Genomic DNA, 57,671 nt, shown 5'->3' with positions numbered 1-57,671 from the left:
TCAATGCCGTGTCGGGAGACAACTTCGTGAATGCCGCCGAGAAGACGGCGGGACTCACGCTCTCCGGTACAGCCGAAGCCAATGCCGCCATCTCCGTCACCTTCGGCGGCACGACGCTCACGACGACGGCCGACGGTTCGGGCAACTGGAGCCAGGCGTTCACGCCGGCGCAGATTCCTGTCGACGGCACCTACACGGTGAGCGTCACCGCCACGGACGCCGCCGGCAATGCGAGCCTGGCGGGCACGCGATCCGTGACCGTCGACACGGCCACGCCCGGCACGCCGGTGATCGACGTCGTGGCCGGCAACGACGTCATCAACTCGGGCGAGGCCGGTTCGGCCATCACCGGCACCGCGGAAGCGGGCGCGACGGTCAGCCTCACGCTCGGCTCGGGCAATGTGCGCACCGTCACGGCCGATGGCAGCGGCCAGTGGACCTACACGCTCGTCGCCGCGGACATCACGGCCATGGGCCAGGGCGCCGAGACGATCAGCGCCACCGCGGCCGACGCCGCGGGCAACGTGAGCGCGGCGACGACGCGCGCCATCAGCATCGACACCGGCACGCCGGGCCTGCCGTCCATCGGCGCGGTCGCCGCCGACGACAACGTGAGCGCCGCCGAGAAGTCGGCCGGCCTGACGCTGACGGGCGCGGCCGAGGCCAACGCATCGGTCGCCGTCACCTTCGGCGGCACGACGCTCACGACGACCGCGGACGGCGCCGGCAACTGGAGCCAGGCGTTCAGCAGCGCGCAGATTCCCGCCGACGGCACCTACACGGTCAGCGTCACCGCGACCGATGCCGCCGGCAACGTGAGCAGCAGCGCCAGCCGCAGTGTCACCGTCGACACGGGCGGACCCAATGCGCCGACGATCAACGTCGTGGCCGGCAACGACGTGATCAACGCGGCCGAGGCCGGCAGCGCGATAACGGGCACGGCCGAAGCGAACGCGACGATCAGCCTCACGCTCGGCAGCAACGTGCGCACGTTCACGGCGGATGCGAACGGCGACTGGACGTACACGCTCGTCGCCGCCGACATCACGGCCATGGGCCAGGGCGCGGAGACGATCAGCGTCACGGCCACCGATGCCGCAGGCAATGTCAGCGGCGCTACTACGAGGTCAATCGGCATCGACACCGGCACGCCGGTCGCGCCGGTCGTGGGCGTCGTCGCGGGCGACGACCTCGTGAGCGATGCGGAGAAGACGTCGGGCATCACCATCGCCGGCACGGCCGAAGCGAACGCCGCCGTCTCGGTCGTGTTCGGCGGCACGACGCTGACGACCACGGCCGACGGTTCCGGCAACTGGAGCCGCGCCTTCACCGCGGCGCAGATCCCTGCCGATGGGACCTACACGGTCAGCGTCACCGCGACCGATGCCGCCGGCAACGTGAGCAGCGCGGGCACGCGCAGCGTCACCGTGGACACGGGCGGCCCCGGCGCACCGGCGATCAACGTCGTCGCGGGCAACGACATCGTCAATGCCGGCGAGACCGCCAGCGTCATCACCGGCACGGCCGAAGCGAACGCGACGGTGAACCTCACGCTCGGCATCGGCAACGTGCGCACGTTCACGGCGGATGCGAACGGCGACTGGTCCTACACGCTCGTTCCCGCCGATATCGCGGCGATGGGCGAGGGCGCCGAGACGATCAGCGTCACCGCGACGGACACGACGGGCAACGTCAGCGGCACCGTCACGCGCGCGATCACCATCGACACCGGCGCGCCAGGCGCACCGGCGCTGAATGCCATCGCCACCGACGACGTCGTCAATGCCGCGGAGAAGACCGCGGGCGTCACGCTCAGCGGCACGGCCGAGGCCGACGCGACGGTCTCCGTCACTTTCGGCGGCACCACGCTCACGACGACGGCCGACGGGTCGGGCGTCTGGACACGCAACTTCGCGAGCGGAGACCTTCCCGCCGACGGCACCTACACGGTCAGCGCGACGGCCACCGATGCCGCAGGCAACGTGAGCAGCGCGGGCAGCCGCAGCGTCACCGTCGACACGACCGCGCCGTCGGCGCCCGGCACGGCCCCGGCCATCGCCGAGAACGGCGGCGGCGGCATCAACGCGACCGAGGCGGCCGACGGCACGCCGGTCGTGGTGGACCTCACCGGCACCGGCGCGGTCGCGGGCGAGACGCTGCGCATCAACTGGGGTTCGCAGACCTTCAACTACACGCTCACGAGCGGCGACGTCACCGGCAACAGCGCGACCGTCACCGTGCCGGAGGCGACGATCACGGCGCAGGGCACGGGCACTTTCAACGTGACCACGCAGCTCGTCGACTCGGTGGGCAACGCGAGCGCGGCGAGCGCCGCCACGTCCGTCAGCGTGGTGCTGGCAGGACCGGTGGCGCCCGCCGGCGCGCCGACCGTTTCGGAGAACGCGGGCGGCGGCATCAGCGCGGCCGAAGCGGCCAATGGAACGCCGGTGGTCGTGAACCTCGGCGGCACGAACGCGGTCGCGGGCGACACGCTGCGAATCAACTGGGGTGCGCAGGTCGTCGATTACACGCTCACCTCCGGCGACATCGCCGGCAGCAGCGCGACCGTCATCGTGTCGCAGGCGACCATCGCCGCGCAGGGCGCGGGGACGTTCGGCGTCACGAGCCGCGTCGTGGACGCCGCGAATAACGTCGGCGGCGTGAGTGCCGCGACTTCCGTGACGGTCGATCTGACCGCACCCGCCGCGCCGACCATCGCAACGATCGCGGGCGACGATGCGATCGATGCGTCCGAGGCCGGCAGCGCCATCGCGGGCACGGCCGAAGCGGGCGCGACGGTCAGCCTGACCCTCGGCGCGGGCAATGTGCGCACGGTCACCGCCGACGGCAGCGGCAACTGGACCTACACCCTGGTCGCGGCCGACATCATGGCCATGGGCCAGGGCACGGAGACGATCAGCGTCACCGCGGCGGATGCGACCGGAAACGTGAGCCCGGCGACCACGCGGACCATCACCATCGACACCGATGTGCCCGGCACTTCGACCATCGCCGTCGTGGCCGGTGACGACCGCATCGCCGCCAGCGAGAAGACCGCGGGCGTGACGATCTCCGGCACGACGGAAGCGAATGCGTCCGTGTCGATCGCTTTCGGCTCGACGACGCTCACCACCACGGCGGATGCGTCCGGCCAGTGGAGCCAGGCGTTCACTTCGGCGCAGATTCCCGCGGACGGAACGCACACGGTCAGCGTGACCGCCACCGACACGTCCGGCAACGTCGGCGCCACCGTCACGCGCAGCGTCGTGGTCGATACGGGCCTGCCCTCGGCGCCGGTCGTGACGGCGGTCGCCGGCGACGACCGCGTGAGTGCGAGCGAGAAGGCCGCGGGCATCGAGATCGGCGGCACGGCGGAAGCCAACGCGTCGATCTCCGTCACGTTCGGCGGCACGACCCTCACGACGACCGCGGACGGCTCGGGCAACTGGAGCCGCACGTTCACCTCGGCGCAGATTCCCGCCGACGGCAGCTACACGGTCAGCGTGACCGCGACGGATGCCGCGGGCAACGTGAGCAGCGCCGGCACCCGCGCCATCACCGTCGCCACCGGCGCGCCGGGCGCGCCGTCGATCGACATCGTGGCTGGCAACGACGTCGTCAATGCGGCGGAGGCCGGCTCGACGATCACCGGCACGGCCGGCTCCAACGCGAGCGTCGCGCTCACGCTGGGCAGCGGCAACACGCGCACCGTCACCGCCGACGGCAGCGGCCAGTGGAGCTACACGCTCGTGGCCGCGGACCTCACGGCGATGGGGCAGGGCACGGAGACGATCAGCGCCGTCGCTACCGACACGGACGGCAACGTGAGCGCGGCCGGCACGCGGACGATCACCATCGACACCGCCGCCCCGGGCGTGCCGACGCTCGGCAGCGTCGCCGCCAACGATGTGATCGATGCGACCGAGAAGGCCGCGGGCGTGACGGTCATCGGCACGGCCGAAGCCAACGCGACGGTCTCCGTCACGTTCGGCTCGACGACGCTCACGACGACCGCGGACGGTTCGGGCAACTGGAGCCGTGCGTTCGCGAGCGCGCAGATTCCGGCCGACGGCACCTACACGGTCAGCGTGGTCGCGACGGATGCCGCCGGCAACCCCAGCGCCGCGGCGACGCGCACGGTCACGGTCGACACCGCCGCCGCGCCCGACACCACGCCGCCCACGGCGCCGACGCTTGCCATGTCCGCGGACACGGGCACGAGCGCAAGCGACGGCACCACGAGCAACGGCCTCATGCAGGTCGGCGGTCTCGAGACCGGCGCGACCTGGCAGTACAGCGTCGACAGCGGCGCGACGTGGACGACGGGTTCCGGCTCGGCCTTCACGCTGGCTTCCGGGCAGTACGCGGCCGGCGCCGTGCAGGTTCGCCAGTCCGATGCGGCAGGCAACATCTCGGTCGCCGCGAGCCATCCGACGGCCATCACGATCGACACGGGCGCGCCGACGCTCGCCAGCGCGACGGCCAATGGCAGCAGCATCGTGCTCACGTACGCCGACAGCGGCAGCGGACTGGCCGCGGCGAATCCGGCAACCGGCGACTTCGTGGTCGACGTCGCCGGCTCGGCACGCGCCGTCACCGCGGTGAACGTCGACGCCGTCGCCGGCACCGTGACCCTCACGCTCGCCTCCGCCGTCGACAGCGGCGAGTCCGTGAAGGTGAGCTACACGCCCGGCGCGAACCCGCTGGCCGACGTTGCCGGCAACGTCGCCGCCGCGCTCGTCGATCGCGCGGTGAGCAACGGCTCGTCCGACGTCACCGCGCCGGCCGCGCCGACGCTCGACCTCGTCGCGGCGAGCGACAGCGGCGCGAGCGACAGCGACAACATCACGGCCGACACCACGCCGACGGTTCGCGTCACGCTCGCGGGCAGCGGCGCGGCGGCGCCGGTCGCGGGCGACGTCGTGCGGCTCTTCGCCGATGGCATCGAAGTGGCGAGCGCGACGCTCTCCGCGACCGACATCACCGGCGGCTTCGTGGAGATCACGCCCACGCTCACCGCCGGCACGCGCAGCATGACGGCCACCGTCACCGACGCGGCCGGCAATGCATCGGGGGTCTCGCCGGCACTCGCCATCGTCGTCGACACGTCGGCGCCGGTGCTGAGCGCGGCGCACGCCACGGGCACGACGCTCGTCCTCACGTACACGGAGGCGGGCGGGCTCGCGGGCACGACGCCGGCGGCCGGCGACTACACGGTCAAGGTCGGTGGGGCCGCACGAGGCGTGGACTCGGTCAGCGTGGACGCCGCGGCCAAGACCGTCACCCTCACGCTCGCTTCCGCCGTCTCGGGCGGCGACACCATCACCGTCGGCTACGCACCGGGTTCGAGCGCTCTCGTGGACCTGGCCGGGAACACGGCGGTGACGTTCACCGACGCCACGGTCACCAATGGCGCGCCGCCCGCGCCACCCCCGCCGCCGCCGCCCGCGCCGGAGCCGCCGCCCCCGCCCCCGCCGGCCCCGCCCCCGCCGGCCCCGGCGCCGGACACGCCGCCCGTCGTCGCGGCCGGCCAGCTGTTCGAATACAACGAGAACAGCGTAGCGGGCGACACGGTGGGCGACGTGACGGCCAACGACGACGTGGGCGTCGCGGCCTTCCGCTTCACCGCGACCGGCACGACGACCAGCGCCGACGGCTTCTTCACGATCGGCAACGACGGCCGTGTCGTGCTGACGGCGGCCGGCGCCGCATCGGCGGCGAACGACTTCGAGGCGACGCCCAACGTGTTCATGTACTCGGTGCAGGCGCAGGACACCAAAGGCCAGTGGTCCCCCGCGGAAACGTTCACGCTGCGCGTGCGCGACGTCGACGACGAGGCGCCCGTCATCGCCTCGGGCCAGGTGATCAGCTATTCGGAAAACAGCGCCGCGGGCGACGCGCTCGGCTGGGTCACGGCGACCGACGGCGGCGCCGTCATGGCGTTCCGCTTCGCCGACTCGGGCGGCAACATGAGCGCCGACGGCAACTTCATGATCTCGAGCGGCGGCCAGATCCGCATGACGGCCGCCGGCGCAGCGAGCGCGGCCGTCAACGACTTCGAGACGGCGCCCAACGAGATGACGGAGATGGTGCAGGCACGCGACGCCGCGGGCAACTGGTCGCAGGCGGTGGCCGTGCGCATGCGCGTCCTCGACGTGAACGACACCGCGGCGCCGCCGCCGGCGCCCGAGCCGCCGCCTCCGCCGCCGGCGCCCGCGCCGGAACCGCCGGCCCCGCCGCCGGTCGAGCCGCCCCCGCCCGCGCCCCCGCCGCCGGCTCCGCCTCCGGTCGACAACGGCGGCGGCGGCGGTGCGGTCGTGCCTCCCGCGCCGCAACCGCCCGCTCCGCCGCCGCCGGCACCGCAGCCGCCTGCCCCGCCGCCGCCTGCCCCGGCGCCAGAGCCTCCGGCCCCGCCGGCACCAGCACCCGAACCGCCGGCCCCGCCGCCGCCGGCTCCCGTGCCCGTCCCGCCGCCGCCCGCGCCGGTGCCCGAGCCGCCTGCGCCACCGCCGCCCGCGCCAGTTCCGGTTCCGGTCCCGCCGCCGCCCGCGCCGGTCACGGTGCCGGCGCCTGCGCCGGTGGTCGTGCCGACGGCTCCGGTGGCCGCGCCCATCCCGGCGCCCGTGACGATCGAGCAGATCCTGCAGCCGACGCCGACCTCCGCGTCCGCCGAGGCGCCGGCGCCCGCATCGCCGACGCTCAACACGTCGACGCTGACGGGTCCGAGCACGCTCACCGGCGGCAGCGGCACATTGCCGAACGTGGCGCGCACGATCGTCGCCGCGCCCGGCGCCGCGACCGGCGCGAATGCACCCGCGGCCGACGTGTCCACGGGCATCGTGACGATCCAGCCAGTCGGCACGCCGGCAGCGGCTTCGCGCGTCGTCGAGCCCGTTCGCACCGGCTTCCAGGCCGCGACGCCCACGACCGCCGGCACGAGCACCGGCGCACCGCCGCCCACCGCGGTCACCGTGCTCAACGGCATTCCGGACCTGCGCGCCAGCTCCAACGGGGTCAGTTTCGCAATTCCGTCCGACGCCTTCGCGGCCGGCGGCACCGGCATCGTGACGCTCGAGGCGCGGCAGGCCGACGGCTCACCGCTGCCGCCCTGGCTCGTGTTCGACAGCACGTCCGGCCTCATCAACGGCCGGCCCGAGACCGGCCCGATGCCGACGCTGCAGCTGCAGATCGTCGCAAGCGACGACGCCGGCCGGCAGGTGCGCACGAACTTCGCGATCGTCAGCGATGCGACGCGCTCGGGCAACCTGTCGACGCCGCTGTTCTCGACGGTGACCGCGACCGCGCCGACCTTCAACGTCGCGCGCGTCACGCCGGAGCAACTGGGCCTCGCGCGCAGCCCGCAGGGCAACGACACGCTGGTCCGGTTCGAGCCGATCACGACGCAGCCCACGGTGACCTCCGGCGGCTTCTCGATCACCATCCCGCCGTCCGCGTTCGCGCACACCAGTGCGACGGCCACGGTCCAGCTCGAAGCCGGCCTCGCCAACGGGCAACCGCTGCCGAACTGGGTGAGATTTGACGCGGCAACGGGACAAATCACCGGCCAGCCCCCGCTCGGCTTTAACGATTTGTTGCAAATCCGCGTGGTTGCGCGCGACAATAACGGACTGGAGGCGTCGACACAGGTCAACATCCAAGTCGGCGCGGGCGGGAATGCCTCGCTCGTGCCGTCGGTGCCCGGCGAATCGGCCGATCAGCGGTCGACCGCGCCCGCCGACCCCGGACAGGCCGATGCGGCGTTCGTCGACACGAGCGAAACCGCGGAAGCCAAGGATGGCGAAAACGAAGACGCCAGGAAGGAAGAGAAGCCCGCGAAGCGTGCGGCGGCGAAGTTCGCCGACCAGATTCGCACGGCGCGGGAACAAACGCCGGGCCGGTCGGATCAGGCCCTGTTGGCACGTGCGCTCGATGGTCAACCGGCGAAGCGTCCGCCAGGAGGTCGTGCAGGCGCGTAACACGGAGAAGGAAACCGAGTTTGCCGAGTGAAGAAGCACCCCGTTCCGTTCGGGCGTCGCCCCTGGGGCGTGCGGGACGGGTGGCCGCAGCCGCCGCCTTGGCGTCGGCGCTCGCGGCCTGCGCCCTGACACCGAAGCCGCTGACGCTTCAGGAGAACTCGTCTCAGGCGCAGAAGGATCTCGCGTCGATCATCGACAGGCTCGAGCCGCTCAAGGGACCCCTCACGCTGTCCGAGGCGACGGCGCGCGCGATGCGCAACAACCTCGAAGTGCGCGTGCGGCAGATGGAGGCGATGGTGCAGTCGTCGAATCTCGACCTCTCGCGCTACGACATGCTTCCGCGGCTGGCGCTTTCCGCCGGGTACAACTGGCGCAGCAACGATGCATTCGGCGTGGGCTATCAGCCCGACGGCACGATTTCTTCCACGCCCTCCGCCGCCACGGAGCGGGTGCACAGCACGGCCAACGCGGCCCTCAGCTGGAGCGTCCTCGACTTCGGGCTGTCCTATTACCGCGCCCGGCAGAACGCCGACCAGGTGCTGATCGCCGAGGAGCGCCGCCGCCGCGCGCTGCAGAACCTCGTGCTCGACGTCCGGCTGGCCTGGTGGCGCGCCGAGGCTGCTCAACGCCTGCTGCCGCAGATCGACGCGATGCTAGAGCAGATCGACCGCTCGGCGGAGCGGTCGCGGCTGATCGAGGCGCGCCGGCTGATGCCGCCACTGCAGATCATCGCGTACCGCCGCTCCCTGCTCGACCTGCAGCAGCAGCTGAGCGCGCGCCGGCAGGAGCTCGCGCAATGGCGTGCCGAGTTCGCCGAACTCGTGGGACTGCGGCCGGGCGAGAACTACCGGGTCGTCAGCCCGCCGCAGGGCGTGCTCCCGCCGCTGCCCGATCTTGCGACGCGTGCCGACGACCTGGAGGCGATGGCGCTCGAACGCCGGCCCGAGCTCGCCGAGGAACGCCTGCGCATCCGTATCACGCAGGACGAAGGCAGGCGCCAGCTCCTGTCGCTGCTGCCGGGCATCAACCTGAACGTCGGCTCCAACTACGACAGCAACCGTTTCCTGGTCAACAACCAGTGGAGCGAGCTGACCAGCCTCGTGAGCTTCAACCTGCTCAAGCTGCTCTCGCTGCCCGCGATGAAGCGCACCCAGCAGGCCGCCGAGGAGCTGGACAAGGCGCGGCGCGAAGCGCTCACGATGGCGGTGATGGCGCAGACGCGCGTGGCCGTCACGCGCTACGACCTGCTCAAGCACGAACTGGGCATCTGGAACCAGGCGCTGGCCGACGACCGCGCGCTGCTGCGGGCCTTGCAATCGACGCAGCAGTCGGGGCTGGAGACCGAGCTCGAACTCATCCGCGCGGGCGCCCGCGTGACCGTGACCGAGATCAGCCGCGACGTGATCCACGCCAACCTCGAACATTCGCTGGGGCGCGTGATGAACTCGGTGGGCTACGATGTGGTCAACGCGGAGACGAACGCCGACGAAACGCCGACGCTCGCCAACCAGATCGATGCCGCCTTCGGCAAGTTCGCGGACGCCCACTTCATCACGCAGGCGGGCCAGGCGCTGCGCACGGTGGGCGTCGGGGCCATCGTCGGCGTTCCGAACGACATGCTCGGGGACTTCACCGAATCGATGGTGACCGTGATGCGCGTCATGCAGGTGCCGGTGGTGCAGAAGACCCCCGCGATCGAGGCCGACGTGGCGGTGAAGCTGGGCCCGCGCCAGGACGCCGGCCGGCCGGTGACGCTGAAGATCACGCTGGCGGACGGCTCGAGCGGGAACATGCTGCACGTGGTCCAGATGAATTCGATGCTGCTCGACCCCGTGACGCGCGACCAGTGGAAAGTGCTTGGAGAAGCCGCGATCTTCAAGATCGCCGAAAATCTGCGCCAGCTCATCGGAGCGCGGCCCGCGATCCCGCGGGATACGCTCACGATGACGGAGGGCGGCGCTCTGAAGCTCGATCGGTCGTGGTCGGGCCCTCGGTTTTTGCCATCCACGGCGCGATGAAGCGCGCCTCAGTCTTTCGCCAAGGAATGCCGAATAATTTCCTGATGTACCGGGTCTTCGCGCGCTGGACCGCCGTTGCGACGCTGGGCCTGTCGGCTGCCGCCGTCCTGGCGCAGACGCCGCCCCGCCCGGCGCCGCCGGGCCAGGTGCAGCCGCTGCCGCTGCGCCCGCCGCGCGCCATCGCCCCCGCCGATTCGGTGGCGGCGCCGACGGCCATTCCCGTCCCGGCCCCGGCCACGCTCGGGGTGCCGATCGCTGGCCCGGGTGAAGTGCGCGCGCTCGTCGTCGCCGAAATGGAAGCCACGATCTCGTCGCAGTTCGCCGGCCGTCTGATCAGCATGCCCAAGCAGGTCGGCGACAGCTTCAAGCAGGGCGAACTGCTCGCCGCCTTCGACTGCTCGGAGCGGCAGGCCACGGTGAAGGTGGCGCAGGCCGAGCTCCTGAGCGCGCGCGAGACCCACCTCGCGCGACTCAAGCTGCAAAGCCTCGGCGCCGCGAGCGACCTCGACGTGACCGTGGCCGCGGCCGCGGCCGCGAAGGCGCGCTCGCAGCTCGAGCTCGCCCGTACCCAGGAGCAATACTGCGTGGTGCACGCGCCCTATCCGGGCAAGGTCGTGCGCATGCGCGCCAAGGCCTTCGAGTCGGTGAACCTGGGGCAGCCGCTGCTGGAGATCGTCAATCCCGCGAGCCTGCGCGCGCAGTTGTTCGTTCCCTCCGCGTGGCTGCGCTGGCTCAAGCCCGGCGCGAATTTCACGCTCACCGTGGACGAGACCGGGAGCAGTTACCGGGCGAAGATCGCCAAGATCAGCAGCCGCATCGACGGGTCGAGCCAGACCGTGGAGGTCACCGGCCGCTTCGACAGGGTGCCGGTCAACGTGCTCCCCGGGATGATCGGCAAGGCCGTGTTCGACGGCGCGCGCTAGTGCCGATGGAAGCCGCCGATCCTGCTCAGGCACTGCTGCGCTTCGAGGCCGAACTGGTGGGGGCGCACTCCGCCGCCGAAGCGGGCTTCGTCGCCGCCAACCGGTTGGGCACCGTCATGCCGCACCGCCTCGCGGTGCTGCTCAAGCCCGACGCGGTGCGCAAGGTGCGCATCGCGGCCGTCTCGCATCTCTCCGAAGTCGACGAGAACGCGCCCTTCGCGCAGTGGCTGACGCAGCTCGTGAAGCACGCGGGCGACCAGCCGGTGGCCGCGTTCACAGTCGAGGACGTGCCCGAAGCGCTCGCTCGCGACTGGGCCGAATGGCTGCCCGAGCAGGCGGTGCTGTGCCGGCTCGTGTCGCCCTCGGGCGGCCTGCTCGGCTGGCTGCTGGTGGCGTTCGAAGAGCCCCTGCCCGCGCAGGGCGTCGCGCTGCTGCAGCTCGCGTCGCGCCAGGTGGCGCTGGTGCTCGCGGCGTGGGAAGGCCGGGGCTGGCGCGAGCGGCTGGGCCAGCGCCTGCGCGGTTCGCGCAGCGCGCTGCTGATCTCGATCCTCGTCATCGCCGGCCTCATGGCGATCCCGGTGCGCCTCACGGCCGTCGCGCCGGCCGAGGTGACGCCGCTCGATCCCGCCGCCATCGCCGCGCCCGTCGACGGCGTGCTCGCCCGCTTCCATGTCCCGCCCAACACCATGGTGAAGGCGGGCACCGTCGTCGCGTCCATCGACGATACGGTCGTGCGCAACCGCTTCGCGGTCGCCAGCAAGGGTCTCGAAATCGCGCGCGCCGAGTACGCGCGCGCCGGCTCCAAGGCCTTCGGCGACGACCAGAGCCGCTCGGAACTGCTGACGCTGAAGGCGCGCATGGACGAAAAGCAGGCCGAACTCGCCTACAACGAGGAGTTGCTGGGCCGCGTGCAGCTCAAGGCGCCGATCGACGGGCTCGTGACGTACACGAGCGCGGACGAATGGATCGGCCGGCCGCTCGTGACCGGCGAGCGCATCGCGACCGTCGCGAACCCCGCGCTGGCCGGCCTCACGCTGCATCTGCCCGCGGAGGATCTCATCGACATCCGCGTCGGCAGCGAGGTGCAGTTCTATCAGAACATCTCGCCGCTGGACACGCTCACCGCCACCATCGTCCTGATCGGCTACGAGGCGGAGAACACGGTCGATGCAGGCCTCGCCTACGTGCTGCGCGCCGAATTCGAGCGAGGCACGCAGGCGCCGCGCCTGGGCGTGCGCGGCTCGGCCAAGATCTATGGCGACACCGTGCCGCTCGGCTACTACATCTTCCGCCGGCCGTTCGCGACCGCGCGGCGCATGCTGGGGTTCTGAAGTGAGACAGCCGCCACGCTCCCCCGCTTCGCGCGGTCCGGTGCCCCCCGAGGGGGCTTCTCAGTGCCTTCGGGCGGCCGGGCGGCACTGAAATGGCCTTCACCATGGGGCTGAATCCCGCGCAGATGGCCCTGCCGGGGCTGCGCGAAGACCTGCACGTGCAGCGCGTGGGCATCTTCCGCGACGGCTCGCCGCGCTTTCGCATCCACGACCCGCTGCGCAACCGCTACTTCGAGCTCGGCACCTTCGACGTCGAGATGCTCGCCCAGTGGCAGGCGGGCGCGACGCCGGCCGACATCGCGGCGCGCGCCGGCGAGCAGCTGGGCGTCGACGTGGACGTCGAGGAAGTGCTCGCGCTGCGCGAATTCCTGCTGCGCCACCAGCTGGTGGCCGCGGGGCACAGCGGCGACTACGCCGTGCTGCTGGAGCTGTGGCGGCGCGGGCACCAGCACTGGCTCGTCTGGCTGCTGCACCACTACCTCTTCTTCCGCCTGCCGCTCGTGCGGCCCGATGCCTGGCTCGAGCGCATGCTGCCGTGGGCGCGCTTGCTCGTGTCGACGCCGGTCAAGGTGGCGCTGGTCGTCCTCGCGATCCTCACGCCGTTCGCCGTGGCGCGCGAATGGACCGAGTTCACGCAGTCGTTCGCGGGGCTGTTCACGATCGACGGGCTCATCGCCTCCGCCGTCGCGGCGTCGTTCGCCAAAGTCCTGCACGAGCTGGGGCATGCGTTCGTCGCGCGCCATCATGGCGTGCGGGTGCCGGTGATGGGCCTGGCCTTCCTCGTGCTGTGGCCGATGCTCTACACGGACACCAGCGACAGCTGGAAACTCGAAGACCATCGCGCCCGCTTCCGCATCGCCGCCGCCGGCGTCGCCACCGAGCTGAGCATCGCGCTGGTCTGCCTGTTCCTGTGGACGCTCGCGCCGCCGGGCGCGCTGCGCGCCGCGCTCTTCTTCCTGGCCACCACCTCGCTGATTCTCACGATCTCGATCAACGCGAGCCCGTTCATGCGCTTCGACGGCTACTTCCTGCTCTCGGACGCGCTCGACTTCCCCAACCTGCACGAGCGCAGCGGCGCGCTGGCGAAGTGGTGGATGCGCAAGCAGCTGTGGGGCATCGACGTGCCGGCGCCGGAACATTTCGGCGCGGGCATGCGGCGCTTCCTGATCGGCTTTGCCTACGTCACCTGGGCCTATCGCGCGATCGTCTTCCTCGGCATCGCCGCGCTCGTGTACTTCGCCTTCTTCAAGGCGCTGGGCATCCTGCTCATGGCGGTCGAACTGGTCTGGTTCCTCGCGCGGCCGGTCTGGAGCGAGGCGCGGGCCGTGTGGAAGGATCGCGCCCGGGCGCGACCGCGCTGGGGGCGACTGATCGCGATCCTCGCGCTGCTGGGCGGCACCGCGACACTGCTCGCGTGGTCCGGCGAATCGCGCGCGCCCGCGCTATGGCTGGCGGGCGAGGAAACCCGCATCTACGCCGCCACGCCGGCGCAGGTGGCGGCCGTGCATGTGGAAGACGGACAGGTCGTCAAGGCGGGCCAGCTGCTGCTCGAGCTGCAGGCGCCCGATCTCTACTTCCGGGGGCAGGCGGCGGCGGTGCGCATCGAGCGCAACCGCGCCGAACTCGCGCGCATTCCGGCGAGCGACCGCAACCGCGAGCGCGCCCTCGTGCTGCAGGAGGAGCTCGAACAGGCCGTGTCCGAGCAGCGCGCGGTGGCCGACGAGCTCGAGCGGCTCACAATCCGCAGCGCGCACGCGGGGCGCCTGGTCGACGTCCCGACGGACATCGCGCCCGGCCGCTGGATCAACCCGCGCCGGCTGCTGGGCCGGCTCGTCGACATCGAACAGGGCCAGGTGCGGGCGTGGGTGTCCGAGACGCAGGTCCGCCGGCTCGCCGTCGGCACCGAAGTCACCTTCGTGCCGAACCTGCCCGAGCGGCCGCGTGTCGAGGGCAAGGTGGTGCGCATCGACACCACGGGCACGCGCGTGCTGCCGCACCAGTTGCTCGATGCGCACCACGGCGGCGACCTGATCGCGACGCAGAGCGCGCGCGGCGAATGGCAGCTCAAGGAGACGCTGTACCAGGTTGACGTGCAGATACCGGGACGGGCGCCGGGCGCCGTGCTGGCAGGCCGGCTCGTGGTGCCAACGGGACCCCTCGATTCGCTCGCAGCGGCAACGCGCCGCGGCCTGCAGGTCCTCGTCCGCGAAAGCGGCTTCTAGCGCACCAACGGGCGCTCAGTCGCGCTCGCGCAGCCGGAATCGCTGCAGCTTGCCGGTTTCGGTGCGCGGCAGGCTCGCGACGAATTCGATCTCGCGCGGATACTTGAACGGCGCGATGGTCGCCTTCACGTGGTCCTGCAGCGCCTTCGCCATCGACGCACCGGGCTCGTTCCCGGGCTTGAGCACGACGAAGGCCTTGACGATCATCCCGCGCTCCTCGTCGGGCTTGCCGACGACGCCGCACTCGGCCACGGCCGCGTGCTTCAGCAGCGCATCCTCGACCTCCGGGCCGCCCACGTTGTAGCCGGCCGTGATGATCATGTCGTCCGCCCGCGCGCGATAGAAAAAATAGCCGTCCTCGTCCTGCGTGAATGCGTCGCCGGGGTAGTTCCAGCCGTCCTTCACGTAGTTCGACTGGCGGGGGTCGTCGAGGTATTTGCAGCCCGTCGGCCCGATCACGGCGAGCTTGCCGACCTGGCCGCGCGGCACTTCCTTGCCCTCGTCGTCGACCACCTTCGCGGTGTAGCCGGGCACCACCTTGCCGATCGCGCCGCGGCGGACTTCGGCCGGCGGCGAGGAAATGAAGATATGGAACATCTCCGTGGCGCCGATGCCGTCGGTGATCTCGATGCCGCTCGCTTCCTTCCAGAGCTGCCGTGTCGCGTCGGGCAGGCCCTCGCCCGCGCTCACGCTCACGCGCAGTGCCCCGATGCCCTGCCGTTTCGCGAACGGCGCCATCTGCCGGTAGAAGGTCGGCGCGGTGTAGCAGATCGTGGCGCCGACCTCATGGATCGTCCGCACCATGGTCTCGGGCGTGTAGGGCGCGTCGGGAAAATACACCGAGCTGCCGGCCCACATGGGAAAGATCAGCAGGCCGCCGAGGCCGAAGGTGAAGGCGAGCGGCGGGCTGCCGATCACGACGTCCTGCGGCGTCGAGCGAAGCACGTGACGCGGCCAGGCCTCGCAGGCGGCCAGCACATCGCGGTGCGTGTGCGCGGCCGCCTTGGGCTTGCCCGTGGTTCCCGACGTGAAGGCAAGCAGGGCAACGTCGTCGGCATCGGTGGCGGCGGCCGCGAAGTCGCCCGCCTTGCCCTCAGCGAGGGCTTCCAGCGAAGCCGGATCGTTGCCCGCGTTGAACGCAACCACGCGACGCAGGGTCGGCCGCTCGCGGCGCGCGAATTCGAGTTCGTCGAGCAGCTTCGCGTCGCACAGCGCGAGCGCCGGCTGCGCCTTGTCGAGGATGTCGCCGAGTTCGCGAGCGCGCAGCAGCGGCATGGTGGCGACCGCGATCGCGCCGCACTTCACGACGGCGAGCCAGGCGATGGCGAGCCCGATGGAGTTGCCGCCGCGCAGCAGCACGCGGTGGCCGGGCTGGACGCCGAGGTCCTCGACCAGCACGCGCGCCACCCGGTCGATGCGCTGGCGCGCCTGGTCGTAAGTGAGCGTGCCCGCGCTCGAGCGCAGCATCGGTCGGTCGGCCCAGCCGCGTTCGCGCGCCTTGTCGAGCAGGGTCTCCACGAGGTTGCACTCGGCCGGCAACCGAAGCTCGGGCAGGTCGTAGCGCAGTTCAGGCCATTGCGCCGCGGGCGGCAGGCGGTCGCGCGCGAAACGGTCGGTCGGCCGGCTCATCCGCGGGCTCCATTGCCGCGCCGGACGCCCGCGGCGCGGTCGGCGCGCGCCCTCACGGCGACACCTCCGCCGATCCGCGGGCATGGTCCTTCACCTTGCCGAGCAGGCGGTGCAGCGTCGCGACCTCGCGTTCGGTCAAGGCCGAGAAGGCATCGAGGATCCAGGTCTCGTGCTCGCGCGCCATGTCGTTGAACAGCCGCCGTCCCTTCGCCGTCAGTCGCACGCGGTAGGCGCGCCGGTCGCCTTCGACGTCGATGCGCTCGACGAGCCCCTCGGCCACCAGCTGGTCGGTGATGCCGGTCACGTTGCCGCCCGTGACCATCATGCGGCGAGAGAGTTCGTTCATCTTCAGCCCGTCCTCGGATCGCTCGAGCTGCGCCATGAGGTCGAAGCGGGGCAGCGTCGTGTCGAAACGCTCCCGCAGGCGCGAGCGCACGTCCTTCTCGACGAGCTGCGTGCACGTCAGCAGGCGCAGCCACAGGCGCAGGGCTTCGGGGTGCTCGCTGTGGGCGCGGGCTTCGATGTCCATGGGGCGCATCCTTTGCTTCGACCTAAATAGTTTAAACCTGAAGAAATGCCTGTCAATCCTTCGCCCCTGGCGCCTGTTGACGCCGGTGCCCGGCCCTGACGAAAATTCGGGCATGGACGCGCTGATCCAGGCGATCGAGTCCCGGCTCGACCGCCTTCCCGTCAAGGTGTCGCTGCGCCTCCCGGGTGGCCGGCAGGTCGGCGCCGACGGTGGCGCCGTGCGGCTGGCATTCGACGAGTGGTCGGATTTCGCCCGCCTTGCCACCGGGCAGATCGGCCGCGTGGCCGAGGCCTACGTCGAGAAGCGCGTCGACATCCAGGGCCGCGCGCGCGACCTGATGGCGGTGGCCGCGGGCCTGCTCACCGCCAGCCCGCTCGACAACGAGGAGCCCTGGTGGGCGCGCATGCGGCGGCGCGCGCTCTCGCTCGCCAAGCACACCCCGCAGCGGGACGCGCGGCAGATCGAGTTCCACTACGACGTCTCCGACGATTTCTACGCGCTCTGGCTCGACGCGCGGCGGGTGTACTCGTGCGCCTATTTCCGCGAGGCGCAGATGTCCCTCGCGCAGGCGCAGGAGGCCAAGCTCGACCTGATCTGCCGCAAGCTGATGCTCGCGCCGGGCGAGCGCTTCCTCGACATCGGCGCGGGCTGGGGCGGTTTGCTGCTCTGGGCGGCGGAGCACTACGGCGTGGACGCGACCGGCATCACGCTGTCGAAGAACCAGCACGCCTACGTGCAGCGGCTGATCGACGAGCGGGGACTGGCCGGCCGCGTGCGCATCCACCTGCGCGACTACCGGCAGCTCGAGGTCGATCGTCCTTTCGACAAGATCGCCTCGGTCGGCATGTTCGAGCACGTCGGCCTTGCGAACATGCCGACGTATTTCGCCACCATCCGCCGGCTGCTGCGCCGCGGCGGGCTCGTCATGAACCACGGCATCACCGCGGGGTCGCTGGAGGCGGGCCAGCTCGGCGCGGGCATGGGCGACTTCATCGACAAGTACATCTTTCCCGGCGGCGAGCTGCTGCACGTGAGCCGCGTGCTGCGCGACGCCGCGACGGCCGGGCTGGAAATGGTCGACACCGAGAACCTGCGGCCGCACTACGCACGCACGCTGTGGGCCTGGTCCGATGCGCTGGAGGCGCAGCTCGACCATGCGCAGGCGGTATTGGCGCGTGAAGCGGGCGAGGAGCAGGGCGCGCGGGTGCTGCGCGCCTACCGGCTCTATCTCGCGGGCTGCGCGATGACGTTCGAGCAGGGCTGGGTCGCGCTGCACCAGATCCTGGCGACGCATCCCGACGAGGACCTGGGCACCGGCTCACTGCCGGGGGCGCAGTCGAGCTACCCCTTCACACGCGACCACGTGTATCGCTGATACTGGCGCCATGCTGTACAAGTTCAAATCGAAAGCGGCCGGCGACCTCATCATGCTCGAGCCCAACGGGCGGCGCGTGCTCGAAGCGATCGGCAAGGACCCCGCGCCAAAGGGAATCATCGAGGCGTCGCAGATGCCGGCCGCCATCGCCGCACTGGAGCAGGCCATCGCGCAGGAAGAGGCGGAGCAGAAAGCCGCCGCCGACGAAGCCAAGGCCCGCGGCGAGGTCGCGCCGCGCGCCGATGCCGTGTCCCTGCGCCAGCGCGCCGTCCCCTTTATCGACATGCTGCGGCGCGCGCAGCAGGCCGGGCACGAGATCGTCTGGGGCGTGTGATCGGCGTCATTCCCGCCTGCGCGGGAATGACGTCAATCCACCTTCGCGCCCGACGCCTTCACCACCGCCGCCCACTTGCGATGTTCGGCATCGATGTGCCTGGCGAACTCGGCCGGCGTGTTGCCGCTCGGGATCGCGCCCTGCGCCACGAGTTTTTCCTTCATCGCGGGCGTGGCCAGGGCCTTCGCCACTTCCTGCTGCACCCGGTTGACGATGTCGGCGGGCGTGCCGGCCGGCGCGAGCAGGCCGAACCATGACGTGGCATCGAAGCCCTTGAAGCCGGCGGCTTCCTCGATCGTGGGCACGTCGGGCAGCGCGGCCGATCGCTGCAGGCTGGTCACCGCGAGTGGCTTGAGCTTGCCGGCGCGGATCTGCTGCAGCGCGGAAGGCAGGTTGTCGAACATCACGTCCATGGTCCCGCCCACGAGGTCGAGCAGCGCCGGGGCCGATCCGCGGTAAGGAAAGTGAACCATGTACACGCCTGCCTGGCTCTTGAAGAGTTCGCCGGCCAGGTGGATCGACGTGCCGTTGCCGCTCGACGACATGTTGAGCTTGGCGGGGTTCGCCTTCGCATAGCGGATGAAATCGCGGACGTTGTTGATGCCGTAGGCACGCGCCTTGTCCGGGTTCATCACCATCACGTTGGGCACGCCCGCGACCATCGTGACCGGCGCGAAGTCCTTGATCGGGTCGTAGGGCATCTTGTCGTAGAGCGCGCGGTTGATGCCGTGCGTGCCGACCGTGCCCATGAGGAAGGTGTAGCCGTCGCCGGGCGACTTCGCGACGAGTTCGGCGCCGACGTTGCCGCCCGCGCCCCCGCGGTTCTCGACGATGAACTGCTGCCCGAAGGCGCGCGAGAGTTCGGGCGCGATCGCGCGCGCGAGGATGTCGGTGGTGCCGCCGGCCGGGAACGGCACGACGATGCGCACGGGCCGGTTCGGCCATGCCGACTGCGAGAAGGCCGACGCGGCGGCCGTGGCCGCAGCGAACGCGATGAAATTGCGGCGGGTGCCTGACATGGCTTGTCTCCTTTTTGTTCTTCGATGATGCCAAAGAAAAAGCCGCTCCGGAGAGCGGCTTTTCCATGAGAGCGCGACGATCGGCTGGCGATCAGTCGACGTAGACGCCGGCGGCCTTGATGACCGGGCTCCACTTCGCGATTTCCGCGGCGACGAAGCGCTTGTGCTCCGCCGGCTCCATGCGCTTGTCGTTCACGACCACGGCGCCCAGGCCTTCCTGCTTCTTGATGAACTCGGGGTCCTTCAGGGCGACCTTGAGCGCATCGTTGAGCTTGGCGATCACGGCGGGGGGCGTGCCCTTGGGCGCGTAGAGGCCGTGGAAGATGCTCACGTTGAAGCCCTTGAGGCCGGCTTCGTCGAGCGTCGGCAGGTCCTTGAGGGCCGGCGTCGTGAGGCGCTTCGGCGAGCTCACCGCGAAGGCCTTGACCTTCTTGCCTTCGATCTGCGCCGTGGTGTTGGTGGTCTGGTCGCACATGATGTCGACCTGGCCGGCGATGAGGTCGGTCATGGCCGGGCCGGTGCCCTTGTAAGGCACCGTCGTCATGTCTTCCTTCGGCGCGGACTGGAACAGCATGCCGCACAGGTGCGAGGCGGAGCCGACGCCGGCGTTCGCCAGGTTGACCTTGCCCTTGTTCGCGCCGATCCAGGACACGAGTTCCTTGTAGTTGTTGGCGGCAAGGGACGGGCGGCTGATCAGCGTCATGGGCACGTCGTTGACGAGGCCCACGTACTCGAAATCGCTCTCGACCTTGAACGGGATGTTGCGCACCAGCGTGGGCATCGTGGCCATGCCGATGTGATGGACGAGCAGCGTGTAGCCGTCGGCGGGGGCCTTGGCCACCTTGTTCGCGCCGATCGAGCCGCCCGCGCCGGCCGCGTTGTCCACGACGATCGTGCCGCCGCCCATCGGCTTGCGCATGGCTTCCGCGAGATCGCGGGCGACGCGGTCGGTGGGACCGCCGGCGGCGAAGGGCACGACGAGCGTGATCACCTTGTCTTTGACGGGGAATCCCTGCGCACCGGCGGCGGCCGCGACGGCGAGCAGTGCCACGGGCACCAGGGACTTGAGAAACTTGTGCATGAACGCTCCTTGAATGTGCGCGGCCATGATAGGCATCCGGCGCCGGCCGGGCAACGCGGTAACTACGTAGCGCGAGGCGCCGCGAACCAACATTTACTTGTAGCTCCGCGCGTCCTCGATGACCTTGCCGTCATTGGGAAGAGAGCCCGGCGCGAGCATCACGACGTCGGCCCGCAATTTGGTCACTTCGCGTACAGCCTCCCCTATACGCAAGTCTAGGTCCCGAGGGTTGGAAGAAGCCTCGACGTGCAGCGTCATCGTGTCGTTGGCCATCTCGCCGCTGACCACGAGCCGCGCCTTCACGATTTCGGGAAAGCGCCGCGCGACGTCCGCCACCTGCGACGGATGGACGAACATGCCGCGGATCTTGGTGGTCTGGTCCGCACGCCCCATCCAGCCCTTGATGCGCATGTTCGTGCGGCCGGTCGGGCAGATCCCGGGCAGCACGGCCGAGAGGTCGCCCGTGCCGAAACGGATGAGCGGGTAGTCCGGGTTCAGCACGGTGACGACGACCTCGCCCACTTCGCCTTCGGCCACGGGGTCGCCGGTGCCGGGACGCACGATCTCGACGATGACGCTTTCCTCGACGACCATGCCTTCGCGCGATGCGGTTTCGTACGCGACCATGCCGAGGTCGGCGGTTGCGTAGCACTGGTAAGCGGCGATTCCCTGTTCGCCGAACCAGTCGCGCAGGCTCGGCGGGAAGGCCTCGCCGCCCACCATCGCCTTGCGAAGGCTCGCGATGCCGGCGCCGGTCTCCTGCGCCTTCTCGACGAGAATGCGCAGGAAGCTCGGCGTTCCCGAATACGCATCCGGCTTCAGCTCGGCAATCGCCTGCAGCTGCTGCTCCGTCTGGCCGGTGCCGGCGGGGAAGACCGTGCAGCCCACGGCGTGCGCGCCCGATTCCATGATGAACGCGCCCGGCGTCATGTGGTAGCTGAAGGCGTTGTGGACGAGGTCCCCCGCGCGGAAGCCCGCGGCGAACATCGCGCGCCCGGCGCGCCAGTAGTCCCGCGCCGCGCCTTCGGGCTCGTAGATCGGCCCGGGAGATGCGAACACGCGCGGCATCCTCGGCCCGCGCACGACGGCGGCGAAGCCGCCGAAGGCATCGGTGTCCTTGTGCGCGCGCTGGCGTTCCAGCAGCTCGTGCTTGCGCAGCACGGGCAGCTTCGCAAGGGCGTCGCGCGTGGTGACGCGCGACGCGTCGACCTCGGCCAGCGATTGCGCGAAGGCGCGCGACGCATTCTTCGCATGCGCGACGTGCCCCGGCAACGCGGCGAGCAGGTGCGCCTCGCGCTCGTCGCGCGAGCGTTGCTCCAGATCGTCGAAGAAGGAGTTCACGCGAGCCACCTCTTGCGGCGCTTGTAGCTCTTCACGTCGCGGAAGCTCTTGCGTTCGCCGCCGCCCACGCCGAGGTAGAACTCCTTCACGTCCTCGTTCGATGCGAGATCGCTGGCCGGCCCGTCCATCACGATGCGGCCGCTCTCGAGGATGTAGCCGTAGCCTGCGTACTTCAGCGCCATGTTCGTGTTCTGCTCGGCGAGCAGGAAGGTGACCTTCTCCTTCGTGTTCAGGTCCTTCACGATCTCGAACACCTCCTCCACGATCTGCGGCGCGAGTCCCATCGACGGCTCGTCGAGCAGCACGAGCGACGGGTTCGCCATCAGCGCGCGGCCGATGGCGCACATCTGCTGCTCGCCGCCCGAGGTGTACGCGGCCTGCGAGGTGCGGCGGGTCTTCAGGCGCGGGAAGTACGCGTACACCTTGTCGAGACTCGCAGCGATCTCGCCTTTGCTCTTGCGCGTGTAGGCGCCCGTGAGCAGGTTCTCCTCGATCGTGAGGTGCGCGAAGCAGTGCCGGCCCTCCATCACCTGCACCACGCCTCGCTGCACGAGGTCGGCGGGCGTCAGGTTCTCGATGCGTTCGCCGCGCAGCTCGATCGAGCCCTTGGTCACCACGCCGCGCTGGCCCGCGAGCAGGTTGGACACGGCGCGCAGCGTGGTCGTCTTGCCCGCGCCGTTGCCGCCGAGCAGCGCGACCACGCTGCCCTCGGGCACCTGCAGCGAGACCCCCTTGAGCACGAGGATCACGTGGTTGTAGATGACCTCGATGCCGTTGACGTCGAGGACGATCCTGCGGGTCTCCACGATCAGGACTGGCAGTCCGAGGGTGCGCGGCGCGTCAGCTTCTTCTCGCCCGCGTACTTCTCGGCGGAGGTCCTGACGAGCGGCTTGATCAGCGATTCGTCGGCCTGCAGCCAGTCGGACGCCCAGGTGAACTTCGCGCCGTCCCAGGTATGCACGCGCGCGACGGTCGCGCCCATGTGGTCGTTGCAGCTCGTGGAGATCGGGCGCAGCACGCCCTTGAAGCCCGCGGCGTCGAGCTTGGCCTGGGTGAGGTTCAGGTTCTCGTAGCCCCAGCGCGCCTGCTCGCCCGTCATCGGCTTGCCCTTGCCGTAGCGTTCCTGCGCCGCGCGGACGCCTTCGACCGCCAGCATCGCGCCGACCACCCCGCGCATGTAGAGGACGGACCCGACCTCTTCCTTCGGGCCGGTGCCCTGGCCCTTGGCATGGACCTTCTCGAGGATTTCCTTGACCACGGCCGACTGCGGCTCGGCGCCGTGCTGCATCATCACCGCGTTGTAGCCCTTCGCGCTCGCGCCGATGTCGCGCAGGTCCGGCTCCGCGCCGGACCACCAGGTGCCGAACATCTTCTCGCGCGGATAGCCGACGGCGATCGCCTCCTTGATCGCGGTGGGCGTCATGACGCCCCAGGTCTGCATCACCACGAAGTCGGGCCGCTGCTGGCGCACCTGCAGCCAGATCGACTTCTGCTCCACGCCGGGCGCCGGCACCGGCAGCAGCTGCAGCTCGAAGCCGTGCATCGCGGCGCGTTCCTGGACGATCGGCAGCAGCTCCTTGCCGAACGGGCTGTCGTGGAACACGACGGCGATCTTCTTGCCCTTGAGCTTGTCCCAGCCGCCCTGCTGCTTCGCGATGTGCTGGAGCACGGTGTCGCCCGCGACCCAGTAGTGGCCGAGCAGCGGGAAGTTCCACTTGAAGATGGTGCCGTCCGCGCTGTCGCTGCGGCCGTAGCCGGAGGTGATGAGCGGGATCTTGTCGGCGGGCACCTTCTCGGTCAGCGCGAAGGTGATGCCGGTGGACAGCGGCTGGAACACGGTCGCGCCGCCGTGCTTGCCCTTGAGGCGCTCGTAGCATTCGACGCCGCGTGCGGTGTCGTAGGCGGTCTCGCATTCCTCCACCAGGGTCATCACGCCGTTGATGCCGCCCCGCAGGTTGACCAGCTTCATGTAGTCGGCGTAGCCGTTGGCGAACGGCGTCGCGTTCGGCGCCACCGGACCCGTGCGCCCCGTGAGGCTCGGGAAGAACTGCACTTTCTGCTGGGCTTGCGCCATGCCGGATGCCAGTGCGGCGGCCGCGCAGGCGGCGAGGGCGATGTGTCGCAGTTTCATGCCATGTCTCCTTAGGAAAAAGCGGGAAGGACGGGAAATGCCGTCAGTGGGGGAAAGGCCATATCCGCAGCTTCTGCTTGCCGATGGACCAGAGTCGGGCAAGGCCGTGCGGCTCGACGATCAGGAACCAGACGATGAGCGCGCCGAAGACCATGTATTCCGTGTGCGCGACGCCCGCGGTCGAGATCGTCACGCCGAACAGGGCGGCCGCGGCCGGCAACGCCTGATTCAGGAAGATCGGCAGCACGACGATGAAGGCGGCGCCGAAGAAGCTGCCCATGATCGAGCCGAGGCCGCCGATGATCACCATGAACAGCAGCTGGAACGAGCGGTCGACCGAGAAGGCCAGCGGCTCCCACGAGCCGAGGTAGATGAACGCCCACAGCGCGCCGGCCACGCCGACGATGAACGAGCTCACCGCGAACGCGCTCAGCTTCGCGTACATCGGCCGGATGCCAATCACCGCGGCGGCGACGTCCATGTCGCGGATGGCCATCCATTCGCGGCCGATCGCGCTGCGCACGAGGTTCTTGGCGAGCAGCGCGAAGACCGCGAGGAAGCCGAGGCAGAACAGGTACTTGTCGGCGGGGGAGTCGACCAGCCAGCCCATGATGTGGATGTCGGAGACGGCGACCGAGCCGGACGACGAGTTGTTGGTGAACCACTTGATGCGTAGGAACGCCCAGTCGCAGAAGAACTGCGCGGCGAGCGTCGCCACGGCCAGGTAGAGGCCGCGCACGCGCAGGCTGGGAATGCCGAACGCCATGCCGACGAGCATCGCGAAGAAGCCGCCCACCAGGATGGCGACGACGACCGGCATGCCGTCCAGGCGCACGAACGCGTTGTAGGCCGCGTAGGCGCCGACGGCCATGAAGGCGCCCGAGCCCAGCGAGATCTGGCCGCAGTAGCCCACGAGGATGTTCACGCCGAGCGCCGCGAGCGAGAGGATGAGGAAGGGGATGAGCACGGCCCGCAGCATGTAGTCGCTGGCGAGCGCCGGCACGGCGATGAACGCGACCGCGAGGATCGCGGCGACCGCCCAGCGGTCCTGCAGCACGGGGAAGATCTGCTGGTCGGCGCGGTAGCTCGTCTTGAACTGGCCGTTTTCGCGATAGATCATTTTTGTGCGTCCCCGATCACACGCGATCGATGATCTTCTCGCCGAACAGGCCCTGGGGCCTGAACAGGAGCACGACGAGCGCCAGCATGTAGGCGAACCAGATCTCGATGCCGCCGCCGACCATCGGGCCGATGTAGACCTCCGACAGCTTCTCGCCCACGCCGATGATCAGCCCCCCGATGATCGCGCCGGGCACCGACGTGAGGCCGCCCAGGATCACCACGGGCAGCGCGCGCAGGGCGACGGTCGACAGCGAGAACTGCACGCCGAGCTTCGATCCCCAGATCACGCCCGCGACGAGCGCGACGATGCCGGCCACGCACCACACGATGATCCAGATGCGGTCGAGCGGAATGCCGATCGACTGCGCGGCCTGGTGGTCGTCGGCCACCGCGCGCAGCGCGCGGCCGGTGCCGGTCTTCTGGAAGAAAAGGGCCAGCAGCGCGACGAGCCCGGCCGCCACCGCGGCGGCCACGAGATCCTCCCTGCTGATGAGGATGCCGCCGTCGAAGGTCGAGGTCATGGCGATCCACGGTTCCTTGGGCATGCCGACGTCGATCTTGTAGACGTCGGAGCCGAAGAGACCTTGTCCGAGCCCGTCCAGGAAATACGTGATGCCCAGGGTCGCCATCAGCAGTGTCGCGCCGTCCTGATTCACCAGGTGCCGCAGCACGAGCCGCTCGACGAGCCACGCGACCGCGAACATCAGCACGCCGGCGATGAGGAAGGCCAGGATGTTCGCAAGCACGAGGCTTTCGAAACCCAGCCATTTCGGCAGCCATGCGGAGAAGCGCGACATCGCCAACGCCGCGAACAGCACCATCGCGCCCTGCGCGAAGTTGAAGACGCCGGACGCCTTGAAGATCAGCACGAAGCCGAGCGCGACGAGCGAATACAGCATGCCCGTCATCAGGCCGCCGAGGAGGGTTTCGAGGAAGGGTCCCATGTCAGTGCGAGGTCCCGAGGTAGGCGGAGATCACATCCGGGTTGTTGCGCACCTGCGCCGGCGTGCCGTCGCCGATCTTGCGGCCGTAGTCCAGCACCACCACGCGGTCGGAGATGTCCATCACCACGCCCATGTCGTGCTCGATCAGCACGACGGTCGTGCCGAACTCGTCGTTGACGTCGAGCACGAAGCGGCACATGTCCTGCTTTTCTTCCAGGTTCATGCCGGCCATGGGCTCGTCGAGCAGCAGCACCTGCGGCTCCATCGCGAGCGCGCGGCCGAGGTCCACGCGCTTTTGCAGGCCGTAGGGCAATTGCCCCACCGGCGTCTTGCGGAACGCCTGGATCTCGAGGAAGTCGATGATCCGCTCGACGTATTCGCGATGCCGGATCTCCTCGCGCTCCGCCGGGCCGATGCGCAGCGCCTGGAGCAGGATGTTGCTCCTGATGCGCAGGTTGCGCCCCGTCATGATGTTGTCGAGCACGCTCATGCCCTTGAACAGCGCGAGGTTCTGGAACGTGCGCGCGATGCCCATCTCGGCCACCTGCCGCGGGTTCATGTGCTTGAACGTGCGGCCGCGGAAACTGATCGTGCCCTGCTGCGGCTGGTAGACGCCGTTGATGCAGTTGAGCATGGAGCTCTTGCCCGCGCCGTTGGGGCCGATGATCGCGCGGATCTCGTGCTCGCGGACGTCGAACGCGATGTCGGTCAGCGCCTTCACGCCGCCGAACGCGAGCGAGATGTTCCTGACGTCCAGGATCACGTCGCCCGTCTTCCTGCCCCCTGCGGCCGACCGGTCGTCCTCGGCCGCGTGAAGGGTGCCGCCGTGTTCGCTCATGGTCTTCATGCCGCCGCCTTCATCGGCGCGAAGGTCCGGGCGTCGTCGATCTTCAGCGTCGCGCTCACCCGGCCGCTGCGTCCGTCCTCGAACTTCACCACCGTCTCGATGAACTGCTCGGTGCGGCCCGCATAGAGTGCATCGACCAGCACGCCGTACTTGTCCGCGATGAAGCCGCGCCTCACCTTGTTGGTCCGCGTCAGCTCGCCGTCGTCGGCGTCGAGCTCCTTGTGCAGGATCAGGAAGCGATGGATCTGGCTGCCGGCGAGCTTCTCGTCGGCCGCGAGGTCGGCGTTGACCTTCTCCACGCACTCCCGGATCAGTTGATACACCTCGGGCTTCTGCGCGAGGTCGGTGTAGCCGGCATAGGGCAGGTTGCGCTTCTCGGCCCAGTTGCCCACCGCTTCGAAATCGATGTTGAGCATCACGCACACCTTCTCGCGCCGGTCGCCCACCGCCACCGCCTCCTTGATGTGCGGGAAGAACTTCAGCTTGTTCTCGATGTACTTCGGCGCGAAGAGCGAACCGTCGGCGAGCTGTCCCACGTCCTTCGCGCGGTCGATGATCTTCAGGTGGCCCTGCGCGTCCAGGAAGCCCGCATCGCCCGTGTGGTACCAGCCGTCGGCGGTCTTCACCTCGGCGGTGGCTTCCGGGTTCTTGTAGTACTCCTTCAGCAGGCCCGCCGAGCGCACCAGCACCTCGCCGTTGCCGGCCACCCGGATCTCGACGCCGTTGCACGGCACGCCCACCGTGTCGGGCCGCACCTGGTGGTCGGGCTGCATGCAGACGAACACCGCCGTCTCGGTCGAGCCGTACAACTGCTTCAGGTTCACGCCGATGGCGCGGTAGAACGTGAAGAGGTCGGGCCCGATCGCCTCGCCCGCGGTGTACGCCACGCGCACGCGCGACAGCCCGAGGTTGTTGCGCAGCGGCCCGTACACGAGCCAGTCGCCCAGCGCATATTTGATGCGGTCGAGCATGCCCGTCGGTTTGCCGTCCCGCAGGGCCGGGCCCACGCGGCGCGCCACCTCCATGAAGGCGTGGAACAGCTTGCGCTTGGGCGCGCTCGCGTCTTCCATGCGGATCATCACGTTCGTGAGCAGGCCCTCGAACACGCGCGGCGGCGCGAAATAGTAGGTGGGTCCGATCTCCTTGAGGTCGATCGTCACGGTGGCCGCCGACTCGGGGCAGTTGACCACGTAGCCGCACGCGAGCCATTGCGCGTAGCTGAAGATGTTCTGCCCGATCCATGCGGGCGGCAGATAGGCGAGCACTTCCTCGTCGCCGGTGAGCGCGTCGAAGTCGGCGCCCGCCTTCGCGCGGTCGAGCAGGCTGCGGTGCGTATGCACCACGCCCTTCGCCTGGCCCGTGGTGCCCGAGGTGTAGAACATCGCGGCCACGTCGTCGGGCCGGGCCTTGCCGACCTCGGCCTCGAACCACGCGGGATTCGCCTTCGCGAAGTCGGCGCCCCGCTCGATCAAGGCGTCGAGGGCGTGCAGGCCGGTTTCGTCGTAGTTGCGCAAGCCGCGCGCGTCGTCGAAGTAGATCGCCGAGAGCTGCGGGCACTGCGGCCGGATCTCCAGCAGCTTGTCGACCTGCTCCTGGTCTTCCGCGAACGCGAAGCGCACGTCGGCGTTCACGATGGGCAGCACGCATTCGGCGGCGACCGCGTCCTGGTACAGCGGAATGGGAATCGCGCCGAGCGCCTGCGCCGCGAGCATCGTCGCGTAGAGGCGCGGGCGGTTCGCGCCGATCACGACCATGTGCTCGCCGCGACCGAGGCCCGCCAGGTGCAGCCCGCAGGCGATGCGTTCCACCAGCGAGCGCAACTCGCCCCAGGCGAGGGTCTGCCAGATGCCGTACTCCTTCTCGCGCATCGCGGGCGCGCTGGAGCGCTGCGAAGCGTGCTGGAGGAGAAGCCGGGGGAACGTCGTGTCCATCCACCGCAATGTAGGAACTGCTTTGACGTTGAGTTGTCTTTGCGCCGACAATTCAAGGGAAACTCCTAGTAGGGGCAACGAGGGGACATGGCCGAACTGACCCTGCACCAGCGCCGGCGCGACCCGACCGGCGTCGAGCTCGCCGGCATTCCGTGGCTGCGCGTGCTGCAGCGCAGCGAATACGATCTCGTCGCCCCGCACATCAAGGTGGCCGATGCCGACACGGGCGACTACGTGTGCCGCGTCGGCCGCCCCGTCACCTACTGGTTCGGCGTGATCGAGGGCCTCCTCAAGATGTCGAGCGGCAACGAAGAAGGACAGACGATGACATTCACCGGCGTGCCCCCGGGCGGCTGGTTCGGCGAAGGCACGGCGCTCAAGCGCGAGGCCTATCGCTACAACATCCAGGCGCTGCGCCGCAGCGTCGTCGCGGGCCTGCCCATCGACAGCTTCCACTGGCTGCTGGACCACTCCATCGGCTTCAACCGTTTCGTGATGAACCAGCTCAACGAGCGGCTCGCGCAGTTCATCGCGGCGCGCGAAATCGACCGCATGACCAACCCCGACCAGCGCGTCGCACGCAGCCTGGCGTCGCTCTTCAACCCCGTGCTGTATCCGGGCGTGGGTGAAGTCCTGCGCATCACGCAGCAGGAGCTCGCGTACCTCGTCGGCCTGTCGCGACAGCGTGTGAACGAGGCGCTGTCGGTGATGCAGGCGCAGGGCTGCATCCGCGTCGAATACGGCGGGCTGCGCGTGCTCGACCTGACGGCGCTGCGCTCGAACGCGTTCGTGTCCGCCGATGCGGCCGGTGCGGCGACTTCCGCGAAGGCAGCGGCATGACGCAGACCTCGCGTCTGAACAAACGCATGGCCGAACTCGGCCTGTGCTCGCGCCGCGAGGCCGACGAGTGGATCGCCAACGGCTGGGTGAAGGTCGACGGCGCCGTGGCGCTCATGGGGCAGCAGGTGACGGCCGAGGCGCGCATCGACGTCGACAAGCGCGCGCAGGGCCGGCAACAGCAGCAGGTGACGATCCTGCTGCACAAGCCCGTGGGCTACGTGAGCGGACAGGCGGAAGACGGCTACAAGCCCGCCGTCACGCTGGTGGGTGCGGCCACGCACTGGACGGGCGATCCGTCGAAGACCCGCTTCTCCCCCGCGAACTTCAAGGGGCTCGCGCCGGCGGGGCGGCTCGACATCGATTCCACCGGGCTGCTCGTGCTGACGCAGGACGGCCGCGTGGCGCGCCAGCTGATCGGCGAAGACAGCGAGGTCGAGAAGGAATACCTCGTGCGCGTGGAGTACGGCGCGGCGACGACCGACGTGCAGCGGGCCTTCCCGCCCGCGCAGCTCGCGCGGCTGCGGCACGGCCTGTCGCTGGACGACCGGATGCTCAAGCCGGCGCGGGTCGACTGGCAGAACCCCGAGCAGTTGCGCTTCGTGCTCCGGGAAGGCCGCAAGCGGCAGATCCGCCGCATGTGCGAGCTGGTCGGGCTGCGCGTGGTCGGCCTCAAGCGCGTGCGCATCGGCCGCGTCACGCTCGGGCAGTTGCCGGTGGGCCAATGGCGCTATCTCTCCCCCTTCGAGAAATTCTGATCATGATCAAGCAACTCGTCCTTGCGGCTTTTACGGCGGTCCTTGCCTGCGCATCCCACGCGCAAGGCGTGGTGAATGCGATCTGCAGCACCGATCAGTCGTGGTGCGAACTTGCCGCCCAGGAATTCACCCGCGCCACCGGCGTGCGCGTGCTGCAGACGCGCAAGCCGACGGGCGAGGCGCTCGCGCAGTTGCGCGCGGAAGCGTCCAACCCCAAGACCGACCTGTGGTGGGGCGGCACCGGCGACCCGTTCTACCAAGCCGCCGAGGCCGGCATTCTCGACCCCTACCGGCCCGACTACCTCGACACGCTGCACGGCTGGGCCGTTCGGCAGTACGCGATGACGCAGAACCACGTGGGCGGCTTCTACACGAGCGCCATCGGCTTCGGCTGGAACGACGAGGTGCTGAGGAAGAAGAAGGTCCCCGCGCCCAAGTGCTGGAAGGACCTGCTCGATCCGCGCTACAAGGGCGAGATCGAGACTTCGCACCCCGGCTCGAGCGGCACCGGCTACACGATCCTCGCCGGGCTCGTGCAGATGATGGGCGAGGACGCCGCCTTCGACTACATGAAGAAGCTGCACCGCAACGTCACCCAGTACACCCGCAGCGGCACCGCCCAGGCGCGCAGCGTGGCCAAAGGCGAGGTGGGTGTCGGCCTGAGCTTCATCTTCGGCTTCGAGAACGAGCGGCTCACCAACAAATTCCCGGTGCATTCCGCCGCGCCGTGCGAAGGCACGAGCTACGAGATCGGCGGCATCGCGCTCATCAAGGGCTCGCGCAACCGCGACGCCGCGCGGCGCTATTACGACTGGCTGATGAGCCGGGAGGGCCAGCAGATCGGCGCGCGCGCCAACAGCCTGCAGGTGCCGGCCAACAAGACCTTCAAGCCCGATCTGCGCATCCCGGCCATGGACGAGGTGCGGCTGATCAAGTACGACTTCGAGAAGTTCGGCCGCGCGAGCGAGCGGCGTCGCCTGGTGGACCGGTGGACGCGCGAGGTGGAATCGCTGCCGCGCTGATGTCCGGCGCCGGCCCCGACAGCCGTCGGGGCCTTGCGTCGATTCACCATGCCGCCGCCATGGCGCTGGACATCCCCGACCCGGCGGACAGCGGGGTGAACCCACTGATCGAGAGTTCGGCGTCGTCGAACCAGTTGGCGATCAGCTGTGCGAGGGAGTCCAGGGCGCCCGGGTCGAGCGGCGAGCCTGCGTCGGCGAGGCGGCCGCACAGGGTGCCGACTTCGAGGCCGTCGCGGGTGATGACGGGAATGGCGACGCAGGAATGCGCACGGCCTTGTGCCGCGCCCGTGGTCAGCAAGCGCATCCCGTACATCGACCGCAGCTCGTCGGCGCCCGAGAGGTTGACGGCATCGCGACTGCGCACGAACGTCTCACCGTCGCTGGCTTCGCAGATGAAGGCCGCGGTCACGCCGAATCCCTTGCGGACCCGGCGCAGGAACGCGCACAGCGGCTGGAACGACCGGAGGTCCGCGGACTCCGCGGTGACCACCACGAATTCACGCGTGACCACCTCCAGGGCACGGGCGGCCGAGTCTGACCAATCGGTCACGTGATGCGCTTGCGCCATTCCGGTCTCCTTGGGGCAAGCCGGACATTGCCGGCGATGGACACAGTAGAGCCGAGCGATGTGCGGCCGCCTTAGGGAATTGGATGCAGCGAGCTTCAGTCAGTGTCGCCGTCGGCCGCGTCGGCCGCGTCGGCGCGTCGGGGTCCGCGGTGTAGACTAAAGTGAGGTCGGAGGTGCCCGTGAAGAATGAAGCGCATCGCAGGGAGCGGAATTCCCTGGCGCAATGGTTCATGCCGCCCGAGCTGGACTCGCCGGAGGGCACGGAACGTGCGCTGACCCTCTGGAAGCTTTCCTGGGGCACGCTGCTCATCTGGCTCGCCGGGATCGTCATCCTGGTGGCGCTCCAGCCCGAGACCCTGCAGGCCCGCCTTCAAAGCACCCTGGTCCTCGCCGTCCTGGTCGTCTCGGTCCACACGCTGAACCGGTGCGGATGGACGGCGGCCGGCAGCTGGCTGCTTGTGCTCGGGCTCGTGCTGCATGTGTCGCTGCGCGCGTGGCGCCTCGGCGGGCTCCACGCTCCGTTGGTCCCGTTCGTGGTCGTGTTCGTGATGATGGCGGGCCTGTTGCTCGGCAAGCGGGGCGCGCAGGTCACCGGGGGCGCGTGCGTGGGCATCGGCGCCTTTCTGGCGCTGGCCGGGACGCGCGGCTGGCTGCCGCCGCCCCAGTTCGACTTTTCGCCGCTGGCGATGTTCGCCTTCCTGGCCGTGCCCTTGGGGCTGACGCTGTTGCTGCAGGAGATGATCTCCGCGTCGCTGCGGCGCGTGCTGCAACGAGCCAACGAGGAACTGCGCGAGCGCCGCCTCGTCCAGGCGAGTCTCGACCTGGCGCTCGAAGTCGGGCAGATCGGGGTCTGGTTCCGCGACGTCGGCAGCCGGTTTATCCATGCCGACATGACGCAGTACAGGCGCCATGGTCTCGTCCCGCCGCCGGCGGGCGAGGGCCTTCTGCGGGAAGCATGGTATGAGACGATCCATCCCGCCGACCGGGACGAGGTGGCCGCCAGGATGATGCAGCTCGAGCGGGGTGAGGTGCGCCATATCCTGAGCGATTTCCGCACCGTCCTCCCCGATGGCGAGGTCCGCTATATAGAGCGCGCGGCCCGGCTGGTCGAAGGCGAGCCGGGAGCGCCGATGCGGATTGTCGGGCTGAACTTCGATGTCACAGAGCGGAAGCGGGTCATGCGCCAGTTGGGCGAGCGCGTGAAGGAGCTGGAGCTGCTGCATCGGTTCGCGAAGCAACTGCAGGAGAGCAGCGTCGAGATCGGCGACCTGCCGGCTCTGCTGGCCCCCATGATCCCGCCCGCCTGGCAGTTTCCGGAGTGTTGCGAGGCGCGGGTCCGCTACGAGGCGTTCGTCGCGGAGACGCCGGGGTGGCGCGATTCGCCGTGGCGTCAGTGCCAGGACTTCACGACGGCAGGCGGCCGCGGAACGATCGAGGTTGCTTACACGCAGGAGCGGCCACCCGGCGACGAAGGCCCGTTCCTGAAGGAAGAGCGCGCGGTGCTCGAGTCCCTGGCGCAGCTGATGTCCACCCACATCGACAGGCAGATGCAGCGCGAAGCCCTGGAACAGCTCGTGGTGACGCGAACGGTGGAACTGGTGGCCGCGCGCGATGCCGCCGATGCGGCCAACCGGGCCAAGAGCGACTTCCTCGCCAACATGAGCCACGAGATCCGCACGCCGCTCCATGCGATCATCGGCCTCACCCACCTCCTCCGGAAGGACGGCATGACGCCGGCCCAGGCGGCGCGGCTGCAGCAGATCGAGCGCTCGGGCGAGCACCTCGTGGAGCTCGTGAACGACATCCTGGATCTCTCCAAGGTCGAGGCCGGCAAGCTGACGCTGGAGGAAATCCCCTTCGCCCTCGGCGCCTTGCTCGCGGATGTGGATTCGATGGTTCGACCCCAGGCGCTCGCGAAGGGGCTCGAACTGAGCACCGGCGGGCGCGATTCGACGCTCGTGCTGCGCGGCGATCCGACGCGCCTGCGCCAGGCCATCCTCAACTACGTGGGCAACGCGATCAAGTTCACGTCGCGCGGCAAGGTGGCGCTGCGCTGCCGTGTCCTCGAGGAGAACGAAAAGGACGCGCTCATCCGCTTCGAGGTCGAGGACACCGGCATCGGCATTCCGGCGGACCGGCTGTCCAGTCTGTTCGCGCCTTTCGAGCAGCTCGACAACTCGACTTCGCGAAAATTCGGGGGGACGGGGTTGGGCCTCGCGATCACCAAACACTTCGCGGAGATGATGGGTGGCTCGGTCGATGTAGCGAGCACGGAAGGACTCGGCAGCACGTTCTCGATGACCGTGCGGCTGCCCCGGTCGGACGAGCCCGCGCATGCGGCGAACGCGGACCAGGGGGCCACGGCGCTTTCGATACGGGAGCGCTACGAAGGCCGGCGCGTCCTGCTGACCGAAGACAACACGGTCAGCGCCCAGGTGGTGCTCGATTTCCTCGGCGCCGCGGGCCTGCGCGTCGACCACGCCAGCGACGGCGCGCGGGCCGTGGAGCTGGCGGCGTCGAACGCGTACGACATCATCCTCATGGACATGCAGATGCCGGGCATGGACGGGGTCGAGACGACGCAGCGTATCCGCGCGCTGCCCGCGGGCGGCGACTGCCCGATCATCGCGTTGACGGCCAACGTGATGGCCGAGGACCGCAAGCGCTGTTCCGAAGCCGGCATGAACGATTTCCTGCCGAAGCCGATGCGTCCTTCACAGCTGTACGGCATGCTGCTGAAGTGGCTGCCGGCCACCCCGCGCGCCGAGCCGCCGCCTGAGCCCGCCGCCGTGCCGCAGGGCAGCGACCAGACCCTGGAAGCGCTCGCCAGTTCGCCTCTCATGGATCCCGAGCGCGTGCGCGACTTCAGCGGCCAGCCCGCGCGCTACCTCCAGATGCTCGACCTGCTTGTCGACACGCAGGCGCCGGAACTCGTTCGCCTGGCGGACTGTGTCGCGCGCTGCGAACGCGAAGCGGCGCGCGCCCTGGCCCACTCGCTGCGAGGCGCCGCGTCGATGCTCGGCGCATCCGACCTGCAGTCCGCCGCCGGACAACTCGAGGCGTGCCTGCGCGGAGCCGACGACGCCGGCGCGAAGCGGGCGATGCTCGCCGTCCAGAGTTCTTTCGATGCGCTTGCGCAGGCCGTTCGCGGCCAGCGCGAGTGGTCGCTCCAGGAGTGAATCCATGCAGAAGATCCAGGCGCAGAAAGTCCGCGTCATCCTCGCCGACGACCACATGCTCACCCGGGCGGGCTTCCGGGCGTTGCTCGAACAGCTGCCGTCCGTCGAAGTCGTCGCGGAGGCGGGCAGCGGCGACGAGCTGGTCCGGGTGGCGCAGGCCCTGGAGCCCGACATCGTTTTCACCGACCTGGAAATGCCCAGGCTCGACGGAATCGGCGCCATCCGCGAACTGTCCAATAGCTGCCCGGGTGTGCGCGCCGTGGTCGTGTCGGCGCACAACACGGCCGACATGGTCAAGCGTGCGGCGGCCGCGGGTGCCGCCGGCTACGTGATGAAGGACGCGTCGTCGCAGGAGTTCGGCAACGCGATCCAGAGCATCCTGGAACGGGGGACGTACTGGAGTCCCGGCGTCGCGGCGCTGCTGCTGTCCAAGACCGAGCCCTCGCCCACGGACGTTCTCACGGAGCGGCAGATCGAGATCGTCAAGCGGCTTGCCAGCGGGGAGTCGGCCAAGGAGATTGCCTACGCGCTGAACCTCAGCACCAAGACGGTCGACGCGCATCGGGCTCGCATCATGGAGCGGCTGCGGATGAATGACATCGCCACTCTGACGCGCTACGCCCTGAAGCACCAGCTCATTGCGCCCTGACCCCGGCGGTCTGGCCGGGTCCCTAGAACGTCAGCGTCAGCAGCAGTGGCGTGAAGCCCGCGCCCGGCATCGGCGTACGGATGGGCTCCGCTTCGACTTCCGCCCGCACCGCGATCCGCCCGAACTCCGTGGGCAGGGCGTCCGCGGCGATCACTTGCGCGACAGCCAGCTGATGCAGCGTCAACGTGAGCGACGCCGCCGCTGCGGGCCGCCGCACGCGCTTGATGGTCACGGAAGGATTCGGGTTCACGGCCTGTACTGTAACCACTTGTCATTCCTTGTCCAACAGGGCTCGGCGCACAATCGGGGAAATCGACCCGTCCACGTCATATTTGTCACGCTGCCGCAACTCGACCGCGCCGGCTTGAAAATCGCGGGGTGGCCCGCAAATCTCCGCCGCATCCCTTTTTCTTCATCACGCCACGACAAAAAAAATGAGCCAGAAACAAACCCTGTCGTTCCAGGCCGAGGTCGCGCAACTCCTGCACCTCGTCACGCACTCGCTCTACTCCAACAAGGAGATCTTCCTTCGCGAGCTGATCTCCAACGCGTCCGACGCGTGCGACAAGCTGCGCTTCGAGGCGCTCAACGACGGCACGCTCTACGAGGACGCGCCGAACCTCGAGGTGCGCATCTCCTTCGACAAGGCGCAGCGCACGCTGACCATCGCGGACAACGGCATCGGCATGTCGCAGCAGGAGGCCGTGGACAACCTGGGCACCATCGCCAAGAGCGGCACCAAGGAGTTCATGGGCAAGCTCTCGGGCGACCAGAAGTCCGACGCCCAGCTGATCGGCCAGTTCGGCGTGGGCTTCTACTCCGGCTTCATCGTCGCGGACCGCATCACGGTGGAGTCGCGCCGCGCCGGCCAGAAGCCCGAAGAGGGCGTGCGCTGGACGAGCGCGGGCACCGGCGACTTCGAGGTCGAGACCATCACGCGCCCCGAGCGCGGCACGAGCGTCACGCTGCACCTGCGCGAGGACAGCACCGAATACCTGTCGGTGTGGAAGCTCAAGTCCATCGTCTCCAAATACTCCGACCACATCTCGCTGCCCATCCTCATGCGCAAGGAAGAGTGGAAGGAAGGCGAGAACGACCAGCCCGGCGAAATGGTGCTCACCGACGAATGGGAGACCGTCAACCAGGCGAGCGCGCTTTGGACGCGGCCGAAGAAGGACGTGACGGACGAACAGTACAAGGCGTTCTACAAGCAGATCTCGCACGACCACGAAGACCCGCTGGCCTGGAGCCACAACCGCGTGGAGGGCAGCACGGAGTACACGCAGCTGCTGTACGTGCCGGCGAAGGCGCCGTTCGACCTGTGGAACCGCGACAAGCCGCATGGCGTGAAGCTTTACGTGAAGCGCGTCTTCATCATGGACGAGGCCGAGTCGCTGCTGCCGCTGTACCTGCGCTTCGTGAAGGGCGTGGTCGACTCCGCCGACCTGCCGCTGAACGTGAGCCGCGAGCTGCTGCAGGAAAGCCGCGACGTGCGGGCCATCCGCGAGGGCAACACGCGCCGCGTGCTGTCGATGCTGGAGGACCTGGCGAAGGCCGAGGGCGGCGAGGACTACGGCAAGTTCTGGTCGGAGTTCGGCGCGGTGCTGAAGGAAGGCCTGGGCGAGGACTTCGGCAACAAGGAGCGCATCGCGAAGCTGCTGCGCTTCGCGTCCACCACCACGGACGCCGCGACCGTATCGCTCGCCGACTACAAGGCGCGGATGAAGGAAGGCCAGGAGGCCATCTACTACATCACCGCCGACACGGCCGCGGCCGCGAAGAACAGTCCGCAGCTCGAGGTCTTCCGCAAGAAGGGCATCGAAGTGCTGCTCATGACCGACCGCGTGGACGAGTGGGCGCTGAACTACCTCAACGAGTTCGACGGCACGCCCCTGCAATCCGTCGCGCGCGGCCAGGTCGACCTGGGCAAGCTGCAGGACGAGGCCGAGAAGAAGGCCGCGGAGGAAGCCGCGGAGTCGTTCAAGCCGCTGCTCGCGAAGCTGAAGGAAGCGCTGAAGGACAAGGCGGAGGACGTGCGCGTCACGACGCGCCTCGTCGATTCGCCGGCGTGCCTGGTGGCGAAGGACGACGGCATGAGCATGCAGCTCGCGCGCATGCTGAAGCAGGCGGGCCAGAAGGCGCCGGACGTGAAGCCCGTGCTCGAAGTGAACGCCGAGCACGCGCTCGTGAAGAAGCTCGAAGGCTCGCCGAACTTCCACGACCTCGCGCACATCCTGTTCGACCAGGCGCTGCTCGCCGAAGGCGGCATGCCGGAAGACCCGGCGGCGTATGTGAAGCGTGTCAACGCGCTGCTGACGTAAGCAGAGCCTGGTTGCGCATGGCCAGGATTCTCGTCATCGACCACGACACCGTGCAGCAGTTGCTGACGGCGCGCGCGCTGCAGGGCGCGGGCCACGAGACGCTCGTCGCGAGCGAAAGCGACCGGGGCTTCGCGCTGATCCACACCGAGCGGCCCGACGTCGTGGTCAGTGCCGTGGTCATGCCGGGGCTCAACGGCTTCCAGCTCGCCACGGCGCTGCGCGCGGACCCCGCCATCGCGCACACGCCCTTGCTGCTGCTGAGCACCTTGTCCGATCGCGTGCAGATGCGCGTGGGCATGACCAGCGGCGCCGACGACTACCTGAGCAAGCCGTACAGCGCGCAGGAGCTCGTCGATGCCGTCGCGGCGCTGCTGCGCCGTCATGCGGTGCGCGCCGACACGGGCCGCCAGCAGCACCAGCAGGCATTCGCCGCCGCGCTGCGCGAGCCGGACAAGACCATGCCCGCCTCGCTGGAGGTCCTCTCCGCGGGCGCCGTGCCCTGGCTGAACGCGGTCGACCGGCACGGCCTGCTGGTGCTGTCGAATGCGACGGTGCTCCTGACCAACCTGTTCGGCGCGCTCGGCGAGGATAGCGTGGGATCGGGCATGCTCGTGGAGATGTTCCGGGCCGCGCGCGACTCGCTCTACAAGATGGGCGCGATCGCCGTGCTGCCGTACGGGGCGGAAGTGGTGGCGGTGTTCGATGCGCACCAGTACGGCACCATGGAATCGGGCATCTCGGACGCGATCGAGGCCGCGATGGCCCTGCGCCGCGCGGCGCAGACCACGCGCGGCGCCGACGCTTCGGATTCGCCCCTGGTCGTTGCGCTCGCCTGCGGCGAAGTGACGATTGCCGTGCTGAGCAAGCGAAGCGGCGACGCGAGCTGCACGATCCTGCCCGGCGCCACCGTCGCGCATGCACTCGCGTTGCGCGAGTTCGCTCGCCAGATGGGCTGGCAGGTGGGCGTCTACCAGGACGCGCTGTCGCGGTCCGCCGATCCGTCGGCCCGGATCGGGCGCGCGTTGCTGCTCAATGGCGCGCCGGTGTCGGAGCTGCTGCCGCTGGAGGCGTAGGCGCTGATAACTATGGGCGCTTGAATCTCTTGCGCGCCTGCTCCACCTTTGCCCGGGTCACGCACCCCTCGGCATGGTCATTCACCAGCCCCATGGCCTGGATCAAGGCGTGCATGGTGGTCGGGCCGACGAATTTCCACCCGCGCCTTTTCAGGTCCTTGGACAGGTCGCGCGAAGCTCGCGAGACCGGGACCGAGCGATGTGCGTCGACCTCGTGCGCAGCGGGCTCGAAGCGCCAGAAGTACGCCGCCAGCGTGTCCGTCTCCTGGACCAACTCGCACGCGCGCTTCGCGTTGTTGATCACGGCTTCGATCTTGCCGCGGTGGCGCACGATGCCCGCATCGGCAAGCAGGCGCGCGACGTCTTTCTCGCCGAAGCGCGCGACTTTGCGGAAATCGAATCCCTTGAAAGCCGCGCGGAAGTTTTCCCGCTTGTCGAGGATCGTGCGCCAGCTCAAGCCCGACTGGAATCCCTCGAGGCTGACTTTCTCGAACAGGCGATGGTCGTCCGCCACGGGGAACCCCCATTCGCGGTCGTGGTAGGCGACGTAGTCGGGTGGGGCGCCGGCGCACCAGCTGCAACGAGGTAGTCCGTCAGGACCCGGGACCGTGGATGTCATCCCGCAATGATGCCGCGTCGCGATCAGGAATCCCGACGTCGCAGCGACACCCAGCCTTCCGCGGTGTAGATCACCAGCGCCAGCCAGATGAGAACAAAGCCGGCCAGACGCGCACCGGCGAACGGTTCGTGGAACAGCCACACCCCGAGCGCGAACTGGATCGTCGGGCCGATGTATTGCAGCAGGCCGAGGGTGGCCATCGGGATGCGGCGCGCCCCGGCCGCAAACAGCAGCAGCGGCAGCGCGGTCAGCGGTCCTGCCAGGGCCAGCAGCCCGAGCAGCGCCGGATCGCCCCACACGACACTGCCAGCGTGCGCGGTCCGCCAGGCGAGCAAGCCGGCCGCCAGCGGAGCGAGAAGCAAGGTCTCGAGCGCCAGACCCTCGAGCGCGCCCAGGGGAGCGGTCTTGCGTATCAGCCCGTAGATGCCGAACGTCCCCGCGAGGATCAGCCCCACCCATGGCAGCGAGCCGGCAACGTGGGTCAGCCACAGGACGCCGGCCGCTGCGATCGCGAGCGCGTACCACTGCCCCCGACGCGGCCGCTCCTTCAGCACGAAATAGCCGAGCAGCACGTTGATCAGCGGCGTGATGAAGTAGCCCAGGCTCGCCTCGACCACACGCTCGTTGTTCACCGCCCAGACGTACACCAGCCAGTTGGTCGACAGCAGCAGTGCGCTGGTGGCAAAGGTCGCGAGCGTCCGGGGGTGGCGCACGACGTCCCGCAGCCACGTCCATCGACGCAGCACCGCGAGCACCGCCAGCACGAAGACCAGCGACCACAAGGCGCGATGAAGCACGATCTCCAGCGGGCCGGCGGCCGACACGAGATGGAAGTAGAGCGGGAAGAGGCCCCACATCGCGTACGCGAGGGCTGCTTGGAGCATGCCGGAGGACATGGTGGGGATTGTCGCTGGCGGGGTGGGCTATTGCGGGGGCGCAGGCCTGCTGTGGGCGTGGGCGCGTTGCGTATGGCCGCTTGCGGGCCGAGAGCTGGCGTCACGCTGCTACAGCGTTGGTTCAGGCAAGATCAGTTGTCGGTGGATGAGCGGTTCAGACTGGGGACGGAAGTACCACGAGGATGACCTCTAGGTCTGCCTAAGGTCAGGTCGCAGCCTCTCGCCAGCCTATGCATAACACCATGCTACCTTAGCTGCCTTTCACTCCTAGGCAAGTTGAAAGGGTCAGAAATCGTGTTCGTCTTCGTCATCGGACTCGATCGGGTTCCCGTATGAGTCCTCTTCATCCTCGTATTCAAAGACGTCGTGTAGATCGTCAAGTTCCAGCAACTGAGCGATGGTGTCGAAGTTGTAGCGCTTTAGCGCATCTGGCTTCGGGGTAATGATCGGAGCCATAGATGCGCCCGTGTCGTAGAAGCGAACCTGGCGCGTGCGCAACTCCTCGAAATGCGGATCTGCCCTCACGTGGACGTCCGACATGCCTCCCCATCCCCGAACAGCAGCTTCATAGCTGAGCATCCACTGCTCCTCCCACAGTGCGCTCGTTGTCTCGAACGCCTTCCAGCGAGAGGGGGAGGGCGTCTTGGGTAGACACCCGGTTGAATGGAGGTCCAGCAAAATCAGCGCGCAGATTGACGAATCCATCGCTGCCACCGAGTCGACATTTGCGGCCGACATTGCCAAGCCAAGCTCTTTGCAGATCCACAGGCACCATGCGACCTCGCTGTGGTGCTCGAGTGGCGCGTGCTCCGCGATAATCGAGTTCAAAAGTCGCGTCAAGCGTAGCTTTCCAATTGGGAAACCCAACTTTGAATACGTGGAAAGAAGCCTTGCAATCGACTGAAGCGTTACGGGATGTGCAGCTGCGACCAAGCAAAGTTGTGCCTCAAATGCGTCCCAGTTCTGTAGACGCAAGATCACCGAGCCGACGCGGCGCAGGGCATAAACCATGACGCCGTCGGTTGCATGACGCTTAGCGAGATCGCGCGCCAGCTCGAAATAGTGATTGATGTCGGAGCGCTGTCGCTGACCATTGGCAGCAATCGATATGCTGCGAAGGGCGAGTGTCCACGAGTCGTCTTCCAGTTCGTCGACGCGGCATATCCGAGTTTTCTCGAAATTTATTTGAAGTTCGAAGTCGCGAAGACTCCGTACCAAGTAGGCGAGCGCCCTTTCTGCATCGTCGTGCGTCTCGAAAAAAAGGTAGTAGTCATCGACGTAGCGAAAGCCGGCGAGTTTGGTTTTCAGTCTGCGCCGTAGGTCGACGTCGATCGACGTCGCGATGCACTCGGCAATGATGTGCGACGTATCCGGGCCGATCGGAAGCCCGAGTGTCTGTCCATCCTGGCCTTGGCGAATTGCCAAGTCCAACAGGTTGCCAAAAAACTTTGGCGTGACTTTCGTAGTCTTCTTGGCTGCCGACTTTCCGTGCAGGGCCCACGGAATGGAGTGCGTGTAGATAGTCGGAAAGAATCGTGAGATATCGGTCCGGAGGACGTACCGGTAACCAGCGCCTTGCAACAATCGTCGCTCGTACAGACCTTGCATGGACGGCAAGCTTGCAGCGCGATTGGAGTCGCGCCGAAAGCGGGGGTGGCTCGCGCTCATCTGCGAGCGGCGGAAATGCACGACGATGCTGGCCCAGTTGTCGACGACTGCCTTGCTCAAAAAAGTCTGAGCGATAGGGTTTGGCAAGCTCGTTGCTCGACGCTGATGTCCTGCCCGCGCGACACTGAATAATTCCGACTTCGCCCTTGGCGATGTCGGAACACCAGCCTTGGAAGGCATAGCGGACCATATGGCGTACAGGCCGGCATGGTGGGACGCTAAGTCGATTGACTTGAATGCCGGCGGCAACTGGGACGGCAGGTAGCCCAGGTTCAGGAGTCTTTCGAGTCGGTCCATACCAATGCGGTGCAGCTCCAATTCTTCTTAGGCCGAGGCCCGAGCCTCAGTGCAGAGCGTCGAGTCGCTCTGCACTGAGGCAGAGTATGACCCAGAACGCAGGAACGCCTGATCTGGGATCGCAATCGTTCTCGATCCGACGCATTGAGAAGAAGCGTCTCAGGATGCCGAGATAGAGAACCTTAAGCAGTTTCTGGTTGCCATCCACATCGGCCACAAACTTTCCTGTCGAGGCAATCACTTGTGCGCGCGCACGGCGAATGATCTCGCTGGCCGTCACATGCAGACAGCCATCAAGCTGCGCGACCTGAGCACAGCGGGAGCTTTCCCCGCCCATGCACCCCAAAGACAAAGAGGACAGTCACCGAACGGCCTCCACAACGGCACGCACTTTCGCCTTTTCGGTATCCGACAGATAGCGGAACGACTGTGGGGGCCGAAAGGACGCGCCAAAAATTTCTCTCGGGAGCACGCCCGAGCCCAGATTCACTCGCTCGCCCAGGCGGATAGCGACGCCAAACTCCTTCCCTTCCAGATAGTCGGAGAGCGCTTGCCGCGTGATGCCTCCGCCCTCGGCCAAGGCCACCTGCCATAGCGCCGTCTTCGAACCACGTACAACGTTGGCGACCTGCACGATTGCGGCAAGCCGTTGCTCGGGATGCGTGGAATAGACGACGAGCGTCTTAATTGCTCGAGTGGGCCAGACCCGTCTGAATTCCACGTTCTTTTCGCCGGACATAATTTTCTCGACGTGGACGGGATGAACCGAGATCAACGCGACATCTCCCTCAAAGGTAAAGGATGTCTTCGAACTTGTCATGGGAAATCTTTGTGATGCTCTGCGGATGCCCGCCAAGGATTCGGCGTGCCAGTAATTCCTGGAGAGGCAACGCCTGAGTCAGATGTCGCACGAACCGGAACAGGATCACCCTTGTAGGCTTGCTTGCCATCTTCTGTATCTCCGGGAGGGAATACACCGTACGCCGCTTTACGCGAGCGACGATCGCCTCGGCATCGGCCAGCGTCTCGTAGGTCTCGACGACTCCGATGCTGGTCAAGGCATGCTCGTCCACTGAACGATAGAAGAGCAAGACGTCGCCGGGGTTCATTGCCTTTAACTGTGCTTTGCACAAGTAGGCCATTTTGATGGCGTTACCCGCATAGTTGTCGCGCTGGAACAGGTGCCGCTGTTGGGTCGATGCGCCTTCGAAATCCGGGAACAGAATGTCGTGGTATTCAGGCCGGATTGGTACAACATATGCCGAAACGGACGGATCGTGGCGGAAGTGGGGGAAGTACGAGCGGAGGTATTCGAAGGGCGGAACCGAGGCCGTAGGGGCGTCAACCGGGTGATGCTTCAGGTAGACGACGTCGCGGCGTCCGCATGCGGGATGGTGGCCGACCTGCTTAAAACCGAAGTCGGCGAGCATCTCAAATAGAAAGTAGTGACGTTCCTCGTCGCCGTGGACAAAGATGTCCTGGAGGCGATTCACGCTCGCGAACTGAAACGCGGCTTTCAGGAAGAGTTCACCGACCTTGCGGCCTTGGCAGGCCGGGTCCACCTTGAAGGTCGAGAGCTTGAGGGCCGCTCCCTCAAGCGTGACGCCGTCCGCGATGCGCTCATTGTCCTGACGCTGAAAGATGCAGATGCCTCCAAGCCTGTCCTGCGCCTCCCAATGTACCCATGCGCGACACCCCTCTTCAGACTTTCGCCGAAACCACCGGTCGAAGTCGTAGCTATCGCGCAGACTGTCGAAGAACTTGGACGCCAGCAGGGGCGTCAGCTGGTAGAGCGGGACCTCCTCGATGTTCGGCAGTCTGACGCCGACCGTCTCGTGCAGGCGCAGCAGCAGGTCTTCGGCCGTCTGGATCGTAAAGACGCGGTCGAGAAGCCCTCTGGCCTTCGCCTTGTCGTGGATCTGCCGGTCCTCCGTGACGAGCGCGGATGCTGCGTGCAGTGAAAGCGCGTAGAGGATTTCATTGTCAGCGGCATCATTGCGCTTTGTATCCGGCGTGTTCCATGGACAAGGCGGCCGGTGTTCCAGCTTCGTGTACTGGCGAAGCCGCTGCAGCGTCTGTGCGCGGCGGGCGTCGTTCTTGTCTTCCTCAATATCCTCGATCGAAGCCGGGTGATATACCAGCACGTGCTTGTTCGCTGTGGCCAACCTAACGAAGTTGGCTAGACTGTCCCTCAGCGGAATGGCTGAATCCTCCAGCGGAATCAGGACATTGGTGTCAAGCAGGAAGTGCATGCGGCGGGGTGAACGTACTGCTCACGCAAGGCGGCGCAATCGCGGGCGCTTGTGAGCATCGCGTGTTCCGCAACGGTTTCAATTTTTTGCAGCCTTCTCGCGCGCATGTTAGAGCATCTGAGTGTTGACGCCTGCAGTCCCGCGATCTGGTCACGCGCGGGGCGCTGGTCGTCGGCATCGACGCGGACCAGGAGCTGCTCGCCTGTGCGCGTAGCCAAGCGATCTCCGGTGCAGTCTTCGAAGTGGGTGATATTGGCGACCCGCCCGTGCAAGGCTCTTTCGACGAGGTCCGTGCCAAGCTTCGTCCCGGCCTACTTTCCAGACCTGTCCATCGGCTGCAGGGCCGTGAGGGAGGCCCATGGCGGCGGGCGGCTCAATATTGCGGATCAGGTGATGCCGCGACCGCTGGATCGCCATCAGCCAGAAACCGCCCCCACGCCTCATCCGGCGCCGCCCGGATGCTCAACCCGCCAGGCAGGCGCAGCGACAGCGCGTGCAGCCACAGCCGCTGCACGCCGAAGTGAGCCGCGGCCGCGCGGTTGAGCGGACCCTTGCCATGCGTCGAATCGCCGACGATCGGGTGTGCGATGTGCTTGAAGTGTCGCCGCAGCTGGTGCCGGCGGCCGGTGATGGGTCGTGCTTCCACCAGGGCGGTGCGCGTCGTCGCATGGCGCTCGTCCACGCGGAACGGCCACTCGTGCGTTGCGAGGCGGTGGTAGCGGGTCAGCGCCTCGCGCTGAGGCTGGCCGGCCGAAGGTTTCTCGGGGTCCCGCGCGAGCGGGTGTTCGACGGCGCCCGCCTCCGGCGGCCAGCCGCGCACGAGCGCGAGGTAGCGCTTCTCCGTGGCTTCGAGGCCCGCGGCGAAGTGGCGCGCTGCCTCGCCCGAGCGCGCGAAAAGAAGCACGCCGCTCGTGGCCTTGTCCAGGCGGTGTACGGGAAAGAGCTTTTCGCCCAGCTGGCGTTCCAGCGTCGCGAGCGCCGTTTCCCGCTCGTGCGCGTCGAGCCGGCTCGGATGTACGAGCAGGCCCGCGGGCTTGTCGATGGCGACGAGGTCGGTGTCGAGGTGAATGATCTTCAGCATCGCGTTCGCGTCGGGGCGATGCGGGTGGCTCCGTCTGAAACGAGGATTTCTCGATGGACCGCCATCTTGGCATCGTAGCTCGGCGTGGGGCGTCAGATGATCGCCGCCGGAGGTTGCAATGCCTCGTAACGCCAGGCGGCGCGCTTAGTGGTAGTCGTCCTCCAACTGGTGCCGAACAGCGACGACCGAGACGTTCTCGGCATCCTCGATTTCGAATAGCGCGACATAGCCAGAGCGACCGAATGAGATGATCAGCTCACGAAGAAATGCATTCCCGCCTGCCTTTCGGCAAGTGAATGGCGAAGTCTGCAATGTCGCGATGCCTGCGCGGACTGCATCGAGCGCCCGCTGAGCAAGCTCCAGGTCGCCGCCGCCATCGCGCGCCATCTCTCGCTCGATGATGAAATCGAACAGGCGCTCGAGATCCTGCGCCGCATCTCGAGTAAGGCGGACCCGGAACGTCAATTGCGCTTTTGGGCTGGCCGCCTTCGAGCTGCGACAAGCTTGCGTTGCAAGTCGGCGAGCACGACTTCGGCGTCCACGTAGTCACCGCTTCTGCGAGCGGCGTCGCGGGAACGAAGGCCACGTGCGACGAATTCCGAGTGGATGCGACGCCGCTCCACGCCCGCACGAACCGATGCTTCCACGAACTGCGACAATGTCTCGCCCTCGCCAAGCACGGCTTCCACTTCGGCACGAAATTCCGGCTCCACGCGGACGGAAGGGATCGTGGCATTCTTCATTCGGTCAGTGTATCGCAGATGCGCTGCACCACGACCACGGCGCTCGAATAGACTCCACCCCGTGGGACACCTGACCTTTTGCCTCAACGTCACCCTCGACGGCTGCGTCGACCACCAGGAGGGTATTGCCGACGACGAGACGCACGGCTTCTTCACTCGCCTCATGGACGAGCACGGCGCCATGCTGTGGGGGCGCGTGACCTACGAGATGATGGAGAGCTACTGGCCTGCCGTCGCGCGTGGCGACGTCGAAGCGCCGCCTGCGATACGCGAGTGGGCCGTCAAGCTGGAAGCAAAGCCGAAGTACGTGGTGTCGTCGACGCGCAAGGACTTCGCCTGGACGAACAGTCATCATGTCGAGGGCGACCTACGAGCGGGCGTGCTGAAGCTCAAGGACGCGACCCCGGAAGGCGTGCTGCTCGGTAGCGGCAAGCTCGCAACCGAGCTGGACCGGCTGGGTCTGATCGACGAGTATCGGTTCCTCATCCAGCCGCGAATCGCCGGGCATGGCCCGACCCTGTATGCGGACGGGCTGCCAGGTACGCGAAAGCTCGAACTCGTTTCCTCGAAACCACTGCGATGCGGCGCCGTCGCCGTTCACTATCGGCGCGCGAACTGAGGCCGGGCCTTCAATCCGAATCGTTCGCAAATGCCTCGCGGAAGGCGTCCGCGAATGCACGCGATCCGCTCAAGGTGAGCGCCACCGTGACGCGCCCGCAACCTTGCGGCATGGCGACCTGGCCGCGCGCGACGTCGTAGGCGATCGCCAGCGGCTCGTCATCGTCGTCGACCGCCTGCAAGTCGAAATCCCAGTCGCCGCCGTCCTGGTCGGCCAACGGAGAGCCGAAGGCGCGATAGGCCCAGCCGAGCACCGCCTCGACTTCGGCGCCCAGGCCCGCCCGGTGTGTCGCAAGGACCGATGCCAACGCATCGAAGCTGCAGGCGCCGTCCTCTTCGTCGGACGTATCGAAAAGCAGGTACTCGAGTTGCATGCGTGGAGCATGCCTGATGATTCGTGCGACTGCGTCGAAGCAGAAGAACCGGTAATGAGCGAGGATTCCGACGAATCGGGTCCCAGCAAATTGACTGCGAGATGTAGCATGCAAGCTTGCCAGGAGTGAATTCGATGCACGCGCAAGACATGCCGTCCCTGATGGCCGAGATCGACAGCCTCGACGAGCAACTGGTCGCCCTGCTGAGTCGGCGCTTCGAACGCTCGCGCGAGATCGGCGCGATCAAGAAGAAAAATGGCCAGGCCCCTTACGACCCGACCCGCGTCCAGGATCAGAAAAAGAGTTTCGTCGAACAATGCGTTCGGGCCGGCCTCGACGAGGGCATGGCTGCTACCTTGATCGATACGATCGTGAAGCAGGTGATCGCCGAACGGCTCTCCGCGAACTAGGGCTTTTCTACAGGAAGCGATCTTCCGGCAATCGGTCGCCTGTCGCGAGGCGCCGGTTGCGATCGGTCCCGCGCCCGGTCGAACTCGAAATCCTCGTGGAACCAGTTCGGATACAGCGGACGCACCGGGCTCGCGGCATCGAGCCGGGCCACCTGTTCCGCGGTGAGGTTCCAGCCGACGGCGCCCGCGTTCTCGTGCAACTGGGCTTCGTTGCGCGCGCCGACGATGACGGTGGAGACGGTGGGTCGCTGCAGCAGCCAGTTGAGGGCGATCTGCGAGATCGACTTGCCCGTCTCCTCCGCCAGCTGCTCCAGCACGTCGATCGCGCTGAACAGGGCCTCGTTCTCGACGGGCGGGCCGAGATCCCAGGTTGCGTGCAGGCGGCTCGTCGCTTCAGGCATCACGCCGCCGCGCCGGACCTTGCCCGTCAATCGGCCCCAGCCGAGCGGGCTCCATACCGCGGCACCCAGCCCCTGGTCGCGGGCAAGCGGCATGAGTTCGAGTTCGTAGTCGCGGCCGATCAGCGAGTAGTAGACCTGCTGGACGACGTAGCGCGTGAAGTGGTGCTTCTCGGCTGCCGCCAGCGCCTTCATCAGATACCAGGCCGAGAAGTTGGACACACCGATGTAGCGGATCTTGCCGGCGCGGACGAAGCCGTCGAGCGTCGAGAGCGTCTCCTCGACGGGCGTCATCGGGTCGTGAACATGGCACTGGAACACGTCGATGTAGTCGGTGCCGAGTCGGCGCAGCGAACGTTCGATAGCGGCGGTGAGGTTGGCGCGGGACAGTCCCAGCTCGTTCGGGCCGGCTCCCGCGGGCTGGCCCGCCTTGGTCGAGACGATCACCTTGTCCCGGCGACCCTTGATCGCGGCGCCGAGCACCTCCTCGGAATAGCCGCCTCCGTAGGTGCTCGCCGTGTCGAACATGGTGATGCCCGTGTCGATGCACGCGTCGACGATCCGGCGGGCCGCATCGGGCTCGATCCCCGTGCGGCCCGGCGTGCCGGGCGGAATGAAGGTGCCCGTGCCGTAGCTGAGGGCCGGCACCATCAATCCCGAAGCGCCGAGTCTGCGATATTCCATGCGAATCCTCCCCGAATGCGCCTCAGCCCCGCGATGCCGAACGCGAGCCCGGCCGTTCGCGCTTGCGCGGGTCTTCCGTCGCCGCATCGAAATTCGCGAGCTCTTCCACCTGCGGTTCGTCCCGGAAGTTCAGCTCGATGAGCACGCCGTCCGGATCGCGGATGAACACCTGCTGCAGCTGCATGCCCGGCACCAGCCGAACGTCCACCGGCAGGTTGTCGGCCTTGATCCGGTCGATGGCCGACCGGATGCCCGAGCAGTTGATGGACACATGATCGATGGCCCCGCTGCCCTCGTCCTGCCGCCCCGACTCCGCGATGAGATGCAGCACGGCCTTGTCGTCCGCGTACAGCCAGGCGCCCGGGAAAGGCAGGGGCGGGCGGTCGCCGATCCGGAGTCCGACGTACCGCTCGTAGAAATGCACGCTCGCCGCGAGATCCTTGCAGTAGACGTTGTAGTGGTCGAGGGAAAGTGCGTTCATCTCGTTGGCATTCATGAAGCGGCGGAATCCGTCCTTAGCGGGTGATCCACTTGTTGAAACGGTCGTTGAGCATCCCCTGGTTCTTCGCGATCCATTCCCAGTCCGGGCGCGCGACCTTGGCCGCGTTCTCGGGGACCGTGGCGTAGAACTTCAGGCGCGCCGGCGGCACCTTGTCCAGGGCCGCCTGCGTGAACGTGGAATAGTTGATCTTGTTCATGAAGTTCACCTGCCCGTCGACCTCGCCGATCATGAAGTCGAGGAACTCGATGGCCTTCCTGCGGTTCGGCGCGTCCTTGAGCACCGCGAGATAGCCCTGGTCGTGCAGGGCGCCTTCCCACGAGATGTCGAAGGGCGCGCCGTCCTGGATGGCGGTGAACGCACGGCCGGAGAAGCCCATGGTCATGACGATCTCCTTGTCCCGCACGATCTGCATCATCTGCGCGGCCGTCTTCCACCACACGTTGATGTGCGGCTTGATCTGGTCCATCTTCCGGTAGGCGCGGTCGAGATCCAGCGGAAACAGGTTTTCCTTCTTCACGCCGTCGGCCAGCAGCGCGGCAGCGGGCACCCACCACGCGCGGTCGCCGGAGTCCGGCAGGGCACGCGGGCCGGGGAAGGCCTTGACGTCCCAGAAGTCCGCCCACGTCCTCGGCGCCCTGCTCTTGAAGACGTCCTTGTTGTACATCAGCAGGAGCGCGCCCGCATGGCTGGACATGGCGTAGGGATCGCACGCACCCGGCAGCGCCTTCTTCACGTTGGGCAGCGACGCGCAGTTCATCGGCGCGAGGATGTCGCGGTGCAGGATCAGGTCGGCGGCCGAGGCGTTGACGATGTCGAACTCGTACTTGCCGGTGCGCTGCATCGCCTTCACGCGCGCCCACTGGTCGTAGATCTCGATGTCGAACGGGATCACCTTCGTGCCCGTCTTCTTGGTGAAGGGCTTGAAGTAGAAATCGTCGCGGGCTTCGCGCATCGTCCCGCCATTGGCGGCGACGACGATTTCGTCCGCCGAGGCGACAGCGCCTGCGGCGATCAGCGTGAGCAAGGCGGCGCCTTGCAGGATTCGGTTCAAGAGACGCATGTCGGAGACTCCTCGGGCTAGGGCTAGGGCTAAGGCTAAGTGGATGGTTCGCTCGGGCTTCCCGTCCGCGAGCGACGTTGAAGAAGCGCCGCGGACAGCAGGACGGCGATGGACAGGCCGGTCAGGAGCACGGCGATGGCGGCGAGCATCGGCGTGATGTTCATCTGGATGTCGTCGAACATCATCCGGGGCAGCGTCTTGTCGCGGGCGCCCGCCAGGAAGTAGGTGATGACGGGTTCGTCGAAGGAGATGATGAAAGCGAAGAGCGCGCCCGAGAACACGTTCGGAAGGATGTTCGGCAGGGTGACCAGGCGAAACGCGTCGAACCGGGTTGCGCCGCAACTCATGGCCGCGGACTCGAGCGCGGGATCGATGCGCGACAGCGCCGCGCTCACCGTGAAGACGGTGAAGGGCATGGCGATGACCGAATGCGCCAGGACGTAGCCCGCCGTCGTGCCCATCAGCCCCACCTTCTGGAAGACGAGGTAGAGCGCCACCGCCAGCGCGACGTGCGGCACGATCACCGGCAGCATGAGGGTGATGCGGAAGACCGTGGCGAGGCGGCCGCCGCCGCGGACCATCGCATAGCTGGTCATCGTGCCGACCACCGAGGTCACGAGGGCGACGCAGAACGCGATGGTGAGGCTGAAGGCGGCCGCGCCCATCCAGCGCGAGTTGCTGAAGAACTCGATGAACCAGCGGAAAGAAAAGCCCTTCGGCGGAAACGTCAGGTAGGAGGTGTTGCTGAACGCCATCGGCAAGATCACGAGGATCGGCACGAGGACGAACGCGAGCACGGCGCAGACGTAGATGTTCAGCGCGAGCAATCGGACGTTCACACCGCGCCTCCCATCAGCTTGTCGAATCGCGCGAACTTTCCGAACGCGAGGACCACGAACAGGACGAAGAGCGTCAGGACGCCCACGAGCGCGGCGCCGAAGGGCCAGTCGAGCAGCATGGTGATCTGCTGCGAGATGAGGGTGGACACCATCATTTCCTGCGGCGAGCCGAGCAGCGCGGGCGTGATGAAGTAGCCCAGCGAGATCAGGAAGACCATGAGGAAGCCGGTCAGCACGCCCGGCATCGACAGCGGCAGGGTGACCTCGAGGAAGCGTCGCAAGGGGCTCGCGCCCATGATCTCGGCGGCGCGGTCGTAGTTGACCGGAATGGACCGGAGCGACCCGTAGATCGGCAGCACCATGAGCGGAAGCAGCACGTGCGTCATGGCCAGCACGACGGCCGTGCGCGTGTAGAGCAGCTTCAGCGGCCCGTCGGTGAGGTGGAGGAACTGCAGGGCTTCGTTGACCAGCCCGTTGCGCTGCAGCAGCACCGCCCAGGCCGTGGTCCGCACCAGGACCGAGGACCACATCGGCAGCACGATGCACGCGGTGATCAGGATCGACTTCGGGCCGCTCGAACGCGCCATGAGGAGCGCGACGGGGTAGGCCATGAGGAGCGATGCGACCGCCACCGTGAAGCCGATCTGCAGCGTGCGCAGCAGGATGCCGACGAAGACGGGGTCCGTGAGCGCGCGCTCGTAGTGCGCCACGGTGGGCTCGGGCTCCAGGACCGATGCGGACAGCAGGGACAGCATCGGATACAGGAAGACCAGCAGCATCAGCGTGAAGAAGGGCGCGACGAGCAGCGCGAACCCGCCGCTCGACAGGTTGCGGCCATCGGGCTGGAAGATGCGCGACACGGCGTTCATGCGCTGGCCGCCCCGTAGACGAGGGGCGCATCGGTCGGGCAATGCAGCGCGATGGCGTCCCCGACGCGATGCCGGTGCCGGTCGAGGCTGCTCGTGCGCGCCTGGATGGGCGTGCCGTCCTCGAGCGTCGCCAGGACGAGGGTGTCCGCGCCGGAGTAGATGACGTCCGTCACCCGGCCCGCCAGGCGGAGGTCGCCGGGGTTCGCCGCGAGCGACAGCCGCTCCGGCCGGATCGCCACGGTGGCGGAGCCGGGGGAGAGTTCGCCGACGACCGCTGCCGGCGGCACGCTCCACGCTTCGCCGCCGGGAAGCCGCACGCACTCGCCGGTGAACGTCGCGGGGATGAAATTCATGTCGCCGATGAAGCCGGCGACGAACAGGTTCACGGGGCGCTCGTACAGGTCGTGCGCGGAGCCGATCTGCTGCAGGCGTCCGTCCTTCAGCACCGCCACGCGGTCGGACATCGTCAGCGCTTCCTCCTGGTCGTGCGTGACGAAGACGACGCTCAGGCCGAGTTCCGCGTGCAGCCGCTTGGTCTCCAGGCGCATCTCCTGGCGCAGCTTCTTGTCGAGCGCGGAGAACGGCTCGTCCATCAGGAGCAGCCGCGGCTTGTAGACGATGGCCCGCGCCAGCGCGACGCGCTGCTGCTGGCCCCCGGACAGCTGGTGCGGCATGCGCGCGCCGTAGCCCCCGAGGTGAACGCTCTTGAGCGCCTGCTCCGCCTGCGCATGCCGCTCGGCTTTCGCGAGGCCGCGCATCTTCAGCGGGAACGCCACGTTGTCCAGCACGCTCAGATGCGGGAACAGCGTGTAGTTCTGGAAGACCATGCCCACGTTCCTGCGGTGGGGCGCGATGTGGGTGCAGTCCACGCCGTCCATCAGGATCTGTCCGCTGGTGGGGCTCTCGAAGCCCGCGATGCTCATGAGGATCGTCGACTTGCCCGAACCCGACGGTCCGAGCAGCGCGAGGAATTCACCGGGCTCGACGTCGAGCGACACATCGTCGACCGCGACCGCCGACCCGAATGCCTTTCGCAGATTGCGAATGCGGATCGCGGCGCCGGTGGACGTGCTGGGCTTCATCTCGCGCATCCGCATTCGCATCCGCTCAGATGCAGGTCTGTCCACGGTCGACGGTGATCGTCTGGCCGGTGATGTGCGCAGCCGCCGCGGAAGCGAGGAACAGATAGGAGCCGACGTGATCGGCCGGATCGAGCAGGCCGGGATGCAACGCCATGTTCCGCGCCGCGAGCTGCTGACGCTCGAGCGGCAGGGACCGGAGGTTGGTGTCGGTCGCCGAACTGCCGGGGCACACCGCATTGACGGAAATCCCCAGCGGGCCGAGGTCCTTGGCGAGGCTTTTCACCATGCCCAGGATCGCGTGCTTGGACGCGGCGTAGCCGGAGTGCTTCGGCGACCCGAGCCGGCCGGAGATCGACGACGTGAAGATGATCCGCCCGCCGTCCTTCATGTGCGGCACCGCCGCCATCGCGCACCACCAGGTGCCGACGACGTTGATCATCAGTTGCTTGACGAAGGTGTCGTAGTTCTTCGCCGACCGGTCGTCGGAGGGCGTGTCCCAGAACACACCCGAGTTGTTGACGAGAACGTCGATGGAACCGAGCCTGGCGAACGCCGCATCGACGGCGTCGCGGTCGGTGATGTCGAACTGGATCGCCTCCACCTTTTTCGCGGTGCCCTGGTTCAAACCCGCCTGCGCTTCGAACACGCTCTCATGTTCGGAGGTGATCGTGACCCGGGCGCCCTGTTCCTGAAACCCCTTGGCGATCTCCAGGCCGATACCCCTGTTGCCACCGACGATCACGACGTGACGATCATTCAGGCCGAAATTCATTTGAACGTGTTTCCTTGTGTGGGTCGTCTTGCACGCTGAGGCAAGAATATCTTTGGAAGGCGCGGTGGGCGCGCCCGATTCGAACCAATCGCGGGATTGGTTCAGCGTTGCGGAAGATTGACGGCGACGCCGGTCAGCTGCTTCGCTGGGACCGGTTGGAGATGGCGGGACCCACGGTCGTGCTCACGCCCAGCATGTGCTGGTGCATGGCTGCCTTGGCGCCCTCGCTGTCGCGCTCGGCGATGCAGTGGATGACGGCGGCGTGTTCGCGTCCGTAGCGCGCCGTCAGGGCGGGGTCGAATGCGGAGGCCCGCTTGATGGTCCAGCGCGGGTGCGCCTTGATGCGCAGGAGCTGGTCGATGGTGTTGATCAAGAGGCCGTTGCCGCTCGCCTCGACGATGGCCCGGTGCAGCAGCTCGTCCCACCTCTCCCAATCGGCCCAGTTGGTCGACGTGTCCGCGCGCGCCGAGTACTGCCGCATCATGGCGATGTCCGCCTCCTCGGCCCGCAGCGCCGCGAGACCCGCCACGATCGGCTCGACCAGCGAGCGCATCTCGAACAGTTCATTGAGGGTCGTCGCGCCACCGAGCGATTCGGGCCGAGATTGGATGGATCGCGGCCGGCCGCCGACGAAGGTGCCCATGCCGACGCGGCGCCAGATGCGGCCCTCGTCTTCCAGCTGCTTCAAGGCCTGGCGGACTTTGCCGCGCGGAAGATTGAGCGTTTCCGCGAGTTCGCGCTCCGGCGGCAGGCGGCTGTGCAGCGGGTAGGTGGCGGAGGTGAGAAGGTCGGCCAGCGGGTTCGCGGCCACGGGGGCGCCGGTGGAACGGGCGGACGACTTCATGGGTCAACCTTATCGCGTTTCAGGGGCTTGTCGCAATCGACGATATCCCGCGCGCTCAGTGGTAATCGTCTTCGAGCTGATGCCGGACAGCGACAACCGAGATGTTTTCGGCATCCTCGATTTCGAACAAGGCGAGGTAGCCTGAACGGCCGAACGAGATCACCAGTTCACGCAGGAATGCGTTGCCGCCTGCCTTCCGGCAGGTGAAAGGCGACGTCTGCGAGGTCGCGATACCTGCTCGAACTGCATCGAGAGCTCGTTGGGCAAGATCCAGGTCGCCGCCACTGTCGCGCGCAATCTCTCGTTCGATGATGAAGTCGAACAAACGCTCGAGGTCCTGCGCGGCGTCTCGAGTGAGGCGTACCCGGAAGCTCAATTTCGATGCTTGGCAGGCCGTTTGCGAGCCGCCACCAGCTTGCGCTGCAAGTCGGCAAGCACGACTTCCGCGTCCACGTAGTCTCCGCTTCGGCGAGCTGCATCGCGAGATCGAAGCCCACGCGCGATGAATTCAGACTGAATGCGCCTGCGCTCCACGCCGGCCCGAATCGAAGATTCGACGAACTGCGACAAGGTTTCGCCTTCGCCAAGGACAGCCTCGACCTCGGCACGAAATTCCGGCTCGACGCGGACGGAAGGGATCGTGGCGTTCTTCATGCGGCCAGTGTATCGCAGATGCGCTGCAAGCAGGCGCTCAGCGCTTCCGGCGGCCGCCGCGCTAGCGGCCCAGCGAATCGACGAAACCTTGCAGGAACTGCTTCAGCTGCTCCTTCATCTTCTCGTCCACCATGGCGCCCGACGCATCGAACACCTGGCCGGCGCGCGACACCATCAGGCGGCGGTCTAGTTCCACGGCATCGAGGGTTCGCTGTCCGATCGACTTGGACGCGATGTGCGCCTCCACCAGATCCCGCCCGACTACTTCGATGGCCTTCTCGAGAAGGGCGTCGATGGCGCCATCGCCGAGGCTGCGGAACAATTCATCCTCGAGCGCGCGCCCGGCTCGCCAGGTAAGTGTTTGGCCGCCCAGCGATTGGTAGCCTGCAACGACCTCGGGGGTCGGGGCGTTGTCTGCGTCTACGAAGACGAGTACGCGGTAGCCGAGCCGCAGGAGCGCCATGCCACGGGTGAAGCACCAATCCGGGTTGCTTCCGCCAACGTCGACGTAGGCGCCGCCCAAAGCGAAGAAAGATGGCCTACCCTTGCCGACCCAGAACTGGTCCAACCCACGCGCCAGGCCGACCTCGCTGGCACCCTCGCAGACGACGACCGACTTGGCCAGGAACGCTTCCGGGTCCGCGCGAAGAGTGCTTTGGACATCATCGGCGATGCCTACCTCCAGAACGTAGTGCTGCCCCGCGTGAGCACGGACGACGCAGACCTGGTTTCCTGAGAGTTCGCGGACGGCCACTGGCGAGTGACTTGTCATGAAGACCTGTAGCGGCCATGCTGGATCTTTGACGCCCATCGAGTCCAGAAGGCGGGTCAAGCGGTGAGGCTCAAGACCGTATTCGACTTCGTCGACCAACGCAATCGTCGCGGTGCCAGCGGCCATCCGTTGCAGGCCGGCGATGAGCAGGCGTGATGAACCGGTTCCAGCGATCGCAGAGGAACACCTTCGGCGTTGTGTAGGGCAATGGCGCCATCCCCGATGGAGACCGAATGTGCGTCCAGCAAGGCTTGGGCCGACGGGCCGACGGGGACACTAAGCAAGTTTGCAGTCTGGGTAACTCGCTGAAGGGTGGACGCGAGTTGGGCGCCTGCCTGGTTCCCGAAGTTCGCTCGCGCCTCACGCGCTGCGCGCGCAAGCTCCGCCCCGAGGTTGGGCTGCTCGTCGGTCAGGCGATCAGGACCTAGCCCCGGGTCCAGGACAGGTTTGTGTTTGCGTAGCTCCCGATGCGCGCCGGCGCGAGCGCGGTTCGGACTTCCAGGCAAGAATCCGCTCTAGGGCCTGTTGCTCAGCGCGTTCGGAGAACGGCGTCCACGAGGGCTCGAGGTCGCTCGTGACCTTCAGGCGTAGGGTCAGAACCGTTTCGATGTGAGCACGGGGCTCATCTTCCACTCGAACGGTCGCAGAGTCGTAGCCGCGCAAGAATTCAGCGTGGCTCTCCAGGTTCTTCAACTCGTCGGAAAGACCGCCAAGCGTCACGGGGATGACAATGGGCTGGGTAACGTCCAGCTGGAAGAAGTCCGTGTCTCCAAACGGCGCGCTACTGCGAGCGCCTACACAGAGGTCAATGGCGTCGATGATGGTGGACCCGCCACCGTCACCCGGGCCGACGAGACAGTTAATGCCGGCCGAGAGATACCAATCGAGAACTTGGATTGAACGGAAGTTGCGGATTTCTAAGCGGCGGATTCGCGCCATAGCTCTCCCTGGGGGAGTGTCCGATTTTTCGTGTGCGAGGCGGTTTTCTGAATTCGGTATTGGCTTGATTCTCTCAGTGTTTTCAGGCCCCTGCCAGGCCGCTGGAGGCGCCCTGGACGGGTATGTACGCAGATTCAA

Annotated in this window: 51 protein-coding genes (1 of these 51 running past the window's edge); 16 read left to right on the top strand and 35 right to left on the bottom strand. The window is 67.6% G+C overall.

What is annotated here, in order from left to right; translation table 11 throughout:
* The 5 genes from AB7E83_RS18275 to AB7E83_RS18255 all read left to right on the top strand — a co-directional run.
* Positions 1-7,976 carry the 3' portion of an Ig-like domain-containing protein gene (locus AB7E83_RS18275; RefSeq protein WP_428571986.1) on the top strand. Its footprint begins 6,688 nt before the window's first position, so the window shows 7,976 of its 14,664 coding nt (coding positions 6,689-14,664); its start codon lies off the left edge, out of view; its stop codon occupies positions 7,974-7,976.
* Between the two features lie 80 nt (positions 7,977-8,056).
* The gene (locus AB7E83_RS18270; protein WP_428571980.1) at positions 8,057-9,994 is read left to right on the top strand and encodes a TolC family protein; all 1,938 of its coding nucleotides are present in this window, start codon (positions 8,057-8,059) and stop codon (positions 9,992-9,994) included.
* Between the two features lie 44 nt (positions 9,995-10,038).
* The gene (locus tag AB7E83_RS18265) at positions 10,039-10,917 is read left to right on the top strand and encodes an efflux RND transporter periplasmic adaptor subunit (protein ID WP_428571979.1); all 879 of its coding nucleotides are present in this window, start codon (positions 10,039-10,041) and stop codon (positions 10,915-10,917) included.
* A 5-nt stretch (positions 10,918-10,922) separates the two neighbouring features.
* Complete coding sequence (locus tag AB7E83_RS18260) at positions 10,923-12,248, top strand: efflux RND transporter periplasmic adaptor subunit (protein ID WP_428571977.1); 1,326 nt, start codon at positions 10,923-10,925, stop codon at positions 12,246-12,248.
* Between the two features lie 92 nt (positions 12,249-12,340).
* Complete coding sequence (locus AB7E83_RS18255; RefSeq protein ID WP_428571975.1) at positions 12,341-14,470, top strand: HlyD family efflux transporter periplasmic adaptor subunit; 2,130 nt, start codon at positions 12,341-12,343, stop codon at positions 14,468-14,470.
* 15 nt (positions 14,471-14,485) lie between these two features.
* Here the strand turns inward: AB7E83_RS18255 and AB7E83_RS18250 are convergent, their stop codons facing one another.
* Positions 14,486-16,099, bottom strand: coding sequence for an AMP-binding protein (locus AB7E83_RS18250; protein WP_428571973.1), 1,614 nt, complete (start codon positions 16,097-16,099; stop codon positions 14,486-14,488).
* A 52-nt stretch (positions 16,100-16,151) separates the two neighbouring features.
* A complete protein-coding gene (locus AB7E83_RS18245) occupies positions 16,152-16,628 on the bottom strand; it encodes a MarR family winged helix-turn-helix transcriptional regulator (protein WP_428571972.1) in 477 nt (158 codons plus the stop codon).
* A gap of 112 nt (positions 16,629-16,740) precedes the next feature.
* Here AB7E83_RS18245 and AB7E83_RS18240 point away from each other — a divergent pair, with 112 nt between their 5' ends.
* Positions 16,741-18,003 (top strand): class I SAM-dependent methyltransferase, encoded by a 1,263-nt coding sequence (locus AB7E83_RS18240; RefSeq protein ID WP_428571970.1) that lies wholly within the window; start codon positions 16,741-16,743, stop codon positions 18,001-18,003.
* A 10-nt stretch (positions 18,004-18,013) separates the two neighbouring features.
* On the top strand, positions 18,014-18,337 hold the full coding sequence (locus AB7E83_RS18235; RefSeq protein ID WP_428571969.1) for a DUF1840 domain-containing protein: 324 nt from the start codon (positions 18,014-18,016) through the stop codon (positions 18,335-18,337).
* 32 nt (positions 18,338-18,369) lie between these two features.
* Here the strand turns inward: AB7E83_RS18235 and AB7E83_RS18230 are convergent, their stop codons facing one another.
* From AB7E83_RS18230 to AB7E83_RS18190, 9 genes are all read right to left on the bottom strand, one after another.
* Positions 18,370-19,356, bottom strand: coding sequence for a Bug family tripartite tricarboxylate transporter substrate binding protein (locus AB7E83_RS18230; protein WP_428571967.1), 987 nt, complete (start codon positions 19,354-19,356; stop codon positions 18,370-18,372).
* 91 nt (positions 19,357-19,447) lie between these two features.
* Positions 19,448-20,437, bottom strand: a complete 990-nt coding sequence (locus AB7E83_RS18225; RefSeq protein WP_428571965.1) for a tripartite tricarboxylate transporter substrate-binding protein — start codon at positions 20,435-20,437, stop codon at positions 19,448-19,450.
* Positions 20,438-20,530: 93 nt separating this feature from the next.
* Complete coding sequence (locus AB7E83_RS18220) at positions 20,531-21,778, bottom strand: phenylacetate--CoA ligase family protein (RefSeq protein ID WP_428571964.1); 1,248 nt, start codon at positions 21,776-21,778, stop codon at positions 20,531-20,533.
* Positions 21,775-22,584, bottom strand: coding sequence for an ABC transporter ATP-binding protein (locus AB7E83_RS18215; RefSeq protein ID WP_428571962.1), 810 nt, complete (start codon positions 22,582-22,584; stop codon positions 21,775-21,777). The genes AB7E83_RS18220 and AB7E83_RS18215 overlap by 4 nt, the downstream gene beginning before the upstream one ends.
* A gap of 2 nt (positions 22,585-22,586) precedes the next feature.
* A complete protein-coding gene (locus AB7E83_RS18210) occupies positions 22,587-23,909 on the bottom strand; it encodes an ABC transporter substrate-binding protein (protein ID WP_428571961.1) in 1,323 nt (440 codons plus the stop codon).
* A 43-nt stretch (positions 23,910-23,952) separates the two neighbouring features.
* Positions 23,953-25,029, bottom strand: a complete 1,077-nt coding sequence (locus AB7E83_RS18205) for a branched-chain amino acid ABC transporter permease (protein WP_428571960.1) — start codon at positions 25,027-25,029, stop codon at positions 23,953-23,955.
* 16 nt (positions 25,030-25,045) lie between these two features.
* Entirely contained in the window at positions 25,046-25,975 is a 930-nt protein-coding gene (locus AB7E83_RS18200; protein ID WP_428571959.1) for a branched-chain amino acid ABC transporter permease, read from the bottom strand.
* A 1-nt stretch (position 25,976) separates the two neighbouring features.
* Positions 25,977-26,813: an ABC transporter ATP-binding protein gene (locus AB7E83_RS18195; RefSeq protein WP_428571984.1), complete on the bottom strand. Its 837-nt coding sequence runs from the start codon at positions 26,811-26,813 to the stop codon at positions 25,977-25,979.
* Positions 26,814-26,818: 5 nt separating this feature from the next.
* Complete coding sequence (locus AB7E83_RS18190; protein WP_428571957.1) at positions 26,819-28,753, bottom strand: AMP-dependent synthetase/ligase; 1,935 nt, start codon at positions 28,751-28,753, stop codon at positions 26,819-26,821.
* An 87-nt stretch (positions 28,754-28,840) separates the two neighbouring features.
* On the opposite strand from AB7E83_RS18190, the gene AB7E83_RS18185 reads away from it, so the two are divergent.
* From AB7E83_RS18185 to AB7E83_RS18175, 3 genes are read left to right on the top strand one after another with little or no spacing between them, the layout of a single operon-like run.
* Positions 28,841-29,593: a Crp/Fnr family transcriptional regulator gene (locus AB7E83_RS18185; protein WP_428571955.1), complete on the top strand. Its 753-nt coding sequence runs from the start codon at positions 28,841-28,843 to the stop codon at positions 29,591-29,593.
* Entirely contained in the window at positions 29,590-30,348 is a 759-nt protein-coding gene (locus tag AB7E83_RS18180) for a pseudouridine synthase (RefSeq protein WP_428571954.1), read from the top strand. The genes AB7E83_RS18185 and AB7E83_RS18180 overlap by 4 nt, the downstream gene beginning before the upstream one ends.
* 2 nt (positions 30,349-30,350) lie before the next feature.
* Positions 30,351-31,370: an ABC transporter substrate-binding protein gene (locus tag AB7E83_RS18175; protein ID WP_428571952.1), complete on the top strand. Its 1,020-nt coding sequence runs from the start codon at positions 30,351-30,353 to the stop codon at positions 31,368-31,370.
* Positions 31,371-31,413: 43 nt separating this feature from the next.
* Here the strand turns inward: AB7E83_RS18175 and AB7E83_RS18170 are convergent, their stop codons facing one another.
* Complete coding sequence (locus tag AB7E83_RS18170) at positions 31,414-31,938, bottom strand: hypothetical protein (protein WP_428571951.1); 525 nt, start codon at positions 31,936-31,938, stop codon at positions 31,414-31,416.
* Between the two features lie 179 nt (positions 31,939-32,117).
* Here AB7E83_RS18170 and AB7E83_RS18165 point away from each other — a divergent pair, with 179 nt between their 5' ends.
* Both AB7E83_RS18165 and AB7E83_RS18160 read left to right on the top strand, forming a co-directional pair.
* Positions 32,118-35,117, top strand: coding sequence for an ATP-binding protein (locus AB7E83_RS18165; protein ID WP_428571949.1), 3,000 nt, complete (start codon positions 32,118-32,120; stop codon positions 35,115-35,117).
* Between the two features lie 4 nt (positions 35,118-35,121).
* Complete coding sequence (locus AB7E83_RS18160; RefSeq protein WP_428571947.1) at positions 35,122-35,766, top strand: response regulator; 645 nt, start codon at positions 35,122-35,124, stop codon at positions 35,764-35,766.
* A 22-nt stretch (positions 35,767-35,788) separates the two neighbouring features.
* Here AB7E83_RS18160 and AB7E83_RS18155 read toward each other — a convergent pair whose 3' ends face one another.
* On the bottom strand, positions 35,789-35,998 hold the full coding sequence (locus AB7E83_RS18155; RefSeq protein WP_428571945.1) for a hypothetical protein: 210 nt from the start codon (positions 35,996-35,998) through the stop codon (positions 35,789-35,791).
* A gap of 202 nt (positions 35,999-36,200) precedes the next feature.
* Between AB7E83_RS18155 and htpG the strand changes: the two genes are divergently transcribed.
* The gene (htpG, locus tag AB7E83_RS18150; protein ID WP_428571943.1) at positions 36,201-38,087 is read left to right on the top strand and encodes a molecular chaperone HtpG; all 1,887 of its coding nucleotides are present in this window, start codon (positions 36,201-36,203) and stop codon (positions 38,085-38,087) included.
* 17 nt (positions 38,088-38,104) lie between these two features.
* Entirely contained in the window at positions 38,105-39,160 is a 1,056-nt protein-coding gene (locus AB7E83_RS18145; RefSeq protein WP_428571941.1) for a response regulator transcription factor, read from the top strand.
* A 10-nt stretch (positions 39,161-39,170) separates the two neighbouring features.
* Here the strand turns inward: AB7E83_RS18145 and AB7E83_RS18140 are convergent, their stop codons facing one another.
* From AB7E83_RS18140 to AB7E83_RS18100, 9 genes are all read right to left on the bottom strand, one after another.
* Positions 39,171-39,779, bottom strand: a complete 609-nt coding sequence (locus tag AB7E83_RS18140) for a DNA-3-methyladenine glycosylase I (protein WP_428571939.1) — start codon at positions 39,777-39,779, stop codon at positions 39,171-39,173.
* A gap of 23 nt (positions 39,780-39,802) precedes the next feature.
* On the bottom strand, positions 39,803-40,675 hold the full coding sequence (gene rarD / locus AB7E83_RS18135; RefSeq protein WP_428571937.1) for an EamA family transporter RarD: 873 nt from the start codon (positions 40,673-40,675) through the stop codon (positions 39,803-39,805).
* A gap of 285 nt (positions 40,676-40,960) precedes the next feature.
* Complete coding sequence (locus AB7E83_RS18130; RefSeq protein ID WP_428571935.1) at positions 40,961-42,661, bottom strand: RNA-directed DNA polymerase; 1,701 nt, start codon at positions 42,659-42,661, stop codon at positions 40,961-40,963.
* Positions 42,662-42,686: 25 nt separating this feature from the next.
* Positions 42,687-42,920, bottom strand: a complete 234-nt coding sequence (locus tag AB7E83_RS18125; protein ID WP_428571933.1) for a hypothetical protein — start codon at positions 42,918-42,920, stop codon at positions 42,687-42,689.
* A gap of 81 nt (positions 42,921-43,001) precedes the next feature.
* The gene (locus AB7E83_RS18120; protein ID WP_428571932.1) at positions 43,002-43,460 is read right to left on the bottom strand and encodes a hypothetical protein; all 459 of its coding nucleotides are present in this window, start codon (positions 43,458-43,460) and stop codon (positions 43,002-43,004) included.
* A complete protein-coding gene (locus AB7E83_RS18115) occupies positions 43,429-44,892 on the bottom strand; it encodes an EVE domain-containing protein (RefSeq protein ID WP_428571931.1) in 1,464 nt (487 codons plus the stop codon). The genes AB7E83_RS18120 and AB7E83_RS18115 overlap by 32 nt, the downstream gene beginning before the upstream one ends.
* Before the next feature lie 373 nt (positions 44,893-45,265).
* A complete protein-coding gene (locus AB7E83_RS18110; protein ID WP_428571929.1) occupies positions 45,266-45,973 on the bottom strand; it encodes a pseudouridine synthase in 708 nt (235 codons plus the stop codon).
* A gap of 144 nt (positions 45,974-46,117) precedes the next feature.
* Positions 46,118-46,438, bottom strand: coding sequence for a type II toxin-antitoxin system RelE/ParE family toxin (locus AB7E83_RS18105; RefSeq protein ID WP_428571928.1), 321 nt, complete (start codon positions 46,436-46,438; stop codon positions 46,118-46,120).
* On the bottom strand, positions 46,435-46,716 hold the full coding sequence (locus AB7E83_RS18100) for a YlcI/YnfO family protein (protein WP_428571926.1): 282 nt from the start codon (positions 46,714-46,716) through the stop codon (positions 46,435-46,437). The genes AB7E83_RS18105 and AB7E83_RS18100 overlap by 4 nt, the downstream gene beginning before the upstream one ends.
* 61 nt (positions 46,717-46,777) lie before the next feature.
* Here AB7E83_RS18100 and AB7E83_RS18095 point away from each other — a divergent pair, with 61 nt between their 5' ends.
* Entirely contained in the window at positions 46,778-47,335 is a 558-nt protein-coding gene (locus tag AB7E83_RS18095) for a dihydrofolate reductase family protein (RefSeq protein ID WP_428571924.1), read from the top strand.
* Between the two features lie 10 nt (positions 47,336-47,345).
* On the opposite strand, the gene AB7E83_RS18090 is transcribed toward AB7E83_RS18095, so the two are convergent.
* On the bottom strand, positions 47,346-47,708 hold the full coding sequence (locus tag AB7E83_RS18090) for a hypothetical protein (RefSeq protein WP_428571922.1): 363 nt from the start codon (positions 47,706-47,708) through the stop codon (positions 47,346-47,348).
* Between the two features lie 134 nt (positions 47,709-47,842).
* Between AB7E83_RS18090 and AB7E83_RS18085 the strand changes: the two genes are divergently transcribed.
* Positions 47,843-48,118, top strand: a complete 276-nt coding sequence (locus AB7E83_RS18085) for a chorismate mutase (protein WP_428571920.1) — start codon at positions 47,843-47,845, stop codon at positions 48,116-48,118.
* On the opposite strand, the gene AB7E83_RS18080 is transcribed toward AB7E83_RS18085, so the two are convergent.
* The 12 genes from AB7E83_RS18080 to AB7E83_RS18025 all read right to left on the bottom strand — a co-directional run bounded on the left by AB7E83_RS18080 (position 48,115) and on the right by AB7E83_RS18025 (position 57,533).
* Complete coding sequence (locus tag AB7E83_RS18080) at positions 48,115-49,200, bottom strand: aldo/keto reductase (protein ID WP_428571919.1); 1,086 nt, start codon at positions 49,198-49,200, stop codon at positions 48,115-48,117. The two genes, AB7E83_RS18085 and AB7E83_RS18080, sit on opposite strands and share 4 nt — an antisense overlap.
* 22 nt (positions 49,201-49,222) lie before the next feature.
* Positions 49,223-49,681, bottom strand: coding sequence for a VOC family protein (locus AB7E83_RS18075; protein ID WP_428571918.1), 459 nt, complete (start codon positions 49,679-49,681; stop codon positions 49,223-49,225).
* A 34-nt stretch (positions 49,682-49,715) separates the two neighbouring features.
* Complete coding sequence (locus AB7E83_RS18070) at positions 49,716-50,762, bottom strand: extracellular solute-binding protein (protein WP_428571916.1); 1,047 nt, start codon at positions 50,760-50,762, stop codon at positions 49,716-49,718.
* A 35-nt stretch (positions 50,763-50,797) separates the two neighbouring features.
* Positions 50,798-51,601 (bottom strand): ABC transporter permease, encoded by an 804-nt coding sequence (locus tag AB7E83_RS18065; protein ID WP_428571915.1) that lies wholly within the window; start codon positions 51,599-51,601, stop codon positions 50,798-50,800.
* Positions 51,598-52,470 (bottom strand): ABC transporter permease, encoded by an 873-nt coding sequence (locus tag AB7E83_RS18060; RefSeq protein WP_428571914.1) that lies wholly within the window; start codon positions 52,468-52,470, stop codon positions 51,598-51,600. Before AB7E83_RS18060 ends, AB7E83_RS18065 begins: the two co-directional genes overlap by 4 nt.
* On the bottom strand, positions 52,467-53,552 hold the full coding sequence (locus tag AB7E83_RS18055; RefSeq protein ID WP_428571912.1) for an ABC transporter ATP-binding protein: 1,086 nt from the start codon (positions 53,550-53,552) through the stop codon (positions 52,467-52,469). Before AB7E83_RS18055 ends, AB7E83_RS18060 begins: the two co-directional genes overlap by 4 nt.
* A 25-nt stretch (positions 53,553-53,577) precedes the next feature.
* A complete protein-coding gene (locus AB7E83_RS18050) occupies positions 53,578-54,324 on the bottom strand; it encodes an SDR family NAD(P)-dependent oxidoreductase (RefSeq protein ID WP_428571910.1) in 747 nt (248 codons plus the stop codon).
* Positions 54,325-54,457: 133 nt separating this feature from the next.
* Positions 54,458-55,168: a FadR/GntR family transcriptional regulator gene (locus tag AB7E83_RS18045; RefSeq protein ID WP_428571909.1), complete on the bottom strand. Its 711-nt coding sequence runs from the start codon at positions 55,166-55,168 to the stop codon at positions 54,458-54,460.
* A 55-nt stretch (positions 55,169-55,223) separates the two neighbouring features.
* A complete protein-coding gene (locus AB7E83_RS18040; protein ID WP_428571907.1) occupies positions 55,224-55,544 on the bottom strand; it encodes a type II toxin-antitoxin system RelE/ParE family toxin in 321 nt (106 codons plus the stop codon).
* Positions 55,541-55,822 (bottom strand): YlcI/YnfO family protein, encoded by a 282-nt coding sequence (locus tag AB7E83_RS18035; RefSeq protein WP_428571905.1) that lies wholly within the window; start codon positions 55,820-55,822, stop codon positions 55,541-55,543. The genes AB7E83_RS18040 and AB7E83_RS18035 overlap by 4 nt, the downstream gene beginning before the upstream one ends.
* Positions 55,823-55,883: 61 nt before the next feature.
* Positions 55,884-56,768: an ATP-dependent nuclease gene (locus AB7E83_RS18030; RefSeq protein ID WP_428571982.1), complete on the bottom strand. Its 885-nt coding sequence runs from the start codon at positions 56,766-56,768 to the stop codon at positions 55,884-55,886.
* Positions 56,769-57,011: 243 nt separating this feature from the next.
* Entirely contained in the window at positions 57,012-57,533 is a 522-nt protein-coding gene (locus AB7E83_RS18025) for an ATP-dependent nuclease (protein WP_428571903.1), read from the bottom strand.
* Positions 57,534-57,671 lie beyond the last annotated feature (138 nt).

Source organism: Ramlibacter sp., from assembly GCF_050250995.1.
In the GTDB taxonomy this organism is placed as follows: domain Bacteria; phylum Pseudomonadota; class Gammaproteobacteria; order Burkholderiales; family Burkholderiaceae_C; genus Ramlibacter.
The sequence above is the reverse complement of the archived record's forward strand: the minus strand, read 5'-3'. Positions and strand labels throughout refer to the sequence as shown.

Coding starts and splice junctions, on each gene's coding strand:
- rarD (WP_428571937.1), bottom strand. CDS start 40,675: ATGTCCTCCGGCATGCTCCAAGCAGCCCTCGCGTACGCGATGTGGGGC.
- AB7E83_RS18195 (WP_428571984.1), bottom strand. CDS start 26,813: ATGAGCGAACACGGCGGCACCCTTCACGCGGCCGAGGACGACCGGTCG.
- AB7E83_RS18060 (WP_428571914.1), bottom strand. CDS start 52,470: ATGAACGCCGTGTCGCGCATCTTCCAGCCCGATGGCCGCAACCTGTCG.
- AB7E83_RS18140 (WP_428571939.1), bottom strand. CDS start 39,779: ATGACATCCACGGTCCCGGGTCCTGACGGACTACCTCGTTGCAGCTGG.
- AB7E83_RS18050 (WP_428571910.1), bottom strand. CDS start 54,324: ATGAATTTCGGCCTGAATGATCGTCACGTCGTGATCGTCGGTGGCAAC.
- AB7E83_RS18085 (WP_428571920.1), top strand. CDS start 47,843: ATGCACGCGCAAGACATGCCGTCCCTGATGGCCGAGATCGACAGCCTC.
- AB7E83_RS18120 (WP_428571932.1), bottom strand. CDS start 43,460: ATGACAAGTTCGAAGACATCCTTTACCTTTGAGGGAGATGTCGCGTTG.
- AB7E83_RS18260 (WP_428571977.1), top strand. CDS start 10,923: ATGGAAGCCGCCGATCCTGCTCAGGCACTGCTGCGCTTCGAGGCCGAA.
- AB7E83_RS18210 (WP_428571961.1), bottom strand. CDS start 23,909: ATGAAACTGCGACACATCGCCCTCGCCGCCTGCGCGGCCGCCGCACTG.
- AB7E83_RS18175 (WP_428571952.1), top strand. CDS start 30,351: ATGATCAAGCAACTCGTCCTTGCGGCTTTTACGGCGGTCCTTGCCTGC.
- AB7E83_RS18170 (WP_428571951.1), bottom strand. CDS start 31,938: ATGGCGCAAGCGCATCACGTGACCGATTGGTCAGACTCGGCCGCCCGT.
- AB7E83_RS18045 (WP_428571909.1), bottom strand. CDS start 55,168: ATGAAGTCGTCCGCCCGTTCCACCGGCGCCCCCGTGGCCGCGAACCCG.
- AB7E83_RS18115 (WP_428571931.1), bottom strand. CDS start 44,892: ATGCACTTCCTGCTTGACACCAATGTCCTGATTCCGCTGGAGGATTCA.
- AB7E83_RS18230 (WP_428571967.1), bottom strand. CDS start 19,356: ATGTCAGGCACCCGCCGCAATTTCATCGCGTTCGCTGCGGCCACGGCC.
- AB7E83_RS18055 (WP_428571912.1), bottom strand. CDS start 53,552: ATGAAGCCCAGCACGTCCACCGGCGCCGCGATCCGCATTCGCAATCTG.
- htpG (WP_428571943.1), top strand. CDS start 36,201: ATGAGCCAGAAACAAACCCTGTCGTTCCAGGCCGAGGTCGCGCAACTC.
- AB7E83_RS18250 (WP_428571973.1), bottom strand. CDS start 16,099: ATGAGCCGGCCGACCGACCGTTTCGCGCGCGACCGCCTGCCGCCCGCG.
- AB7E83_RS18255 (WP_428571975.1), top strand. CDS start 12,341: ATGGCCTTCACCATGGGGCTGAATCCCGCGCAGATGGCCCTGCCGGGG.
- AB7E83_RS18145 (WP_428571941.1), top strand. CDS start 38,105: ATGGCCAGGATTCTCGTCATCGACCACGACACCGTGCAGCAGTTGCTG.
- AB7E83_RS18190 (WP_428571957.1), bottom strand. CDS start 28,753: ATGGACACGACGTTCCCCCGGCTTCTCCTCCAGCACGCTTCGCAGCGC.
- AB7E83_RS18205 (WP_428571960.1), bottom strand. CDS start 25,029: ATGATCTATCGCGAAAACGGCCAGTTCAAGACGAGCTACCGCGCCGAC.
- AB7E83_RS18225 (WP_428571965.1), bottom strand. CDS start 20,437: ATGCACAAGTTTCTCAAGTCCCTGGTGCCCGTGGCACTGCTCGCCGTC.
- AB7E83_RS18025 (WP_428571903.1), bottom strand. CDS start 57,533: ATGGCGCGAATCCGCCGCTTAGAAATCCGCAACTTCCGTTCAATCCAA.
- AB7E83_RS18100 (WP_428571926.1), bottom strand. CDS start 46,716: ATGAAGAATGCCACGATCCCTTCCGTCCGCGTGGAGCCGGAATTTCGT.
- AB7E83_RS18160 (WP_428571947.1), top strand. CDS start 35,122: ATGCAGAAGATCCAGGCGCAGAAAGTCCGCGTCATCCTCGCCGACGAC.
- AB7E83_RS18110 (WP_428571929.1), bottom strand. CDS start 45,973: ATGCTGAAGATCATTCACCTCGACACCGACCTCGTCGCCATCGACAAG.
- AB7E83_RS18185 (WP_428571955.1), top strand. CDS start 28,841: ATGGCCGAACTGACCCTGCACCAGCGCCGGCGCGACCCGACCGGCGTC.
- AB7E83_RS18090 (WP_428571922.1), bottom strand. CDS start 47,708: ATGCAACTCGAGTACCTGCTTTTCGATACGTCCGACGAAGAGGACGGC.
- AB7E83_RS18235 (WP_428571969.1), top strand. CDS start 18,014: ATGCTGTACAAGTTCAAATCGAAAGCGGCCGGCGACCTCATCATGCTC.
- AB7E83_RS18080 (WP_428571919.1), bottom strand. CDS start 49,200: ATGGAATATCGCAGACTCGGCGCTTCGGGATTGATGGTGCCGGCCCTC.
- AB7E83_RS18070 (WP_428571916.1), bottom strand. CDS start 50,762: ATGCGTCTCTTGAACCGAATCCTGCAAGGCGCCGCCTTGCTCACGCTG.
- AB7E83_RS18240 (WP_428571970.1), top strand. CDS start 16,741: ATGGACGCGCTGATCCAGGCGATCGAGTCCCGGCTCGACCGCCTTCCC.
- AB7E83_RS18180 (WP_428571954.1), top strand. CDS start 29,590: ATGACGCAGACCTCGCGTCTGAACAAACGCATGGCCGAACTCGGCCTG.
- AB7E83_RS18265 (WP_428571979.1), top strand. CDS start 10,039: ATGTACCGGGTCTTCGCGCGCTGGACCGCCGTTGCGACGCTGGGCCTG.
- AB7E83_RS18075 (WP_428571918.1), bottom strand. CDS start 49,681: ATGAACGCACTTTCCCTCGACCACTACAACGTCTACTGCAAGGATCTC.
- AB7E83_RS18035 (WP_428571905.1), bottom strand. CDS start 55,822: ATGAAGAACGCCACGATCCCTTCCGTCCGCGTCGAGCCGGAATTTCGT.
- AB7E83_RS18245 (WP_428571972.1), bottom strand. CDS start 16,628: ATGGACATCGAAGCCCGCGCCCACAGCGAGCACCCCGAAGCCCTGCGC.
- AB7E83_RS18200 (WP_428571959.1), bottom strand. CDS start 25,975: ATGGGACCCTTCCTCGAAACCCTCCTCGGCGGCCTGATGACGGGCATG.